The organism is Halomonas sp. 328, assembly GCF_015645095.1.
Taxonomy (GTDB): Bacteria; Pseudomonadota; Gammaproteobacteria; order Pseudomonadales; family Halomonadaceae; genus Bisbaumannia.
The window spans coordinates 115,344-172,148 of record NZ_JADOTW010000003.1; the positions used below are offsets into that span (position 1 = coordinate 115,344).

Annotated in this window: 49 protein-coding genes and 1 tRNA gene (1 of these 50 cut by a window edge); 28 read left to right on the forward strand and 22 right to left on the reverse strand. The window is 66.9% G+C overall.

Annotated elements, in window-relative coordinates:
- A protein-coding gene (locus tag IHD13_RS02160; protein WP_195859390.1) for a bile acid:sodium symporter crosses the window boundary here: on the forward strand, positions 1-627 show its 3' portion. Its footprint begins 285 nt before the window's first position; only the last 627 of its 912 coding nucleotides appear in the window; its start codon lies off the left edge, out of view; its stop codon occupies positions 625-627.
- A gap of 225 nt (positions 628-852) precedes the next feature.
- Here IHD13_RS02160 and IHD13_RS02165 read toward each other — a convergent pair whose 3' ends face one another.
- Both IHD13_RS02165 and IHD13_RS02170 read right to left on the reverse strand, forming a co-directional pair.
- On the reverse strand, positions 853-1,881 hold the full coding sequence (locus tag IHD13_RS02165; protein ID WP_195859391.1) for a methionine synthase: 1,029 nt from the start codon (positions 1,879-1,881) through the stop codon (positions 853-855).
- 25 nt (positions 1,882-1,906) lie between these two features.
- Entirely contained in the window at positions 1,907-2,890 is a 984-nt protein-coding gene (locus tag IHD13_RS02170; RefSeq protein WP_195859392.1) for a DUF1852 domain-containing protein, read from the reverse strand.
- 393 nt (positions 2,891-3,283) lie between these two features.
- Between IHD13_RS02170 and IHD13_RS02175 the strand changes: the two genes are divergently transcribed.
- The 9 genes from IHD13_RS02175 to IHD13_RS02215 all read left to right on the forward strand — a co-directional run bounded on the left by IHD13_RS02175 (position 3,284) and on the right by IHD13_RS02215 (position 16,335).
- The gene (locus IHD13_RS02175; RefSeq protein WP_195859393.1) at positions 3,284-5,170 is read left to right on the forward strand and encodes a methyl-accepting chemotaxis protein; all 1,887 of its coding nucleotides are present in this window, start codon (positions 3,284-3,286) and stop codon (positions 5,168-5,170) included.
- Positions 5,171-5,433: 263 nt separating this feature from the next.
- Positions 5,434-7,860, forward strand: a complete 2,427-nt coding sequence (locus tag IHD13_RS02180; protein ID WP_195859394.1) for a type I restriction-modification system subunit M — start codon at positions 5,434-5,436, stop codon at positions 7,858-7,860.
- Positions 7,853-9,073 (forward strand): restriction endonuclease subunit S, encoded by a 1,221-nt coding sequence (locus IHD13_RS02185; protein ID WP_195859395.1) that lies wholly within the window; start codon positions 7,853-7,855, stop codon positions 9,071-9,073. Before IHD13_RS02180 ends, IHD13_RS02185 begins: the two co-directional genes overlap by 8 nt.
- Positions 9,074-9,119: 46 nt before the next feature.
- Positions 9,120-9,425, forward strand: a complete 306-nt coding sequence (locus IHD13_RS02190) for a DUF262 domain-containing protein (protein WP_230086083.1) — start codon at positions 9,120-9,122, stop codon at positions 9,423-9,425.
- Positions 9,398-10,054, forward strand: coding sequence for a type II toxin-antitoxin system toxin DNA ADP-ribosyl transferase DarT (gene darT, locus IHD13_RS02195; RefSeq protein WP_195859396.1), 657 nt, complete (start codon positions 9,398-9,400; stop codon positions 10,052-10,054). Before IHD13_RS02190 ends, darT begins: the two co-directional genes overlap by 28 nt.
- Positions 10,051-11,145 (forward strand): type II toxin-antitoxin system antitoxin DNA ADP-ribosyl glycohydrolase DarG, encoded by a 1,095-nt coding sequence (gene darG / locus IHD13_RS02200; protein ID WP_195859397.1) that lies wholly within the window; start codon positions 10,051-10,053, stop codon positions 11,143-11,145. Before darT ends, darG begins: the two co-directional genes overlap by 4 nt.
- Before the next feature lie 31 nt (positions 11,146-11,176).
- Complete coding sequence (locus IHD13_RS02205; RefSeq protein ID WP_195859398.1) at positions 11,177-14,554, forward strand: type I restriction endonuclease subunit R; 3,378 nt, start codon at positions 11,177-11,179, stop codon at positions 14,552-14,554.
- Complete coding sequence (locus tag IHD13_RS02210; RefSeq protein ID WP_195859399.1) at positions 14,551-15,252, forward strand: M48 family metallopeptidase; 702 nt, start codon at positions 14,551-14,553, stop codon at positions 15,250-15,252. Before IHD13_RS02205 ends, IHD13_RS02210 begins: the two co-directional genes overlap by 4 nt.
- A gap of 69 nt (positions 15,253-15,321) precedes the next feature.
- Positions 15,322-16,335 (forward strand): Abi family protein, encoded by a 1,014-nt coding sequence (locus IHD13_RS02215; RefSeq protein WP_195859400.1) that lies wholly within the window; start codon positions 15,322-15,324, stop codon positions 16,333-16,335.
- A gap of 309 nt (positions 16,336-16,644) precedes the next feature.
- Here the strand turns inward: IHD13_RS02215 and IHD13_RS02220 are convergent.
- Positions 16,645-16,721, reverse strand: a tRNA-Ile gene (locus IHD13_RS02220).
- A 167-nt stretch (positions 16,722-16,888) separates the two neighbouring features.
- Here IHD13_RS02220 and IHD13_RS02225 point away from each other — a divergent pair.
- The 5 genes from IHD13_RS02225 (at position 16,889) to IHD13_RS02245 (ending at position 23,616) form a co-directional block, all read left to right on the forward strand.
- Positions 16,889-17,494 (forward strand): hypothetical protein, encoded by a 606-nt coding sequence (locus IHD13_RS02225; RefSeq protein WP_195859401.1) that lies wholly within the window; start codon positions 16,889-16,891, stop codon positions 17,492-17,494.
- A 136-nt stretch (positions 17,495-17,630) separates the two neighbouring features.
- Entirely contained in the window at positions 17,631-19,748 is a 2,118-nt protein-coding gene (locus IHD13_RS02230) for a TonB-dependent receptor (protein WP_195859402.1), read from the forward strand.
- A 7-nt stretch (positions 19,749-19,755) separates the two neighbouring features.
- Complete coding sequence (gene fhuF, locus IHD13_RS02235; protein WP_195859403.1) at positions 19,756-20,484, forward strand: siderophore-iron reductase FhuF; 729 nt, start codon at positions 19,756-19,758, stop codon at positions 20,482-20,484.
- Between the two features lie 15 nt (positions 20,485-20,499).
- Positions 20,500-21,435: a helix-turn-helix domain-containing protein gene (locus IHD13_RS02240; protein WP_195859404.1), complete on the forward strand. Its 936-nt coding sequence runs from the start codon at positions 20,500-20,502 to the stop codon at positions 21,433-21,435.
- Positions 21,436-21,540: 105 nt separating this feature from the next.
- Complete coding sequence (locus IHD13_RS02245) at positions 21,541-23,616, forward strand: TonB-dependent siderophore receptor (RefSeq protein ID WP_195859405.1); 2,076 nt, start codon at positions 21,541-21,543, stop codon at positions 23,614-23,616.
- Between the two features lie 86 nt (positions 23,617-23,702).
- Here IHD13_RS02245 and IHD13_RS02250 read toward each other — a convergent pair whose 3' ends face one another.
- Positions 23,703-25,502, reverse strand: a complete 1,800-nt coding sequence (locus IHD13_RS02250) for an ABC transporter ATP-binding protein (RefSeq protein ID WP_195859406.1) — start codon at positions 25,500-25,502, stop codon at positions 23,703-23,705.
- 135 nt (positions 25,503-25,637) lie between these two features.
- Between IHD13_RS02250 and IHD13_RS02255 the strand changes: the two genes are divergently transcribed.
- The 3 genes from IHD13_RS02255 to fhuB are packed head-to-tail and all read left to right on the forward strand — an operon-like array spanning position 25,638 to position 29,278.
- Positions 25,638-26,405 carry an ATP-binding cassette domain-containing protein gene (locus tag IHD13_RS02255; protein WP_195859407.1) on the forward strand — a complete coding sequence of 256 codons (768 nt, stop codon included), beginning with the start codon at positions 25,638-25,640 and terminating at the stop codon, positions 26,403-26,405.
- Between the two features lie 3 nt (positions 26,406-26,408).
- A complete protein-coding gene (locus tag IHD13_RS02260) occupies positions 26,409-27,287 on the forward strand; it encodes an ABC transporter substrate-binding protein (protein WP_195859408.1) in 879 nt (292 codons plus the stop codon).
- On the forward strand, positions 27,284-29,278 hold the full coding sequence (fhuB, locus tag IHD13_RS02265; protein WP_195859409.1) for a Fe(3+)-hydroxamate ABC transporter permease FhuB: 1,995 nt from the start codon (positions 27,284-27,286) through the stop codon (positions 29,276-29,278). Before IHD13_RS02260 ends, fhuB begins: the two co-directional genes overlap by 4 nt.
- 73 nt (positions 29,279-29,351) lie before the next feature.
- On the opposite strand, the gene IHD13_RS02270 is transcribed toward fhuB, so the two are convergent.
- From IHD13_RS02270 to IHD13_RS02305, 8 genes are all read right to left on the reverse strand, one after another.
- Positions 29,352-29,711, reverse strand: coding sequence for a RidA family protein (locus tag IHD13_RS02270; protein WP_195859410.1), 360 nt, complete (start codon positions 29,709-29,711; stop codon positions 29,352-29,354).
- 204 nt (positions 29,712-29,915) lie between these two features.
- On the reverse strand, positions 29,916-30,770 hold the full coding sequence (locus IHD13_RS02275) for a universal stress protein (RefSeq protein ID WP_195859411.1): 855 nt from the start codon (positions 30,768-30,770) through the stop codon (positions 29,916-29,918).
- Between the two features lie 93 nt (positions 30,771-30,863).
- A complete protein-coding gene (gene nhaB / locus IHD13_RS02280) occupies positions 30,864-32,375 on the reverse strand; it encodes a sodium/proton antiporter NhaB (RefSeq protein WP_195859450.1) in 1,512 nt (503 codons plus the stop codon).
- Between the two features lie 478 nt (positions 32,376-32,853).
- Positions 32,854-34,338, reverse strand: a complete 1,485-nt coding sequence (locus IHD13_RS02285; protein ID WP_195859412.1) for a SulP family inorganic anion transporter — start codon at positions 34,336-34,338, stop codon at positions 32,854-32,856.
- A gap of 354 nt (positions 34,339-34,692) precedes the next feature.
- Entirely contained in the window at positions 34,693-35,565 is an 873-nt protein-coding gene (locus tag IHD13_RS02290) for a DMT family transporter (protein ID WP_195859451.1), read from the reverse strand.
- 72 nt (positions 35,566-35,637) lie between these two features.
- Positions 35,638-36,432, reverse strand: a complete 795-nt coding sequence (locus IHD13_RS02295; protein ID WP_195859413.1) for a slipin family protein — start codon at positions 36,430-36,432, stop codon at positions 35,638-35,640.
- A gap of 57 nt (positions 36,433-36,489) precedes the next feature.
- Positions 36,490-37,980 carry an NfeD family protein gene (locus IHD13_RS02300; RefSeq protein WP_195859452.1) on the reverse strand — a complete coding sequence of 497 codons (1,491 nt, stop codon included), beginning with the start codon at positions 37,978-37,980 and terminating at the stop codon, positions 36,490-36,492.
- Between the two features lie 83 nt (positions 37,981-38,063).
- On the reverse strand, positions 38,064-38,375 hold the full coding sequence (locus tag IHD13_RS02305; protein WP_195859414.1) for a putative quinol monooxygenase: 312 nt from the start codon (positions 38,373-38,375) through the stop codon (positions 38,064-38,066).
- 87 nt (positions 38,376-38,462) lie between these two features.
- On the opposite strand from IHD13_RS02305, the gene IHD13_RS02310 reads away from it, so the two are divergent.
- On the forward strand, positions 38,463-38,867 hold the full coding sequence (locus tag IHD13_RS02310; RefSeq protein WP_195859415.1) for a VOC family protein: 405 nt from the start codon (positions 38,463-38,465) through the stop codon (positions 38,865-38,867).
- Positions 38,868-39,131: 264 nt separating this feature from the next.
- Here IHD13_RS02310 and IHD13_RS02315 read toward each other — a convergent pair whose 3' ends face one another.
- The gene (locus IHD13_RS02315) at positions 39,132-39,908 is read right to left on the reverse strand and encodes a maleate cis-trans isomerase family protein (RefSeq protein ID WP_195859416.1); all 777 of its coding nucleotides are present in this window, start codon (positions 39,906-39,908) and stop codon (positions 39,132-39,134) included.
- Positions 39,909-39,991: 83 nt separating this feature from the next.
- Here IHD13_RS02315 and IHD13_RS02320 point away from each other — a divergent pair, with 83 nt between their 5' ends.
- Both IHD13_RS02320 and IHD13_RS02325 read left to right on the forward strand, forming a co-directional pair.
- On the forward strand, positions 39,992-40,885 hold the full coding sequence (locus IHD13_RS02320; RefSeq protein ID WP_195859417.1) for an AraC family transcriptional regulator: 894 nt from the start codon (positions 39,992-39,994) through the stop codon (positions 40,883-40,885).
- A 78-nt stretch (positions 40,886-40,963) separates the two neighbouring features.
- Positions 40,964-41,518 carry a carboxymuconolactone decarboxylase family protein gene (locus IHD13_RS02325; protein ID WP_195859418.1) on the forward strand — a complete coding sequence of 185 codons (555 nt, stop codon included), beginning with the start codon at positions 40,964-40,966 and terminating at the stop codon, positions 41,516-41,518.
- A gap of 37 nt (positions 41,519-41,555) precedes the next feature.
- On the opposite strand, the gene IHD13_RS02330 is transcribed toward IHD13_RS02325, so the two are convergent.
- A complete protein-coding gene (locus tag IHD13_RS02330) occupies positions 41,556-42,251 on the reverse strand; it encodes a DUF6969 family protein (RefSeq protein ID WP_195859419.1) in 696 nt (231 codons plus the stop codon).
- Positions 42,252-42,342: 91 nt separating this feature from the next.
- Positions 42,343-43,026, reverse strand: coding sequence for a cytochrome-c peroxidase (locus IHD13_RS02335; RefSeq protein WP_230086087.1), 684 nt, complete (start codon positions 43,024-43,026; stop codon positions 42,343-42,345).
- Positions 43,027-43,394: 368 nt separating this feature from the next.
- On the opposite strand from IHD13_RS02335, the gene IHD13_RS02340 reads away from it, so the two are divergent.
- Together IHD13_RS02340 and IHD13_RS02345 are read left to right on the forward strand one after the other, a co-directional pair.
- Positions 43,395-43,997 (forward strand): sigma-70 family RNA polymerase sigma factor, encoded by a 603-nt coding sequence (locus IHD13_RS02340; RefSeq protein WP_230086088.1) that lies wholly within the window; start codon positions 43,395-43,397, stop codon positions 43,995-43,997.
- Positions 43,994-44,200, forward strand: coding sequence for a zf-HC2 domain-containing protein (locus tag IHD13_RS02345; protein WP_195859420.1), 207 nt, complete (start codon positions 43,994-43,996; stop codon positions 44,198-44,200). The genes IHD13_RS02340 and IHD13_RS02345 overlap by 4 nt, the downstream gene beginning before the upstream one ends.
- Positions 44,201-44,217: 17 nt before the next feature.
- Here the strand turns inward: IHD13_RS02345 and IHD13_RS02350 are convergent, their stop codons facing one another.
- Complete coding sequence (locus IHD13_RS02350) at positions 44,218-44,757, reverse strand: hypothetical protein (protein WP_195859421.1); 540 nt, start codon at positions 44,755-44,757, stop codon at positions 44,218-44,220.
- Positions 44,754-45,779 carry a DUF3179 domain-containing protein gene (locus tag IHD13_RS02355; RefSeq protein WP_195859422.1) on the reverse strand — a complete coding sequence of 342 codons (1,026 nt, stop codon included), beginning with the start codon at positions 45,777-45,779 and terminating at the stop codon, positions 44,754-44,756. Before IHD13_RS02355 ends, IHD13_RS02350 begins: the two co-directional genes overlap by 4 nt.
- Before the next feature lie 234 nt (positions 45,780-46,013).
- On the opposite strand from IHD13_RS02355, the gene IHD13_RS02360 reads away from it, so the two are divergent.
- The 5 genes from IHD13_RS02360 (at position 46,014) to IHD13_RS02380 (ending at position 50,470) form a co-directional block, all read left to right on the forward strand.
- Complete coding sequence (locus IHD13_RS02360) at positions 46,014-46,640, forward strand: CDP-alcohol phosphatidyltransferase family protein (RefSeq protein WP_195859423.1); 627 nt, start codon at positions 46,014-46,016, stop codon at positions 46,638-46,640.
- 64 nt (positions 46,641-46,704) lie between these two features.
- Positions 46,705-46,899 carry a hypothetical protein gene (locus IHD13_RS02365; RefSeq protein WP_195859424.1) on the forward strand — a complete coding sequence of 65 codons (195 nt, stop codon included), beginning with the start codon at positions 46,705-46,707 and terminating at the stop codon, positions 46,897-46,899.
- Between the two features lie 19 nt (positions 46,900-46,918).
- Complete coding sequence (locus IHD13_RS02370; protein ID WP_195859425.1) at positions 46,919-48,124, forward strand: ABC transporter substrate-binding protein; 1,206 nt, start codon at positions 46,919-46,921, stop codon at positions 48,122-48,124.
- A 31-nt stretch (positions 48,125-48,155) separates the two neighbouring features.
- A complete protein-coding gene (locus IHD13_RS02375) occupies positions 48,156-49,838 on the forward strand; it encodes an ABC transporter permease (RefSeq protein ID WP_195859426.1) in 1,683 nt (560 codons plus the stop codon).
- Positions 49,835-50,470, forward strand: a complete 636-nt coding sequence (locus IHD13_RS02380) for an ATP-binding cassette domain-containing protein (protein ID WP_195859427.1) — start codon at positions 49,835-49,837, stop codon at positions 50,468-50,470. The genes IHD13_RS02375 and IHD13_RS02380 overlap by 4 nt, the downstream gene beginning before the upstream one ends.
- A gap of 113 nt (positions 50,471-50,583) precedes the next feature.
- Here IHD13_RS02380 and IHD13_RS02385 read toward each other — a convergent pair whose 3' ends face one another.
- The 5 genes from IHD13_RS02385 to IHD13_RS02405 all read right to left on the reverse strand — a co-directional run bounded on the left by IHD13_RS02385 (position 50,584) and on the right by IHD13_RS02405 (position 56,667).
- Entirely contained in the window at positions 50,584-51,264 is a 681-nt protein-coding gene (locus IHD13_RS02385) for a haloacid dehalogenase type II (RefSeq protein WP_195859428.1), read from the reverse strand.
- A 113-nt stretch (positions 51,265-51,377) separates the two neighbouring features.
- Entirely contained in the window at positions 51,378-52,334 is a 957-nt protein-coding gene (locus IHD13_RS02390; RefSeq protein WP_195859429.1) for a cyclodeaminase, read from the reverse strand.
- Positions 52,335-52,442: 108 nt separating this feature from the next.
- On the reverse strand, positions 52,443-53,465 hold the full coding sequence (gene eutB, locus IHD13_RS02395; RefSeq protein ID WP_195859430.1) for a hydroxyectoine utilization dehydratase EutB: 1,023 nt from the start codon (positions 53,463-53,465) through the stop codon (positions 52,443-52,445).
- Between the two features lie 125 nt (positions 53,466-53,590).
- Entirely contained in the window at positions 53,591-55,000 is a 1,410-nt protein-coding gene (locus tag IHD13_RS02400; RefSeq protein WP_195859431.1) for an aspartate aminotransferase family protein, read from the reverse strand.
- A 197-nt stretch (positions 55,001-55,197) separates the two neighbouring features.
- Entirely contained in the window at positions 55,198-56,667 is a 1,470-nt protein-coding gene (locus tag IHD13_RS02405) for an NAD-dependent succinate-semialdehyde dehydrogenase (protein ID WP_146802955.1), read from the reverse strand.
- Positions 56,668-56,805 lie beyond the last annotated feature (138 nt).

Genomic DNA, 56,805 nt, shown 5'->3' on the forward strand with positions numbered 1-56,805 from the left:
GGCCTCTCCATCCTGATGACGGTCTGCTCGACCCTGCTGGCGGTGGTCATGGTGCCGGTGGTGCTGGCCCTCTACACCACCGGCATCGACGCCGCCTTCCGGATTCCCTCGGGCAATATCGTCGCGGTGCTGGGGGTGCTGCTGGTGCCGACCCTGTTCGGCATGTGGCTGCGCCGGCGCAATGCCAACCTCGGCGCCTGCACCGAGCTGATGGGCGGCATCCTCGGCGTGGTGGTAATCGTCTTTTTGATCGCGACCTGGGTGCCGCGCAACTGGCAACTGTTGATGACCACCGGCCCCGAGATCTACCTGGCGGCCATCGGCCTCGGCCTGTGCGGCTTCCTGATCGGCTACTGGTTCAGCCGTGCCGCCCGCCTCAACCCGCTCAAGGCCCGCACCGTGTCGCTGGAGACCGGCATCCAGAACGGGCCGCTCGCGGTACTGATCATCACCCTGTCGTTTGCCGGCGAGACCCAGCAGCAGATGCTGCTGATCCCGGTGATGTACTCGCTGTTTATCGTTATCACCTCCACCTTCGTGACCTTCTACTACCGGGCACGCAGCCTGCGCGAGGAACTCGCCCGCGACCAGGCGAAGGTGGAAGCCGCGGCACCGGCCAAGGGCTGAGAGGCTTAGGCTATGTCCGAAAACTGGCTGCGCTCGGCCATACGGCGTTAAAAATCGGCTCAAAGTACTCATTTACACCCCGTAAACTCCGTCTTTTCGCCGATTTTTGCCTTGTCTGACCTTCGCTCGCCGACTTTTCAGACAAAGCTTAGGCATGCCGCTGCCGCTGGTCGGCGCGGCATGCCTGACACCAGAACACCTTCTAGGCGCCAGCCTTGGGTAGGCTTATCTTGCCAGTTCCCTTCTCACCATTTCCGCCCCGGCGCTCAATGCATCCAGCTTGGCCCTGGCCACCTGACGAGGCAAAGGCGCCATGCCGCAGTTAGTGCAAGGATACAGATTCTCGGCATCGACAAATTGCAGTGCCTTGCGCAGGGTGTTGGCCACCTCTTCCGGTGTTTCGATGGCATGGGTGGCGACATCGATCGCTCCCACCATGACCTTCTTGCCCCGGATGAGCTCAATGAGCTCCATGGGAACGCGAGAGTTGTGGCACTCCAGCGAGACGATATCGATATTGGACTGTTGCAGCTTGGGGAAGACTTCTTCGTACTGACGCCATTCCGTGCCGAGCGTGCTTTTCCAGTCCGTATTAGCCTTGATGCCATAGCCGTAGCAAATGTGCACGGCAGTCTCGCACTTCAGCCCCTCGATCGCCTTCTCCAGGGTGGCGATCCCCCAGTCATTCACCTCATCGAAGAACACATTAAAAGCCGGCTCGTCGAACTGGATGATATCAACCCCGGCCTCCTCCAGTTCTCGCGCCTCCTGGTTGAGAATCTTGGCAAACTCCCAGGCGAGCTTTTCACGGCTTTTATAGTGACCATCATACAGGGTGTCGATCATGGTCATGGGGCCAGGCAGCGCCCACTTGATGGGTTGCGTGGTTTGCTCACGCAAGAACCTGGCGTCATCAACGAAAACCGGCTTCTGGCGAGACACCTCGCCGACCACCGAGGGAACGCTGGCATCGTAGCGGTCGCGAATCCTGACGGTTTCGCGCTTCTCGAAGTCGACGCCATTGAGGTGTTCGATAAAGGTCGTGACAAAATGTTGGCGCGACTGCTCGCCGTCACTGACGATGTCGATGCCCGCATGTTGCTGTTCGTGCAAGGCCAGACGCAAGGCGTCCTGCTTGCCTTCCGTCAGCCCCTCATCCTGCAGCTTCCAGGGTGACCACAGCACCTCCGGCTGTGCAAGCCAGGACGGCTTGGGGAGACTACCGGCAGTCGAGGTGGGTAACAGTTTTGCCATGATGGAAGATCTCGTGATGGATGAATCAAAGGGCGTAGTTAGCGGACCATTGCTCAAGCACAGCGCGGTAGGGCTTGATGAAGTTCTCTTCAACGAACTTGCCCTGCTCCGTCGCTAGCCGACTACGCTCCTCCCGGTCATAATCGATCTTGGTCACCGAGTAGTCCTGTCTCTCCAGGCTTGGCTGGTAGTACTTTCCCGCCACCGAGTTGGCATTGTAGATTTCCGGGCGATAGATTTTCTGGAAAGTATCCATGGTGCTGATGGTGCCGATCAGCTCAAGATTGGTGTAATCACCAAGCAGGTCGCCCTGGAAATAGAAGGCCAAAGGCGCCACGCTACCCGGAGGCATGAAGTAGCGAACCTTCATCCCCATCTTCCTGAAGTATTCATCAGTCAATGAGTACTCTTCCTGCAGGTACTCGACGCCCAGCACGGGATGCTGGTTTTCTGTCCGGTGATAGGTCTTGGTGCTCGACACACTGATACAAATGACAGGAGGCTTCTTGAAGTGCTCCTTGTAGGTATCAGAATTCACGAAGGCCTTGAACAGCTTGCCATGTAACACGCCGAAATCTTCCGGAACGCTGAATGCGTCCTGATGCTTGTTGTGCTCCTTCAGCAGCAGGCTGAAGTCGTAGTCTCGCACATAAGAGGAAAAGTTGTTCCCCGTGATGCCTTCAATCCTCTCATTGGTTTTCTTATCGATGATGCTCGTCTTCAAGATCTCGATAATGGGAAGGATGCCATCCTTCGAGGCAGCATCCATGGCCACCTCAACAGAAATGATATCAAGCTCGAGGGTATAGCGGTCTCCCTTGGGGTTATCCCAATCCGCCATGGCATTGAAACGGTTGTCAATCATCCTCAGGGTATTGCGCAAATTCTCTTCGCGCTTCTCCCCTCTGGCCAGGTTGGCAAAGTTGGTAGTGATGCGAGTATTATCCGACGGCTGATAATTCTCATCGAAACGAATACTCTTAACGGCAAATGTAAAATCGCTGTTCATCGGGATGCACCATCCTGGTTCCTGAGATATGAATCTAAGGCATCTGTCTATTGTGTCGCCTGTCAACGCTGCGCTTTGGATCGTCGCTGGTTCACTTATTCGAGTGCGCCAGCTCCGGCATAAGAGAAGCCGAAGTTGCGGACCAGTGCCCGGCGAGTACGCCGCTGACGAGATAATGAAGGGGATTATCGAGCCCAGCCAATCATGAGTAAAGCTGAAGATTTTCATGGCCAACATCAATTTCATTCATGGTGGGTCACGGTGCCTCGTCTTCACCGACGCGACCCAGCAGCGCGATGCCTACAGTTTTCCCCCGACTCGCCGATAGAGCATTGACCAATCGGTCAACACAAGCGCACCCGTCCTGAGGGTGCGCCAGCCAGGGGAATAACAATGAAGCACCTGACGATTGCCAAGAAACTGCTGATCGGCATCGGCCTGAGCATGATCCTGATCGTCGGCGGGGTGACGGCCATTCAGTATCACCTGTTCAGCGACCTGATCACCGACCGGGTCACCGGCGCCGAGCTGCCGGCCACCCTCGAAAGCATTCGCAATGACATCGACGCCACCCTGACCGGGCCGATCACCACGGCCCGGGGCCTGGCCGATAACGGCTACCTGCGGGAGTGGCTGGCCCGGGGCGAATCCCGGGCGGAAGGCGAACGCGCCGTGGCTCACCTCGAACGGCTGCAGCAACGCACCGGAGCCAATACCGTCTTCTATGTGTCGGCGCTCAGCGGCAACTACTACACCGCCGAGGGCATCGCCCGCACCCTGAACCGGGAACAGGACGCCTGGTTCTATCGCCTGGTCGAGGGGGCCGACGCCCCCGAGCACACCCTGGATATCGACTCCGAAGGCGGCGAGCTGAAGGTCTTTATCAACCACGTGATCGAACTGGACGGCGAGCGCGTGGGGATCGCCGGGGTCGGCTATGCCCTGGACGCCATGGCCGAGACGATCAGCGACTACCGGCTCGGCGAGTCCGGCATGGTGTTCCTGGCGAACCGGGATGGCCGGATCAGCGTGCACCCCGACGGCGCCGCCATGGCCGATCGGCCGGTGGCGGAACTGCCCGGCTGGGAGACCCAAGCCGCCGAGCTGCTGGCGGGGACGGGCTATCGCGACGCCACCCTCACCGACGCGCACGGCGCCGAACAGCTGGTCGCGGCCATCGACGTGCCCGGCACCGACTGGGTCGTCTTCGCCCAGATACCGCGCAGCGAACTGTTCGCCGACCTCAATCGGGCGGTGCTGCGGATCATCCTGATCGTGGCCCTGGTCATGCTGGCGAGCCTGGCGGCCCTCGCCCTGCTGCTGCGCACCCTGTTCCGCCCCATTCGACGCACCGCGGAGGCCATGGGCGAGATCGCCGCCGGCGATGGCGACCTGACCCTGCGCCTCCCCGTGCGGGGCCGGGACGAAGCGAGCGAACTCGCCATTCAGTTCAACGCCTTCGCCGACAAGATGCATGACGTGCTGGCCCGGGTCAGGAGCAGCAGCGACGCCGTGCGCCACGCCGCCCAGGAGATCGCCAGCGGCGGCCGGGACATGGCGCGACGCACCGACCAGGCGGCCTCCAGCCTGCAGCAGACCTCGGCCTCGATGGAACAGATCACCGGCACGGTGGAAAACACCTCGGCCTCGTCCGGCGAGGCCAACCGGCTCTCGCAATCCGCCGCCGAGCTGGCCCAAGGCACCGGCGACACCGTCTCCCGGGTGGTGACCACCATGGGCGAGATCCAGCACGCCGCCGAGCGAATCGGCGACATCATCAAGGTCATGGACGACATCGCCTTCCAGACCAACCTGCTGGCGCTCAACGCCTCGGTGGAAGCGGCCCGTGCCGGCGAAAGCGGCAAGGGCTTCGCCGTGGTGGCGGACGAGGTTCGCCAGCTCGCCACCCGCAGCGCCCAGGCCTCACGGGATATCCGCGGCCTGATCGACGCCTCCGGCGAGAAGGTCCGGGGCGGCACCCACCTGGTGCGCGACGCCGGCAGCGCCATGCACGACCTCGTCGAGGTGGTGAAGCGCGTGGCGGGCATGCTGGGCGAGATCAGCCACGCCACCACCGAGCAGAGCGATGGCATCGGCCAGGTCAACATCTCCGTGGCCGAACTCGACCGCATGACCCAGCAGAACGCCTCGCTGGCGGAGGAGTCCACCGCCGCCGCCGAGCAGCTGCGCGAACAGGCCGACCGCCTCGCGGAGCTGGTCGGCAGCTTCACGCTCAAGGACGAACCAAGGGAAAACCAGCGGATTCCGGCGCTGGCATAGTCCTACGAACCAGATGAGAAATCGAAGGCGGCGACATGGAGGTCGCGCACCTCATCACCCATCCGGAGCAGTCTGGCAGGAGGGTTACACAGCCCGAACGAGAGCAGCCAGCCTGGCAGCAATGAAAAACAGCTCCCCGTGGCCAGCCCCGTCCCGGTTTCCACCAATCCTCCGTGGCCTTCTTCCTCCAAGTTTGGTGAGATAGGCACCTGTCACCACGGCCGCCTGCTGCGGCCGGCTTATCGTATAGGGAACCGCTTTACATGATCCTCACCCTTAACCAGCTCGAGCGGCACCTCTTCAGGGCCGCCGACATCCTGCGCGGGCGCATGGACGCCTCGGAGTTCAAGGAGTACATCTTCGGTATGCTCTTCCTGAAGCGCTGCTCGGACGTCTTCGAGCAGCGCCAGGAGGAGGTCCGCGAGCAGCTCAAGCAGGCCGGGGCCGGGGAGATCGATATCGCTCACCAGGTCGAGTTCCCCGACTGGTATCGCGCCACCTTCTACGTGCCGCCGCAGTCACGCTGGCAGCACCTGCTGAAGGAGGCCCATCAGGGTGTCGGCAGTGCGCTCAACAAGGCGCTGGCCGGCCTGGAGGAGCACAACCCCAGCCTCGCCGGGGTGCTGGAGCACATCGACTTCACTCGCAAGGTGGGCTCCACCACCCTGCCGGACAAGAAGCTCCGGGATCTAATCGTTCACTTCAGCGAGTACCGGCTGCGCAACGAGGACTTCGAGTTCCCCGACCTGCTGGGCGCCGCCTACGAGTACCTGATCCGCGACTTCGCCGACTCTGCCGGCAAGAAGGGCGGCGAGTTCTACACCCCGCGCCCGGTGGTCCGCATGATGGTGCGGCTGATGGACCCCCAGGAGGGCCACAGCGTCTACGACCCCTGTATGGGCTCCGGCGGTATGCTGATCCTCGCCAAGGAGTACCTGGAGGAGCAGGGCGGCGACCCGCGGCGGCTCAACCTCTTCGGCCAGGAGGCCTCCGGCTCGGTGTGGGCCATCGCCAAGATGAATATGCTGCTGCACGGGGTGAGCAGCGCCGATCTGCGCAACGATGACACCCTGACGGACCCGAAACATATCGTGGAAAACGGCGAGCTGAGGCGCTTCGACCGCATCCTCACCAACCCGCCCTTCTCCATCGGCTACACGCCGAGCCAGCACTTCCCGGAGCGCTTCCACTACGGCAGCGTGCCGGAGGGGGCCAAGAAGGCCGACCTGATGTTCCTGCAGCACATGGTCGCCTGCCTCAAGTCCGACGGCCGCCTGGCCACCGTCATGCCCCACGGCGTGCTGTTCCGCGGCGGCGACGAGAAGCGCATCCGCGCCGGGATGCTGGAAGACGACCTGGTGGAGGCGGTGATCGGCCTGGCCCCCAACCTCTTCTACGGCACCGGCATCCCGGCGAGCATCCTGGTGCTGCGCGGCAAGGGCGCCAAGCCCGAGGAGCGCCAGGGCAAGGTGCTGTTCATCAACGCCGACCGCGAGTTCTTTGAGGGCCGTGCCCAGAACTACCTGCTGCCCGAGCACATCGAGAAGATCGCCAGCACCTATGACGCCTTCGAGGACGTGCCCGGCTTCGCCCGGGTGGTGCCCATCAAAGAGCTGCGCGACAACGACTACAACCTCAACATCCGCCGCTACGCCGACAACACCCCGCCGCCGGAGCCCCAGGACGTGCGCGCCCACCTGAAGGGTGGCGTGCCGGTGGCCGAGATCGACGCCAGGCGCCCGCTGTTCGACGCCCAGGGCCTCGACCCCATGGTGCTCTTTACCCCCAGGGCGAGCGCCCCCGACTATGTGGACTTCGCTGAGCACCTGAGCGAGAAGCGCGACCTCAAGCCCGCCATCGAGGCCGACGCCGGCCTGCAGCAGAAGGAGGCCAGCGTGATGGCCGCCTTCGAGGCCTGGTGGGCCGAGCACGGCGGCAGCATCACCGGGTTGACCGGCAACGGCGGTCGCCTCACCCAGCTGCGCGACGAGCTGCTGGGCAGCTTCACGTCGGCCCTGGAGCCCACCGCCATGCTCGATCGCTTCGCGGTGCGCGGCATCATCGCGGGCTTCTGGTTCGACAACAAGAACGAGTTCCGCACCCTGCAGGCCCGCGGCTGCCTGGGCGTGGTGGACGCCTGGCGCACCAGTATCTTGAGCCTCTTGGAGGACGAGCAGAGCAAGGCCAACCCGCTGGATCACCGTCTGGTCCACTTCCTGCTGGAGGAGTACGTGGCCGAGCTCGAGGTACTCGCCGCCCGCAAGGCGGAGCTGGATGCCCGGATCAAGGCCGCCGAGGCCAAGCCCGAGGGCGATGACGGCGACGAGTCAGAAGAGAGCGATGGCGGGGACGACGACACCCCCCCGCCGGAGCAGATCAAGGCCTGGAAGAGCCAGCGCACCCAGTTGAGGAAGCAGCACAAGGCCAAGGTGGCCAGCTTCGAGACCCACCTCAACGCCGCGGTAGACGCCTTGGACGAACCCGCCGCCGCCGAGTTGGTCGGCACTATCCTACATAACGACCTCAAGGGCATCCTCAAGCGCTATATCCGCCAGCAGCGCCAGCAGGTGATCGCCGCCTTCGAGACCTGGTGGGACAAGTACCGGGTGACGCTGGCCGATATCGAGGCCGAGCGCGATACCGCCGCCAAGGAGCTGCAGCAGTATCTGGAGGGGCTGGGGTATGTTTGAGCCACTCGGAAAATTGATCAGGCTCGAATATGGGCAAGCATTACCTTCTGAACAAAGAACTGGATACGGCTACCCAGTTTTTGGCTCGAATGGTGTTGTGGGATACCACGAACAACCCTTGGTCACTGGTCCCGGCATTGTCGTCGGAAGAAAGGGAAGTGTCGGGAAGGCTGCATGGTCTGAAGTCGGCTTTTGGCCAATTGATACTACCTATTACGTTGAATCTCAAGGCTGTGATATCTCATGGGCTTATCGAGTCCTGGACTGGCTTCCGCTTCAAGATCTAGACACCTCAACCGGCGTCCCGGGTCTAAATAGAAACGATGTTTATGAAATTTCCGTTTTTGTCCCGTGTAAGAAAGAGCAGGAGGTAATAGCGAGAACCCTCGACAACCTCGATATCCAGATCCAGAAGACTGAGGCGCTGATCGCCAAACTGGAGAAGGTCAAGGAGGGCCTGCTCCACGACCTGCTGACCCGCGGCATCGACGAGCATGGCCGGCTCCGGCCCAGACCCGAGCAGGCGCCGGAGCTCTACAAGGAGTCACCGTTGGGGTTGATTCCGAGGGAGTGGGAGGCTCGTCCGTTTGGTGACTCTATCGAGAAAGTAATCGACTATCGTGGAAGAACCCCAAAGAAACTAGGAATGGACTGGGGGGGCGGTGATATTCTCGCTCTTTCCGCTAATAATGTTCAACCGGGCGCTATAGACACCAGCCGGGAGGCCTACTTTGGCGGGTCTCGACTTTACCGCAGATGGATGGCAAGTGGTGACGTCAAAAGAGGTGATGTTCTCCTCACCATGGAGGCACCTCTAGGGAATATCGCCAAAATCCCTGACGATGCCAAATACATTCTTAGCCAACGTGTTATAGCCCTTCGGTTTAATAGAGATTTCGCTCTTAACGACTTCATTTTTTGGGTCATGCAGAGTGCCGATTTCCAGAAAGCAATGAAAGAGCGATCAACTGGCAGCACCGCTGCTGGAATACAGCGCGCTGAGCTTTTCAAGCTATCCCTAAAACTTCCCCCACTCGAAGAGCAGAAGCTGATCTCAATAAAAATATCTTCTTTGGGCACTCGGTTACGAAATGAACTGACTGCATTAGGAAAGTTGAGAGAAGAAAAATCCGGTCTCATGGACGACCTCCTTACCGGCCACGTCCGCGTCACCCCGCTGCTCGACCAGGCCCAGGCCACCACCCCGGCATAGACCGGGGCTTCCATAACATCAGGACCACACCGCACAGGGAACCGCCATGACCACCTTCGACAGCTCTCTTGCAACGTTCAGGCGCTCGCTGCCGCTCTTGCAGAAGGCCGAGCTCAAGGACATCACCACCGGCAAGATCCAGCTCCCCGACTTCCAGCGCGGCTGGGTGTGGGACGACGACCACGTGCAGAGCCTGCTGGTCAGCATCGCCCGCTCCTTCCCGGTGGGGGCGGTGATGCTGATGGAGACCGGCGGAGAAGTGCGCTTCGAGACGCGCCCGGTGGAGGGCATCGACCCCGACAGCGTGACCAAGGAGCCGGACCAGTGGCGACCGATCTCTCTCGCAGCTTGAACTCTCGGAAGGCGCTGATCTTCAGGATCACGCATCGTGACAACCTGCCGTGGCTACTGGCGCATGGCCTCTATTGCCGTTCGGCAGCGGAGCAGGACCCTGGCTTTGTCACCATCGGGAATCGCGACCTGATAGGGCGCCGGGCAACACGAGACGTCCCGCCCCCTCCGGGTGGCACTCTCAGCGACTATATCCCCTTCTACTTCACGCCAGCTTCGCCCATGTTGCTCAACATCGTGACCGGCCGCGGCGTGCCCATTCAGCGCAAGGAAGACATCCTGGTGCTGGTCTGCTCACTGCCACGCTTGCAGGAGATAGGTTCGGCCTTTGTCTTCACCGACCGCCACGCCTACCTGCCCATGGCCCGTTTTAGCAGCCAGCTGGTGGATCTAGAAGAGTTCGTGCCATGGCCGCTGCTGCAGGCACAGGACTTCAGTCGGGACCGGGAGGACCCGGAGAAGACCGAGCGTTATCAGGCAGAGGCCCTGATTCATCACCACCTCCCGGCCTCGGCACTGCTGGGTATTGGCACGTATACTGACGAGGTGCGAGCCGCCGTCGAAGTACAGGTGGCGGCACACCAGCTTCCGCTGAAGGTGGTAACACGACCCAACTGGTTCTTCCGATGATTGAGTACACCCGTGGCAACCTCCTCGAGGCCGACGTCGAGGCGCTGGTCAACACCGTCAACACCGTCGGCGTGATGGGCAAGGGGATCGCTCTGATGTTCAAGGAAGCCTTCCCCGAGAACTTCGCCGCCTACGAGGCCGCCTGCAAGGGGCAGCAGGTGGTGACCGGTCGCATGTTCGTCACCGAGCGGGATGTCCTGCTGGGACCGCGCTGGATCATCAACTTCCCCACCAAGCAGCACTGGCGCGCCAGGACGCGCATGGAGTGGATCGAGTCCGGGCTGGAGGACCTCAAGCGGGTGATCCGAGAGCAGGGTATTCGCTCCATCGCCCTGCCGCCACTGGGCTGCGGCAACGGGGGGCTCGACTGGGGCAAGGTGCGCCCGCGCATAGAGGCCGCGCTAGGTGAGCTGGATAACGTCCGGGTGCTGGTCTTCGAGCCCACCGCCGAGTACCAGAATGTTGCCAAGCGTGCCGGCGTCGAGAAGCTGACGCCGGCGCGGGCGCTGATCGCCGAGCTGGTGCGCCGCTATTGGGTGCTGGGCATCGAGTGCTCACTGCTGGAGGTCCAGAAGCTCGCCTGGCTCATGGAGCGACGCATCATCGCTCATGGCCTTGAGAACCCACTCAAGCTCGAGTTTCAGCCTCATCGATACGGCCCATACTCCGATCGGCTTCGCCATCTGCTCAATGGCCTGGACGGCAGCTACCTGCATAGCGAGAAACGCATCAACGATGCCTCACCCGAGGAAGTGGTATGGTTCGATGAATCGCGACGGGACCGGTTGCATACCTACCTGCGCAGCGCCGAAGCACGCCCCTACGCCGAAGTACTCGAAGAAGTCGATACTCTGATCGACGGCTTCCAGTCACCGCTGGGAATGGAGGTGCTGGCGACGCTGGACTGGCTGATCAGCCAGGAGCACGTCGAACCCACCGTCGAGGCTGTCAAGGAAGGCTTGCGGCATTGGCCGGATGATATTGCCGGCCAGCGCAAGCTGCGGCTCTTCTCGGATCGCCTGATCGCGCTGGCGCTGGAGCGCCTGACCGGTGACACCACCCCGCCCCTGACACGAGTCGCCGAAAGGTAGTCGCCCACCCACTGGCACAAGGAGCCCCAGTTTGGCCAGCCCCGAGTACACGGATGTCGAGAAGCCCTTTATCGATCAGTTGGTGAGCCAGGGCTGGGAGTTCCTGGCCGGCTCGGTGGACGATCCCACTGCGACCCACCGCGAGAGCTTTTCCCAGGTGGTGATGGAGCCCCTGCTGCGTGAGCGGCTGCGCAAGATCAACCTGCGCGACGGCGAGCCCTGGCTCGATGAGGCGCGTCTGGATCAGGCAGTCGCCGCCATCACCCGGCTGCCGGCCAGCAGGGTACTCGAGGCCAACCAGCAAGCCACCGAGTTGCTGCTGGGCGGCCTGCCGGTGGAGGGCCTCGAGGGCTGGGACGGCGGCCGCGGCCAGACCCTGCGCTATATCGACTGGGGTGAGCCCGCCAACAACGTCTTCACGGTGGTCAACCAGTTCAAGGTGAAGAGTCCGCCTGGCCATGATACTGGTCATGGCCACGTGATCCCGGACCTGGTGCTGTTCGTCAACGGCATCCCGCTGGTGGTGGTGGAGTGCAAGAGCCGCAGCGTGCCGGAGGGGATCAGCGAGGCGGTGGACCAGCTGCGCCGATACCACGACCAGCGCTTCCTGGAGGGTGAGGTCGGCGAGCATGAAGGGGCTCCTGCACTGTTCGCCACCAGCCAGTTCCTGGTGGCCAGCAACTTCGACGAGGCTCGTGTCGGCACCATCGGTGCCCGCTTCGCCCACTACCTGAGCTGGAAGACGGTGGCACCGATGCGCGAGGCGGAGGTGGCCATCGATCTCGGCGTGGCGGACCTCTCCGCCCAGCAGCGCCTGATCGCCGGCATGCTCACCCGGGCCAACCTGTTCGACATCGTGCGCCACTACACCCTGTTCATGAACGTCGGCGGCCAGACCATCAAGCTGGTATGTCGCTACCAGCAGTTCCGCGGCGTCACCCGGGCCGTGGAGCGCCTGAAGAGCGGCAAGACGCGCCGCCAGGACGGCGAGGCCGACCGCCGTGGCGGCATCGTCTGGCACACCCAGGGCAGCGGCAAGAGCCTCTCCATGGTCTTCCTGGTGCGCAAGCTGCGCACCGACCCGACGCTGCGCCGCTTCAAGGTGGTGGTGATCACCGATCGCAAGGACCTGCAGAAGCAATTGTCGGAGACGGCAGAGCTTACCGGCGAGAGCGTCGAAAAGGCCGGCAATACCACCCAGCTCAAGAAGTTGCTGGGCCGCGACGGCCCCGGCCTGGTGTTCGGTACGGTTCAGAAATACAGGGAGCAGAAGTACCGCGACCCGGACGCCGAGGGGGAGGAAGGTCAGAGCACCGAGGAGGCTGGCGCCGGGCTCGACACGGGTCGCCGCGATGCCGCCGAGCCAACTCTCTATGCCAAAGGCACGCCTAGGAAGCCGACCCTCAGCGAGCCCTTCGAGGTGCTCAACACCAGCGAGGAGATCCTGATCCTGGTGGACGAGGCCCACCGCACCCAGGCCGGCGACCTGCACGCCAACATGATGCGCGCCCTGCCCAACGCCGCCCGCATCGGCTTCACCGGCACGCCGATCATCATGGGCGACAAGAAGCGCACCCACGATATCTTCGGCGAATACATCGACCGCTACACCATCAAGGAGGCGGAGCAGGACGGCGCCACGGTGCCAATTCTCTACGAGGGGCGCACCGCCAAGGGGGCGATCAAGGACGGCGCCAGCCTCGACGGCCTGTTCGAGGATCTGTTCCGCGACCACAGCAAGGAGGAGCTGGAGGAGATCAAGAAGAAGTACGCCACCAAGGGGCAGATCTTCGAGGCGCCGCAGCTGATCCAGGAGAAGGCCCAGGACATCCTGCGCCACTACGTCACGAATATCCTGCCCAACGGCTACAAGGCGCAGCTGGTGGCCTACAGCCGCCGGGCGGCCCTGCGCTACTTCGAGGCCCTGGAGGCGGCCCGTGCCGAACTGCTGGAGGAGGCGCTGGCGCTCTCCCCCGAGGACAAGGCCCTGGACGATACCCAGCTGCTGACACGCCCGCCCCGGATCAAGGCGGCGATCCAGGCCTGGCGCTGTCGCAACGTCCTGCGCCAGCTCGAGTTCGCGGTGGTGTTCAGCAGCGGCAACAACGACGACGCCACCTGGGCCCGGTGGAGCGACCGCGCCGCCGTCGAGAGCCATATCAAGCGCTTCAAGAAGCCGCTGCCGCCGCTGGACGGGTCAACCCCCAAGGACCCCGCCAAGCACGACCCACTGGCCTTCCTGATCGTCAAGAGCATGCTGCTCACCGGCTTCGACGCCCCCATCGAGGGGGTGATGTACCTGGATCGCTCCCTGCGCGAGGCGGAGCTGCTGCAGGCCATCGCCCGGGTCAACCGCACCGGCCACGGCAAGCGCCACGGCATCGTGGTGGACTACTTCGGTGTAGCCAACCACCTCAAGGAGGCATTGGCCGCCTACAGCGAGGAGGACATCGAGGGCGCCCTGCAGAGCCTCAAGGACGAGATTCCCCTGCTACGCGACCGCCACCTGCGGGTGATCGACGTACTGCGCGGCCAGGGGGTGGATGACCTCGACGACACCGAGGAGGCGGTGCAGGCGCTCGCCGACGAGCGGGTGCGCGCCGAGTTCGTGGTCAAGCTCAAGGAGTTCAACCGCGGCCTGGACGACGTACTGCCACGCCCCGAGGGGTTGGAGTTCGTCAACGATGCCAAGCGGCTGGCCTATATCCACGCCCTGGCCCGCAACCGCTACAAGGACACCCCGGAGCTCGGCCGCGACATCGGCAACAAGGTGCGCAAGCTGATCGACGACTACGTGATCTCGCTCGGCATCGACCCGCGCATCCCGCCGGTGCAGCTCACCGACGCCGAGTTCGACGAGCACCTCGGCCGCCAGGTGGGCGACCGGGCCAAGGCCTCGGAGATGGAGCACGCGGTGCGCTCCCACGTGCGCAAGCACCTGGACGAGGACCCGGTGAAGTACGGCCGGCTCAGCGAGCGCCTGGAGGAGCTGCTGGAGCAGCTCGATGGCCAGTGGGCCGAGCAGGTGGCGGCGCTCAAGACGCTGATTGAGCAATTACGTGATGGTGCGACCGATCCGCGCGAAGGCATCCCAGATATGCCTGCCCATGCACAACCCTTCTGGCGGGAGCTGGTGGCCAGCAGTGGCCTTTCCGTGGAGACGCTGGACGAAGCCAGTGCCCAGAAGCTGCTCGAGGCCACCGAGGAGCTGGTCGGGCTGATCCAGCAGGAAATCGCCATCCCCGACTTCTGGAAGCCCTCCCATATCCCGGACCAGGAGGCCCTGCGCCAGCACCTCTTCTCGACCCTGATGTTCAAGCGGCTCGTGCCCTTCGACCAGGCCAGCGAGGTCGCCCAGCGGCTGCTCGACCTCGCCCGCAGCAATCACGACAAGCTGGTGAACGCATGACCCAACTCGCCGTGAACGATCTCACCCTGGAGGTGCGCGAGAGCTCGCGTCGCAAGACCTTGGAGATCACCGTGGACCGCGACGGCGAGCTGGTCATCGCCGCCCCCACCGGCACCGACGAGCGGCTCCTACGCGACTTCGTGATCGAGAAACGGCTGTGGATCTACCGGAAGCTGGCCGAGAAGGCCGAACACCGCCGCCGGCTGCCGCACAAGGAGTACATCAACGGCGAGGGCTTCCTCTACCTGGGGCGCAGCTACCGGCTCAAGCGCGTTCTCCAGGAGGAGCAGGACGCCCCGCTCAAGCTCGTCGCCGGGCGCTTCCAGCTGCGGGAAGATGCCTTGAATGACGCCCGGGAGCACTTCGTTCGCTGGTACAGCGATCGCGCCAGCGACTGGCTCACCACCAGGGTGCAGGAGCACGCCCGCCGAATGGGCGTCGAGCCCGCCGGCGTGAAGGTCCAGGACCTCGGCTACCGCTGGGGCTCCTGCGGCAAGGGCAACCGGGTCTACTTCCACTGGAAGACGATCCTGCTGCCCCGGCATATTGCCGAGTACGTGGTGGTCCACGAACTCGTCCACCTGCACGAGCCCCACCACACCCCCGCCTTCTGGCGTCGTCTGGAGCGCGCCATGCCGGACTATGAGCAGCGCAAGGCCTGGCTCGCCCGGCACGGCATCGAGGTGGAGGGAGTTTGAGGGTAAGGTTCTCGATGGCCAAAAATGAAAGTGCTTAGAGGTTGAATTCAGGGCACAGGGAGGCCCGGCGTGAGATATAACAAACCTTGGCTCAGCTATCGCGACCAGCTGGAAACCCTCAAGGCGCGGGGACTGTCCGTCACCGACGACGAGAAGGCCCTCGACTACCTGCAGCGTATCGGTTACTACCGGCTAAGCGGCTACTGGTTCCCCTTTCGCCAGCGCAGCAAGGCCTGTTGTGTCTGGCCCCGCCGAAGAACGGGAAAGAAAGCCAAGGATGGCCGCGTCGAGCGCATCGCGCTGGATGAGTTCACGCCGGGCGCCACCTTCCGGGATGCCGTCGCCCTCTATGTCTTCGACAAGCAGCTGCGGTTGCTGGTGATGGATGCCTTGGAACGCATCGAGGTGGCCTTCCGGGTCGATATCTCCCACACCCTTGGGGAGCACGGCGCCTTTGCCTACCTGGATCCAGGCCAGCTCTTCGAAGCCTTTGCCCAGGAGATCAACCAGAAGACCGGCATTACCGACCATCAGGCGTGGCTGCAGAAGCAGGCGCTGATGATCAACCGCTCCAAGGAGGAGTTCATTCGCCATAACAAGGAGAAGTACGGGCTGCCGCTTCCGATCTGGATCGCCTGCGAGGTGTGGGACTTCGGCACGCTTTCCACGCTCTACGACGGGATGCGTCAGGACGACCAGGACCGGATCGCCGCCCGCTATGGCATCCGTGACGGCCGAGTGCTCGCCTCCTGGCTACGCAGCCTCAACTATCTACGTAACGTCTGTGCCCATCATAGTCGGCTGTGGAACCGTAACATGGTGGATCAGCCCAGGAAGCCGGGTCACGGAGAAGTGCCCCTCTTCGAGAGCGCCTGGCAGCCAGGCCAGGAGCATGTGCTGGCGCGTGTCTTCGTTCTGCTGTGTGTGATCCAGCATCTGCTGAGCACCATCAACCCCAGCTCAAGCTGGTGGCAACGTCTCCAGCACTTGCTGCAGGCATTCCCCGATCTCACCCATGTCGGGCTCGACCTGCAGGGAATGGGGGTGATGGAAGGATGGGAGCAGTGGACGTGGCCACAATAGCCAACGAGCAGGCATTAAAAAACCCCTCAGCAGCTTCACCGCAAAGCGGATCCACCGATCGGGGCCGTGTTGCCGCACATTATAGTGAGCGCAGAAGACGATAGCAAAGCGCTCGCGATAGCAATTTAGAATAAGGAGCCACCATAGCGATCGAGCAGGGCAATACAAAAACTGCTCGGCTCATTGGCCATTGAGGGCATGATCATCTCATCCCAACCGTCCCAAGATCTCCACAGACAGACACCAACAGACAGATACCGCGAAGAACAGCGAAAGGAAGGGGAAAGCTAAGCGTAAGTACCTGATTCTTGGTGGGCCCAGCTGGACTCGAACCAGCGACCAAGGGATTATGAGTCCCCTGCTCTAACCAACTGAGCTATAGGCCCATCGCGGGAGGAGCGCTTGGCAGCGCGGGCGTATGATAGCGAATGCCGATTAGCGAGGCTAGTCCGGGGCCGGGATGCGGGCCGGTTTCGTGGGGTGGCGGCACTTTCCGCGTTCCCGTGGGTCTCTGCTGAACGCGTCCATAGAGAGCCCACCATAGAGAGCCCCCATGATAAAAGCGCCCGCCATCAAGGCCACCCTGCCCAGCCTGTTGCTGTCGTTGCTCGCCCTCTCCGCCTTGCCCGCCCAGGCCGCCTGGCAGCTGGATGGGGAGCGTTCCCGGGTGGAGGCGACGGTGATCGCCATCACGCCCCAGGGCCCCACGCCCCATACCCACCAGGTTCGCGACCTGCATGGCGATATCGATGCCGAGGGGCGGCTACGCCTGCCGCTGCGTCTGGCCCAGACCGATGTGCTGGATCGCCTGGGCCCGCTGCCGCCCTGGCTGTCGGGCTTTACCGACCGCCCCCTGGCCACCCTGACCACCCAACTGGCGCCGCATCGCCTGGATAGCCTGGCGGTGGGCGACTCCCGGGTCGAGACCCTGACCATGACGGTGGAGGCCAATGGCAACCAGCACCAGACGCCGGTGCCGCTGCGCTTCTCGCGCCTGGATGGCACCACCATCCACGTCACCGCCGCCGAGCGCCTGGTGCTGGACGGCCAGGAGCTGATGGCCAACCCGACCCTGCGCGGGGTGCTGCTGATGCTCGGCTACGAGCAGATCGGCGATGAGGTGCCGGTAAACCTGGATGCCCTGCTGGTCGATCGCTGAGCCGCGGAGAGGTCACGAGACATAAATACGAATAACTATTATTGAGTTTTTGCTTATTGTTGGTATCCTTCGGCTGCTTACGAAAACATTGCCCGGGGCCCCAAGACCCCGGCCTCCTTCGCCGACAGGATCCCCCATGAAGAAGTCGCTGACCCTCGGTCTGGCCATCGCCGCCGGCACTACCCCCCTCGCCTTGCAGGCCCAGGAGACGGCAACCCAGGAGACGCTGGTGGTGGTGGGGTCGCGCACCCCGACCCAGATCAGCCAGATCCCCGGGGCGGTATGGATCGTCGAGCAGGAGGAGCTGCAGCAGCAGATCGAGGGCGGCGCCGACCTCAAGACCGCCCTGGGCCGTCTGGTGCCGGGCCTCGACCTGGCCCCCCAGGGGCGTACCAACTATGGCCAGAACCTGCGCGGGCGCAGCGTCCAGGTGCTGATCGACGGCGTCTCCCTGAATGGCTCGCGAGGCCTGTCGCGGCAGTTCGACAGCATCGATCCCTTCAATATCGAGCGGGTGGAGGTGCTCTCCGGCGCCAGCAGCCTCTACGGCGGCGGCGCCACCGGCGGCATCATCAATATCGTCACCCGCCGCGGCGAGGCCGGCGCCCCCCAGGGCCGCAGCACGGCCGGCATCACCACCGGCTTCAACCGCAGCGACGATCGCGACTTCCGCCTCGCCCAGTCGGTCAGCGCCGGCAACGAGCGCGTCCAGGGCTACCTGGGGGTCGCCTACCAGGACAATGGCCGCCACTTCGACGGCCGTGGCCAGGAGATCTTTCCGGATATCGCCCAGACCGACCTGCAGGACAACCGCAGCATCGATATCCTCGGCAACCTGGGCGTCGACCTGGCGCCGCAGCAGCGCCTGGACCTGAGCACCCAGCTCTATCGCTCCCGCTTCGAGGGCGAGCGTGGCGTCTACTTCCCCCACCTGGATGCCGCCAGCCCCAACCTGAACGATGCCGAGATCCGCGACGGCTACCGCTCGGATCGCGACCCGACCACCGACCGCCGGCTGATCAACCTGCAGTACCACCATGGCGACCTGCTGGGGCAGGACTTCTACCTGCAGGCCTTCCATCGCGAGGAGGATGCCAACTTCCAGGCCTTCCCCTATCCGAGCCCCCACTGGAGCGCGCCGGACTTCTATGAATTCCGCGCCTCCCAGCAGAACACCCGGCTGACCGGCCTCAAGGCGCTGTTCGATGCCGACCTGGGCGAGGCGGTCTCGCTGAGCTACGGCCTGGATTTCGACCGCGAGCGCTTCGATGCCAACCAGATGATCTTCGATCGCGCCGCCACCGACGCCAGCGGCGGCCTGGTGCAGTCGGCGGCCCGCGTCGAGCCCCGCTACCCGGGATATCGCATCGACACCACCGCGCTCTTCGCCCAGGGCGACTGGTGGGCCAGCGATGCCCTCAAGTTCTCCGCCGGCCTGCGCCATCAGCGCATGGACGTGGCGGTCAACGACTTCCGCGGCATTCCCGGCGGCGAGAACGACTACAGCGCCACCCTCTTCAATGCCGGCGCCCTCTACGACTTCGGCAACGGCCACCAGAGCTGGCTGCGCTATAGCCAGGGCTTCGAGCTGCCGGACCCGGCCAAGTACTACGGCAAGAGCGCCGACGTCAGCGTCGCCGCCAACCCCCTCTCCGCCATCGAGACCGACCAGGTGGAGCTGGGCTGGCGCTATCAGGGCGGCGACTGGATGGCCCAGGCGGCGGCCTACTACTCCTGGTCCGACAAGGCCGTGGAGAACGACGAGGACCTGAGCGTCAGCGTGGTGGATGAAGAGAAGCGCGACTACGGCCTGGAGGGCGCCGTGACCCGCTACTTCGACCACGGCCTGGAGGCCGGCGGCACCCTGCACCTGGTGCGCTCCGAGCAGCGCAACGCCTCGGGCGACTGGGAGAAGCGCGACGCCCGCTACGCCTCGCTCTCCGCCGCCACCGCCTTCGTCGGCTGGTCGGATCACGCCCGCTCGGCGCGCCTGCAGGCCAACCACGCCTTCGACCTGGAGGACGCCGACGACCGCCGCATCGACGGCTTCACCACCCTCGACCTGAGCCTGGCCCAGCGCACCGACCTGGGGCGCTTCAGCCTCGGCGTGCAGAACCTGCTGGACGAGACGTATTCCACGGTCTGGGGCCAGCGCGCCGCCATGTTCTACTCCCCCTACTATGGGCCGGAGTACCTCTACGACTACCAGGGCCGCGGGCGCACCTATACCCTGACCTGGTCGCTGGAGTACTGAGGTCGCCATGCCCTGTCCCCTGGAGGCGCTCTACGCCGGTCCCCTGGCGACCCTGGTGCCACCGGGCGTCGGCGAGCCTCCCGCCGACACCCTGGCCGCTCGGGAGCTGCTCGAGCCCGAGCGCCTGGCGGCCCGGCTGGATCACTTTTCCCTCCAGTACGATGGCGGCGACCGCCGCGCGGTGGCCTCGCTATGGTCGAAGTGGCATCTCAGCGCGGTGATCTCGGCGGGGCTGGCCGCCAACCTGCTGCTGGAGCGTGACCTGCCCCTGGGGCTCGAGGCACTGCACCTGGAGCTGGCCCCCGAGGGCCAGACCCGCCGCCTGTGGCTGGCCCACGACGGCACGCCCCTGGCCACCCAGGATCCCTTGGCGCGCTTCTCGACGCTGATCGACGCCCACCTGACGCCGCTGATCGCCGCCCTGGCCGCCCACTCTGGCGCCTCCCCCAAGGTGTTCTGGAGCAACGCCGGCAACTACTTCGAGTACTTCGCCGAGGCCCTGGAGGCCCACCCCATGGCGAGCCCCGGGGCCGCCGAGCCGGCCCGGGCGCTGCTGGCGGCCCGCCAGCTGCCGGACGGGCGCCGCAATCCGCTCTTCCAGCCGGTGCGCTACCTGGCCGACGCCGCCGGGGGCGAGCCCGAACGGCGCCGGCGCCTGTGCTGCATCCGCTACCTGGTTCCCGAGCTCGGCTACTGCGGCAACTGCCCGCTGAGCTGTCGCCGGTCCACGCCATAGGCAGGGTGACAGGCCATGTTTCCGACCCGCCGCCACACCGTCGCCGACTTCCTCGGCTACGGCCGCCGCTACCAGATCGATTACCGCTTCCCGGCGGCGCCGAGCCAGCCGGCGCGCGCCGCCCGGCTGCCCATCGCCCAGGGCCGGGTGGAAGAGGTCGCGCTGACGGCGGGGGCCGAGCTGGTGCTCTCCGACCTGGAGGTGGTCCAGCCCTATGCCTCCCGCTCCCGGGGCCAGGCGGCGCTGCTGATCGTGGCGGTAATGGAGGGGCGCGTGCGCCTGGGGCTGGCGGGCAGGGAGCGCTGGCTCACCGCCGGCGAGGCCTACACCCTGCGCCTCGACGACCGCCAGGTGCTCGGTGCCCACCAGCCCGCCGGCCAGCGCCTGCGCACCCTGAGCCTGGCTTTGAGCGATGAGGCCCTGGGCCAGTGGTGCGACTCGCTCCCCGCGGCGGCCCCATACGCCTGGTCGCTGCCCAATGCCCTGGCCCTGACCCTGGAGCAGGGCTATCGCAGCGGCCTCTCCGGCCAGTCGCGCCGTCTCTTCCTGCAGGGGCTGGCGCTGCAGCTGCTGGCCCAGGGGCTCACGCCCCCCGCTCCGGAACGCCTCCCGGCCACGGCCACCGCGACGACCCCGGCCAGGCGCCTGGAGGCGGTTCGCCGCCTGCTCGAGGAGCATCCCGAGCGGGAACATGACCTGGCGGCCCTGGCGAGCCTGGCCGCCATGAGCCCCAGCACCCTGGCGCGCCGCTTCCGCGCCGCCTACGGCTGCTCGCCCATCGACTACCTGCGCCGCCGGCGCCTGGCCCGGGCCCGGGAGCTGCTGCTCGGCGGCCATAGCGTCCAGCAGGCCGCCCACCTGAGCGGCTATCGCCACGCCAGCAACTTCATCACCGCCTTCCGCCGCACCTATGGCGTCTCGCCGGGGAGCCTGGCGAGTTCCCGCCACTAAGGCAGGCTGGGGCCCGCCCATAACCCCTTGCGCGGCGCGCATAACTCGCCGGGGCGAATAAGTGGAACAATTCTCACTTTCACAGCAACCCTCCGAGTGTGATCCATGCCCCGCTTGCATCGCCTGACCCTCGCCATCGCCCTGGCCTCCGCCCCGCTCTCCACGCCGCTGCTGGCCGACGAGGCCCTGGAGACCCTGACGGTCACCTCCAGCGCCGCCACCAAGACCGAGACGCCCTTTATCGAGACGCCCCAGGCGATCTCGGTGGTCGAGCGGGAGGACTGGGAGACCCGCGGCGCCGAGAGCGTCCAGCGCGCCGCCGACTATACCCCCGGCGTCTTCACCAACCAGATCGGCGCCTCCAACCGCTACGACTACCTGGTGCTGCGCGGCTTCGCCGACGGCAGCATCAACAACACCTTCCTCGATGGCCTCAAGGTGATGAGCGACGGCGGCTCCTTCAGTTCACTGGTGATCGATCCCTGGTTCCTGGAGCGTATCGAAGTGGTCAAGGGGCCGGCCTCGGTGCTCTATGGCCGCGCCTCCCCGGGGGGCCTGGTGGCCCAGACCAGTCGCCGCCCGGAATTCGAGTCTGGCGGCGAGCTGCGCCTGCGCCTGGGCAACAATGCCCAGCGCAGTGCCGCCTTCGACGTCACCGGCCCGCTGGACGCCGAGCGCCGCCTGGCCTTCCGCCTCACCGGCCTGGCCCGGGCCGCCGATACCCAGTTCGGCCCGGTGGAGGAGCGGCGCTACGCCATCGCCCCCCAGCTCAGCTGGGACATCAGCGACGCCACCAGCCTGACCCTCCACGCCTACCTGCAGCGCGACCCGGAGGGCGGCTACCATGCCGGCCTGCCCTTCGAGGGCACGGTGGTGGATCGTAACGGCCGCCGCATCGCCAACACCTTCTTCGAGGGCGAGGAGGCCTTCGAGACATTCGAGCGCGACCAGCTCATGGTCGGCTATGAGTTCGAGCATCGCTTCCATGACGGCCTGAGCGCCCGCCAGCGGCTGCGCTATACCGAGACCGAGGTGGAGCTGGCCCAGGTCTACGCCTACGGCTGGGCCTCGCCCACCGAGCTCAACCGCTACTTCTCCGGCGGCGACGAGTCCCTCGATGCCCTGACCGTGGATAACCAGCTGGAGGCGCGCCTGGCCACCGGCGGCGTGGATCACACCCTGCTGCTGGGCCTGGACCATCAGCGGCGCAACAACGACGTCACCTGGACCTCCGGGGCCTTCCCGGCCATCGACGCCTTCGATCCCCAGTACGGCGCCGGGCCCAGCATGATGTTCCCGGAGGTACGCCAGCGCCGTGAGCTGGAGCAGACCGGCCTCTACCTCCAGGATCAGCTGGCCTTCGGCAACTGGCGGGCCAACCTCGGCCTGCGCCACGACTGGGTGGATATCACCAACAGCGACCCGGTGAGCGGCACCCAAAGCGTGCTGAACGACACCCAGGTCAGCGGCCGCGCCGGCCTGCTCTATGCGTTCGACAATGGCCTGGCGCCCTATGCCAGCTACTCCACCTCCTTCAGTCCCAACAGCACCACCGACCAGGACGGCGACCTGCTGGCCCCCACCGAGGGCGAACAGTGGGAACTGGGCCTGAAGTACCAGCCCCCGGGGACGCGCAATCGCTACAGCCTCGCCCTCTTCGATATCACCCAGGAGAACGTCTCCGCCAAGCGGCCCAACGAGACCTTCTATCGGGCCACCGGCGAGATCCAATCCCGTGGCGTCGAACTGGAGGCGCATCACCAGTTGACCGAGGCCCTCTCGCTACAGGCCGCCTACGGCTACACCGACGTGACCCTGGAGAAGACCGGCGACGCCACCCAGGGCAATCGCAGCAACCAGGTGCCGCGCCACCAGCTCGCGGTCTGGGGCCACTATACCGCCCTGGCCGGTGCCCTGGCCGGCCTGGACGCGGGACTCGGCGTGCGCCATCACGCCGATATCCACGCCGACGACGCCAATACCCAGCGGGTGCCGGACACCACCCTGGTCGACGCCACCCTGGGCTATGACCTGAGCCGCCTGGGCCTCGACGGCATGAGCGCGCGCCTCAACGTCAGCAACCTGCTCGACGAGACGTACGTGGCCTCCTGCTACGACCTCAACTTCTGCTACTTCGGCGCCGAGCGCAGCGTTACCGCGACCCTGAACTACCGCTTCTGAACTACCGCTTGTGAGTCGTGCCCAGCACACAAAACGGCGGCCCTCGGGCCGCCGTTATGCGTCTAGTGCGAAGCCACCCGGTGGCGTCAGAACACCGACGAGACCGCCGCCTCGGCGCTGCCGGTCTGTACCCGCCACTGGGCGGCGTAGCGCCCCTCGGCGGCCAGCAGCTCGGCATGGCTGCCCCGCTCCACCACTCGGCCCCCTTCCACCACGGCGATCTGGTCCGCATGCACGATGGTGGAGAGGCGGTGGGCGATCATGATCACGGTGCGGCCATGGGCGATCTTGCGCAGGGAGCGCTGGATGGCCGCCTCGGTCTCGTTGTCCACGGCGCTGGTGGCCTCATCCAGCACCAGGATGGGCGGGTCCTTGAGCAGCGCCCGGGCCAGCGACAGGCGCTGGCGCTGGCCACCGGAGAGGCGCACGCCGCGCTCGCCCACCGGGGTGTCGAGGCCCTGGGGCAGGGCCTGGATGAACTCCCAGGCCTCGGCGGTACGGGCCGCCTCGATGATCTCGGCTTCCGCGGCCTCCGGCTTGCCATAGGCGATATTGTCGCGAATCGAGCCCTCGAACAGGTAGACGTCCTGGCTGACCAGGCCGATGGCGCCGCGCAGGGAGGCGAGGCTCACCGCGTCGATGGGCTGGCCGTCGATCAGCACCCGACCGGCGCTGGGGTCGTAGAAACGCAGCAGCAGCTTGATCAGGGTCGACTTGCCGGAGCCGGTGGCCCCCACCAGGGCGAGGGTATTCCCCGCCGGTACCGCGAGGTCGACCGCCTCCACCCCCGCACCGCCATTGGCATAGCGGAAGCTCACCGCCTCGAAGCGCACCTCCCCGCGCACCGGCGCCGGCAGCGCCGCCTCGCCGTTGTCCTTGACGGTGATCGGCACGCCCAGCAGGTCGAGGATGCGCCGGGTGCTGGCCATGGCCCGCTCGAAGAGGTCGATCACCTCGGCCAGGCCGGTCAGCGGCCAGAGCAGCCGCTGGGTGAGGAACACCAGCACCCCGTAGGCGCCCACGTTGAGGTCGCCGCGCAGGGCCAGCATGCCGCCCACGGTGAAGGTGGCCAGGAAGCCGGCCAGGATCGCCATGCGGATCACCGGGATAAAGGCCGAGCTGACGCGAATCGCCCGGCGGTTGGCCTCCACATAGGCCTCGCTGGTCTGGCGCAGCCGCTCCGCCTCCCGGGCCTCGCTGGTAAAGCTCTTGATGGTGGCGATGCCCGCCAGGTTGTTGGCCAGGCGGCTGGAGAGGTCGCCCACCTTCTCGCGCACGTCGGCATAGAGGGGGCCGGCCTTGCGCTGGAAGTAGAAGGCGCCCCAGACGATCAGCGGGATCGGCGTGAAGGCGAGCAGGGCGATCAGCGGCGAGATCACGAAGAAGACCGCGCCCACCGCCAGCACCGTGACCCCCACCTGGATCAGCGAGTTGGCGCCCCCGTCCAGGAAACGCTCCAGCTGGTTGACGTCGTCGTTCATGGTGGCGACGAGCTGCCCCGAGCTCTTCGACTCGAAGTAGGCCATGTCCAGGCGCTGGGCATGCTCGTAGGTGTCCAGGCGCAGGTCGGCCTGCAGGCGCTGGGCCAGGTTGCGCCAGAGGATCTTGTAGAGGTACTCGAAGAGCGACTCGCCGGCCCAGATAAAGAAGGTCAGCACCGCCAGGATCATGATCTGCTCCTGGGGGGTGTCGAAGCCGAGGCGCGCCACGAAGCTGCGCTCCTGGTTGACCACCACGTCGATGGCCACCCCGATCAGGATCTCCGGGGCGATATCGAAGAGCTTGTTGATGATGGAGCAGCTGGTGGCGGCGACGATGCGACGGCGATAGCCCCGGGCGTAGCGCAGCAGGCGCACCAGGGCATGGAAACTGGAGGTGTGGGACATGGGGCTTCCTTTCTTGATAGCCCGCTAAGGGTAGTGGATTTCCCCCGGCGACACCATGCCATCATGATTGATAAAGCTTCTTGTTTGACTTAACCTTCGCAACCGATATTGACTCGCCCCGCCGGGAGAATCGCCATGTTCGAGACCCATGCCGCCACCTTCGCGGTGGACGGCAAGCGCCTGCTGCAGCCCACCGAGCTGTGCCTCGAAGAGGGCAAGGTGCATGGCCTGATCGGCCATAACGGCTCCGGCAAGTCGACCCTGCTCAAGCTGCTGGCCCGCCAGCAGCCGGCGAGCGGCGGCGAGGTGCGTCTCGATGGCCGGCCGCTCGCCGCCTGGGGACAGCGCGAGTTCGCCCGCCGGGTCGCCTACCTGCCCCAGCACCTGCCCGCCACCGACAGCCTGACCGGCCGCGAGCTGGTGGCCTTCGGCCGCTACCCCTGGCACGGCCTGCTGGGCCGCCACGGCGCCGAGGACCAGGCGGCCATCGAGCGCGCCCTGGCGCTGACCCACACCGAGCGCTTCGCCGACCGCCTGGTGGATACCCTCTCCGGCGGCGAGCGCCAGCGCCTCTGGCTGGCCATGCTGCTGGCCCAGGGCAGCGGCTTCCTGCTCCTCGACGAGCCCCTGGCGGCCCTGGATATCGCCCACCAGGTGGAGGTGCTGGCGCTGATCCGCCGCCTCTGCGCCGAGCTGGGCCTGGGGGTGATCATCGTCCTCCACGACATCAACCTGGCGGCCCGCTACTGCGACCGCCTGGTGGCCCTGCACGGCGGCCGCCTGCTGGCCCAGGGCGAGCCCGCCGCGCTGATGAACGACGCCACCCTGGAGGCGATCTACGGCCTGGCGCTGCGGGTGGTGCCGCACCCCAGCGGCGCCCACCCCATGGCGGTGGTGCCCTAGGCCATGCTGCGAGTCCGCCACCTGGCGCGCCTGGCCACCCTGGCCCTGCTGCTCACCACGCCCTTCACCGCTCCCCTCGCCCAAGCGGAAGACGATGCGCCCCGCCTGGCCAGCCTCGACTGGACCCTGGCCGAGACCCTGGTGGCCCTGGGCCATCCCCCGGTGGCGGTGGGCCAGGTGCCGGCCTACCACGCCTGGGTGGGAGAGCCGGCGCTGCCCGACTCGGTGATCGACCTGGGCCTGCGCAGCCAGCCCAACCTGGAGCGGCTGGCCGCCCTGGCCCCGGAGGGCATCCTAATCTCGCCGATGTTCGCCAACCTGACGCCGCGCCTCGAGCGCATCGCCCCGGTCAGCGAGCTGGCCCTCTATGCCCCCGGCGAGGCCACCTGGTCGCAGCTGCTGGCCCTGACCCGGGCGCTGGCGGCGCGGGTCGAGGACCCCGCCGCCGGCGAGGCGCTGATCGACGCCAGCGAGGCGCGCCTGGCCCAGCTGCGCGAGGGCCTGCCCGAGGCCAATGAACCGCTGCTGATCGTGCAATTCATGGATGCCCGCCATGTGCGGGTGTTCGGCGCCAATGGCCTCTTCCAAGCGGTGCTGGAGCGCCTGGGGCTGGAGAACGCCTGGACGCGCCCCACCAATGCCTGGGGCTTCAGCCTGGCGAGCCTGGAGGAGCTGGCCACCCTCGAGGCGCGCCTGGTGGTGGTGGAACCCTACCCCCGGGGCGTCGAGGCACGGCTCGCCGATAGCGGCCTCTGGCAACACCAGCCCAGCGTCGCGGCCGACCGGGTGATCACCCTGCCACCGGTGTGGAGCTTCGGCGCCCTGCCCTCGGCAGTGCGCTTCGCCGAACTCCTGGCCAATGCCCTGGAGAGCCAGCCATGACCGCGACGCCTCTAACGCACCAACCGCATCGACCACGCCTGGCCCCCTGGCTGGGGCTCGCCCTGCTGGGCCTGCTGATGCTGGGCCTGGCCCTGGTCACCCTCGCCGGGCAAGGCGGGGCCGGCGCGGCCTGGCGGGCACTGTTCGCGGTCACCCCGGGCGATACCGCCAGCCTGGTGCTGCACTACGCCTGGTGGCCGCGCCTGGCCATGGCACTGCTGGCCGGCGGCGGCCTGGCCCTGGCCGGGGTACTGATGCAGCAGGTGCTGCGCAATCCCCTGGCCGCCCCCACCACCCTGGGAGTGGCCAGCGGCGCCAATCTGGCGCTGATGGCCGCCTCGCTGATGGCTCCAGGCCTGCTGCTGGGCCGGGAATGGGTGGCGCTGGGTGGCGGCGCCCTGGCCATGGGGCTGGTCATGGCCCTGGCCTGGCGGCGGCGCCTGGCGCCGCTGGTGGTGGTGCTGGCGGGCCTGGTGGTCAATCTCTACTTTGGCGCCCTGGCCCTGGTGCTGCTGCTCTTTCACCAGGAGGAACTCAAGGGGCTACTGATCTGGGGCGCCGGCGCCCTGGCCCAGGATGGCTGGGGCGATGCCGCCTTCCTGGCCCCGCGCCTGGCCCTGGGCCTGCTGGCCGCCCTGGTGCTGCTGCGCCCGCTGCGCCTGCTGGCGCTGGATGACGCCAGCGCCAGTAGCCTGGGGGTCTCCCTCAAGCACCTGCGCCTGGCCGCCCTGGGGCTGGCCATCTTCCTCACCGCCAGCGTGGTCAGCGTGGTGGGGGTCGTCGGTTTCATCGGCCTGGCGGCGCCCAACCTGGTGCGCCTGGCCGGGGTGCGTGGCCTGGCCGCCCGGCTGCTGGCCGCCACCCTGCTCGGCGGCCTGCTGCTGGCCACCACCGACCTGCTGCTGCAGGGCGCCGGGCCCTGGCTGCCGACCCTGATTCCCACCGGCGCCGCCACCGCCGCCCTGGGGGCGCCCCTGCTGCTATGGCTGATCCCGCGGCTGCGCCTCGCCGACAAGGCCCCGCCCACGGCCACGCCGGGGCTCGGCCCCCGCCATCCCGCCCCGGCGCGGCTGGCCGGCGTGCTCGCCCTGGCACTGGGCGCCGCCCTGGTGGTCGCCCTGTGCTGGGGCCAGGGCGCCCAGGGCTGGCAGTGGCTGACCCATTGGGACGTGCTGGAGTGGCGCCTGCCACGCCTGGCGGCGGCCGCCGCCAGCGGCGTGCTGCTGGCCCTGGCCGGCACCCTGCTGCAGCGGCTGACCGCCAACCCCATGGCCAGCCCCGAGCTGCTGGGCATCAGCGGCGGCAGCGCCATGGCACTGATGGCGGCGATCTTCCTGCTGCCGGCGCCGGGCAATCTGGCCCTGGTGGCGGCGGGCACCCTGGGCGCCCTGGCCAGCCTGGCGGTGCTGGTGGGCATCAACCGCCGCAGCGGCCTGCGCCCGGAGCGGCTGCTGCTCACCGGGGTGGCCATCACCGCCCTCTTCGATGCGGTGCGCGCCATGGTGCTGGCCGGCGGCGACCCCCGCGGCCAGTTGATCCTGGCCTGGCTCTCCGGCTCCACCTACTACGTCGAGGCGGGCAGCGCCCTGACGGTATCGCTCCTGGCCCTGCTTCTCGGCCTGGCGACCCTGCCCTTCGCCCGCTGGCTGGATATCCTGCCGCTGGGCGCCGCCAGCAGCCAGGCCCTGGGCATCCGCCTCAACCGGGCGCGGCTGGCGCTGCTGCTGCTGGTGGCGCTGCTCACCGCCTGCGCCACCCTGGTGGTGGGGCCGCTCTCCTTCGTCGGCCTGCTGGCCCCGCACCTGGCGCGCCTGCTGGGCTTCGCCCGGGCCCGCGGCCAGCTCGTCGGCGCGGCCCTACTGGGCGCCCTGCTGATGGTGCTGGCGGACTGGCTGGGCCGCCAACTGCTGTTCCCCGACGAGATCCCCGCCGGCATCGTCGCCTCGCTGATCGGCGGCAGCTACTTTATCTGGCGCCTGCGCCGGCTTTGATGCCCATAAACGCCGAGGCCCGCCGAATGGCGGGCCTTGGTGTTTCTTACGGCAGGCGCGAAGGCGGCGAGCCTTAGCCCTTCACCACGGCGGTGACGGTGATCTCCACCTTCAGCTCGTCGGCGGGCATGGGGGCGGTGATGCAGGTGCGCGCCGGGGCGTGGCCCTCGGGCACCCAGGCGTCCCAGACCGCGTTCATGGCGGCGAAGTCGGCGCCATCCTTGAGGTAGATAGTGGCGGAGAGCAGGTGCTCGCGATCGGAGCCGATCTCGGCGAGCAGCGCATCGACCCGGGCCAGCATGCTCTCGGTCTGGGCGGTGATATCGCCGTGGCGGGCCTCGGGGCCGGCCACCTGGCCGCACAGGTGGGCCACGCCGTTATGGATGACGGCGCGGCTCATGCGGGTCTTGGTGTCGTGACGCTGGATGCTCATGGCTACCTCATTGAAACGGGGACGAAAGAGAACAAGATGATAACGCACCCCGCCCATTAATCACGGTGATTCACCCCGTTTTTCATGCCTAATGCAGCATAAGAAAATGCATTTCTATCTCTGCATAGGATTTTTAACCACGATCAAGCCGGCATGGCCCGGCGCTAGCGGCCAAGCCCACCGCACAGAGAGTAACGGGCGCGCTTAACGCAGCAGCAGCACCGGCAGCGTCGCCTTGCGCAGCATGGCGGTGGTGGTGCTGCCCACCAGCAGGTGACGGATCCGCGAGTGGCCATAGGCGCCCATCACCAGCAGGTCGATGCCCATCACCTCCTTGTAGTTGCGCAGGGTCTCTTCCACCTCGCCGCTGAGGATCTCCCCCACCGCCTGGTGGTCCGCCTCGCGCAAGGTGGTCAGCGCCCAGTCGAGCTGGGCACGCAGGTCGGCCAGTTCCGCCCCCACCATCACCACATGGCACTCGCAGCCCCGGAACAGCGGGCTCCTGGCGATCATCTCGATGCCCTTGCGGGTGGTCTTGCTGCCGTCGAAGGCGATCAACACCTTCTCGGGGCGGGTGAAGGTGTCGGGGACCATCAGGATGGGGCGGTGCAAGCTGCGCACCACCCGTTCCAGGTTGGAGCCCAGGTGGCCGCTGTCCTGCTGGTGGCCTTCGCCACGCTTGCCGATCACCAGCAGGCGGATGTCGTTCTCCAGCTCCGTCAAGGTCTCCACCAGGGTGCCGTTGCGCTGGCGGCCGGCGGGTTCCGCCACGCCGTCGGCGATGGCCCGCTCCTTGGCCGCCTGGAGCATCAGCCGGCCCTGCTCCTGGGCCAGCTTGGCGCGCTGCTCGTCGAGGCTGGCCAGCTCCTCCAGCAGGTGCTCCCGGGAGCCCAGGCCGATATTACCGGAGAGGTCCGCCTCGGCGGTCTGGGGATGGTTGTCCACCACGTGCAGGAAGGTGAGCGGTGCCTCCAGCGCCTGGCTGGCCCAGGCCGCATAGTCGCAGACGCCCGTGGAAAACCGCGAACCATCGATGGCAGCCATTACTTGCTCGGTCATGTGCTCGATCCTTTTGCTGGCGTATACCCCGTTTCTACCCTATCGCCGGGCCGGTGAACACCCCGTGGGGTGGCCACCGCGCCCTTTCTTGACTCAGCTCACCCAGTGGGTCACGCCCCAGTACCCCACCACCGTCATGACCACCGCATAGGGGAAGGCCATGGTCACCATCTTGCCGTAGGAGAGGCGCAGCAAGGGGGCGATGGCCGAGGTGAGCAGGAACAGGAAGGCGGCCTGGCCGTTGGGGGTGGCCACACTGGGCAGGTTGGTGCCGGCGTTGACGGCGATGGCCAGCAGGCGGAACTGCTCGGCGCTCAGGTCGCCACGCAGGAAGGCGGCCTTGAGTTCGCCGATATAGACGGTGGCGACGAAGACATTGTCGGAGATCGCCGAGAGCAGGCCATTGGCGAAGAACAGCAGCACCGCCTGCCCCTCTTCGGGACGCGCCAGCACCATCTCGATAAAGGGCTGGAAGAGGTGCTGGCTATGAATCACCGAGACCACGGTGAAGAAGACCACCAGCAGGGCGGTGAAGGGCAGCGCCTCCTGGAAGGCCTTGCCGATCTGGTGCTCGTCGCTGACCCCGTTGAAGCTGGCCAGCAGCACGATCACCGCCAGGCCGATCAGCCCCACCTCGGCCAGGTGCAGGGCCAGGGCCACCACCAGGAAGGCCGCCACCAGGGCCTGGGCAATCAGCTGGGCGCGCTCCCGGTTGGTGCGCTTGCTGGCCTTGTAGTGGTCGTAGTCCTTGAGGATCTTGCGGATGGTCTTGGGCATGGCCACGCCATAGCCGAACCACTGCAGCTTCTCCAGGGCCAGGCAGGTGAGCAGCCCCGCCACCAGCACCGGCAGGCTCACCGGCAGCATATTGAGGTAGAAGTCGCCGAAGCCCCAGCCCATCTCCTTGGCGATCAACAGGTTCTGGGGCTCGCCGACCATGGTGGCCACGCCGCCCAGGGCGGTGCCCACGGCGCCGTGCATCAGCAGCGAGCGCAGGAAGGCGCGGAAGTCGTCCAGCTCCGTGCGCAGCTCGGCGCGCACGCTCTCGTCGTCGTTGTGGTCGTGGCTATGGTCATAGCTCTTGCCGGAGGCCACCTTGTGGTAGACCGAGTAGAAGCCCACGGCGATGGCGATGATCACCGCGGTCACCGTCAGGGCATCGAGGAAGGCGCTGAGAAAGGCCGCCATGCTGGCGAAGAGCAGCGACAGCAGGTACTTGGAGCGCACATGGATCAGCAGCTTGGTAAAGGTGAAGAGCAGCAGGCTCTTCATGAAGTAGATCCCCGCCACCATAAACATCAGCAGCAGGATCACCGCCAGGTTGTGCTCCACCTCGCCGAGCACCGCCTCCGGGGAGGTCAGGCCGAGGGCGACGGCCTGCAGGGCCAGCAGGCCGCCGGGCAGCAGCGGATAGCACTTCAGGGCCATGGCCAGGGTGAAGATGAACTGGCCGAGCAGCAACCAGCCCAGCACCAGGCCGCCCTCGTCGCCGCCCAGGGTCCAGTAGACCAGGGGGTTGGCGACCAGGCAGGCGAGGATGACGACCTTGTACCAGTGCGGCGAATTGCCGAGGAAATTGCGGAAGGCGCCGCCGAGCAGCAGCATGGCCGGCGAACGCGGGGTCTGGCTTGCGCCAGGAATGGCTTGTGACATGGTGGATAAGTCTCGAACGGATAAACGACACCTGACCGGCCCTCGGGCCGGCAGGCACAACACGGTAATCGTCGATACCGCCTGGGACCCCTAGGGGGCCTCGCTGGGCGGGCTTATCCACGGTCGAAACTCGCTCGGAATGGTTAAGGAAAGCCTCCGATGACTCAGACGCTTACCACAACCAACCCGGGGTTCGGCCACGGTCGTGGAGGATGGCGGAGGGGGAATACGGCGCGGCAGGCTGGCGGTGCAGCGGCGCCACGCTTGGCTCGGTAGTGTCACTGGGAATCCCTGTTATAGGCGTTGAAGGACAAGGGGTGAAAAAAGGGGGAGCCGCAGACCGACCCCGAATGATATCAGGGACGACAGCCGTCGCCCATCCACCTTTTGACCCTGGCCGGATGGCCAGGGCCCTCGTTCGACGCTCGACTCAGTGGCCGCCCATCAGGCGCTCGACGGCCGCCGGGTCGTTATGCACGGCGTAGCGATCGACGATGGTGGCGCTGGCCTCGTTGAGGCCGATCAGTTCCACCTCGGTGCCCTCGCGACGGAACTTGATGACGATGCGGTCCAGGGTCTCCACGGCGGTGATGTCCCAGAAGTGGGCCCGGGAGAGGTCGATGGTGACCTTCTGTACCGTCTCCTTGAAATCGAAGGCCTCCATGAAGCGGTTGGAGGAGGCGAAGAAGACCTGCCCCACCACCCGGTAGGTGCGCTCGCCTTCGCCCTGTTCGGTGCCGATATAGAGGATATTGCCCACCTTGTTGGCGAAGAACATCGCCGCCAGCAGCACCCCGACGAAGACGCCGATGGCCAGGTTATGGGTACCCACGGTCACCGCCACGGTGGCCAGCATCACGATATTGGTGCTCAGGGGGTGCTTCTTGAGGTCGCGGATGGAGCTCCAGCTGAAGGTACCGATGGAGACCATGATCATCACCGCCACCAGGGCCGCCATGGGAATCTGCGAGACCCAGTCGGCGAGGAAGACCACCAGGATCAGCAGCACCACGCCGGCGATCAGGGTGGAGAGGCGCCCGCGACCGCCGGATTTCACGTTGATCACCGACTGGCCGATCATCGCGCAGCCGGCCATGCCGCCCAGCAGGCCGGAGCCGATATTGGCGATGCCCTGGCCCTTGCACTCGCGGTTCTTGTCGCTCTTGGTGTCGGTCAGGTCATCGACGATGGTGGCGGTCATCATCGACTCCAGCAGGCCCACCACGCAGAGCATCAGCGCCGTGGGGAGGATGATCATCAGGGTCTCGAGGTTGAGCGGCACGTCCGGCCACAGGAAGATCGGCAGGGTATCCGGCAGCTCGCCCATATCGCCGACGCTGCGGATCTCCATGCCGGTCAGCATATAGACGGCGGTCAGCACCAGGATGCACACCAGGGGCGAGGGAATCGAGCGACCGATCACCGGCAGGTAGGGGAAGCCGTAGATGATCGCCAGGCCGGCGGCGGTCATGGCATACACATGCCAGGTGACCCCGGTCAGCTCCGGCAGCTGGGCCATAAAGATCAGGATCGCCAGGGCGTTGACGAAGCCGGTGACCACCGAGCGGGAGACGAAGCGCATCAGCTCGGCGAGGCGCAGGTAGCCGGCGATGATCTGCAATACCCCGGTCAACAGGGTGGCGGCAAGCAGGTACTCCAGGCCATGCTCGCGCACCAGGGTCACCATCAGCAGCGCCATGGCGCCGGTGGCGGCGGAGATCATCCCCGGACGGCCGCCGGTGAAGGCGATCACCACGGCGATGCAGAAGGAGGCGTAGAGCCCCACCTTGGGATCGACGCCGGCGATGATGGAGAAGGCGATGGCCTCGGGAATCAAGGCCAGGGCCACCACGATGCCGGCCAGGGTGTCGCCCTTGATATTGGAGAACCAGTCTTGCTTGATCGATCGTATCATTCTACGGTCCAGTCGAGGGGTGATGTCTCGCCGAGACGCACGACCGCCCACCGGGGTAGCGGCACTCGAAGCGAGGAGCGTGGGTAATAGCGGTTATCGTGAAACGAGTCGCGCACGCGGGCGCATGGCACCGAGAGTGATGCCAGAGGGTGACGCCGTCATGACGACGGTCGCGTCTCCCCCGGAAGGGAAAGGCAGCGCTAGGGCGGAGTCATGCCGCGCGAAGAGGAGGTGTCGATCACCTGTGGAGAATCCCTTACTCGTTTCATTGGCGCCCGGCCCGTGCGGCGAATCACGAGGATGCCATCGGGATGTCTGGGGGCGCTGATTTTGAGGAGCGCAAATTCTACCAGCTTATCCTTCCTTCTGCACCCGCCGCCTCAGGCGCCGTTCGCGACGCAGGTCGAAGGCGCCCTTGCAGGCCAGGGTGCCCAGCACCAGGACCCCGCCCACCAGGGCCGAGGGCGAGGGACGTTCCGCCAGCAGCCACCACACCCAGAGGCTGCCCACCACCACTTCCAGCAGCATCAAGAGCCCCACCTCGGCGGCGGGCAGGTAGAGGGGGCCCCGCTGGATCAGGGTGAAGCCCAGGGGCAGCAACCCCAGGCAGAGCAACAGCAGAAGCCCCAGGCGCTCGGCGGGCGGCCAGCTCAGGCCGGCACCGCCACCCAGGCCGTAGGCGGCGGCCAGCCCGGCAACGATCAGCCCCGAGAGGGTCAGCATGGGGCTCATGTCGATGCCCGGCCGGGTGCGACAGAGGGTGAAGTTGGCGGCCAGGGAGAGCGCCGCCAGCAGGGCGAAGCCGTTGCCCAGCAGGCTGCCGGTGCCGGCATCGTCGCCGACGATCAGGGCGGTGCCCAGCAGGCAGGCGGCAATGGCCAGCCAGGTGCCCAGGGGCTGGCGCTCGCCGAGGAACACCCGCGACAGCAGGGCGGCGAAGAGCGGCGCGCCGGCCAGGATCATCAGGACATTACCGCCCTTGGTGTACTGGTTGCCCAGTACGAAGCCCAGGGTGGAGCCGGCGAACAGCAGCGCCACCGCGACCCCGGTGATACCGCAACGACGATAGGCGGCGACGAAGCCGCGCCCCTGGCGTAGCCCGACGATGATCACGAAGCCCAGGGCCGTGAGCAGGCCTCGCCACAGCAGGATCTCCGCATCCGGCAGGGCGATCAGCTTGATCAACAGGGCGTCCGGGGAGATCAGCAGGGCCCCACCAGCGGTCATCAACAGGCCCTGCTGACGGGACGACAGGCGTGGACTCAAGGTTGCCTCGCGGCCCTCGGTACCTGATGGCACTCAGGAGGCATCCTCGCCCCCCCCGGCGGTACGCGCCCGGGCCGCCGGCGAGGCCTTCATCTCGCGGAAGGCTTCGACCAGGTCAATGGGCAGGGGCACCACGATGGTGGAGGCGTTCTTGTTGCTCATATCGCTCATGGTCTGCAGGTAGCGCAGCTGCAGGGCTCCGGAATTCTCGGACATGACATTGGCGGCCTCTACCAGTTTCTTGGAGGCCTGCAGCTCACCCTCGGCGTGAATCACCTTGGCGCGCCGCTCCCGCTCCGCCTCGGCCTGGCGGGCGATGGCGCGGATCATGCTCTCGTCGAGGTCCACGTGCTTGATCTCCACGTTGGCGACCTTGATGCCCCACTCCTCGGTCTGGGTATCGATGATCTCCTGGATGTCATCGTTGAGCTTGTCGCGTTCGGAGAGCATCTCGTCCAGGTCATGCTTGCCGAGCACCGAACGCAATGTGGTCTGGGCCAGTTGACTGGTGGCCTGGGTAAAGTTCTCTACCTGGATGATCGCCTTCTCCGGGTCCACCACCCGGAAGTAGAGCACCGCATTGACCTTGACGGTGACGTTGTCCTGGGAAATGACGTCCTGTTCCGGCACGTCCATGGTGATCACCCGCAGGTCCACCACGTCCATCTTTTGGATCCCGGGGATGATGATGATCAAGCCGGGCCCCTTCACCGACTGAAATCGCCCCAGGAAGAAGACCACGCCGCGTTTGTATTCCGGCAGGATGCGAATCGCCGCCGCCAGGAACATCACCACCAGTACCAGGGGTACGAGATAGGTCACCATCATGGTCAAGACTCCTCGATTGTCGCTGCGAATTCGCCACTACCCTCGACAGCATAGCCGTTAGTGGCCATCGTCCAGGGGCGCCACTTCCACGGTCAGCCCCTCGATGCGCACCACCTTGAGTACCTGGCCGCGGCGCACCGGTTGGGCGGCGCGGGCCCGCCAGCGCTCCCCGCGCAGACGCACATGGCCCTCGCCCTCGAAATCTTCCAGGGCGGTGGCCTGCACATGCAGCATCTCCTCCTGGCCGGTGCGCACCGGGGCCCGGCGCAGGCCCATGAAGCGGGTCATCACCCATAGCATCAGCAGCGCCGCCAGGCCCGCCACGCTGCCGATCATCGGCAGCGAGATGCTCAGGTGATCGGCATCCATCAGGATCACCGAACCGATCACGAAGGCCACCACCCCGCCGATGCCGAGTATCCCGAAACTGGGCATGAAGGCCTCGCCAACGATCAGCCCCAGCCCCACCAGGATCAACGCCAGGCCGGCGTAGTTGACCGGCAGCACCTGGAAGGCGAAGAGCGCCAGCAGCAGACAGATGACGCCGATGGTGCCGGGAATCAGGCTGCCGGGGTTGGAGAGCTCGAAGATCAGGCCATAGAAGCCGATGATCATCAGGAAGTAGGCCACGTTGGGGTTGGTGATCACCGCCAGCAGTTGGGTGCGCCAGTCCGGGTCGTAGTCGACAAGGGCCAGGTCGGCGGTCTCCAGCACCCGCTCGCCCCACTCCATGACCACCTCGCGGCCGTCGATCTGGGCCAGGAGGTCGGGAATGTCCCGGGCCACCACATCGATGACGTTCTGCTCCAGGGCCTCCCGGGAGGTGAGGGTCACCGCCTCGCGCACCGCCTCTTCGGCCCAGTCGGCGTTGCGCCCATGGCGCTCGGCCAGGCCGCGAATGTAGGCCACCGCGTCTTCCAGTACCTTGCGCTCCATGGCGGTCTCGCCGCGGCGCCGCTCGTCCCGGGGCGCGGGGGCCTCCTCCCTGGCCTCATCGGCTACCGCCTCGTCGGAAGCCGCCTCCTCCCTGGCTTCGTCAGCGGCGGCGTCATCATCGGCGGCCGCGGAGTTCGATGGATTGCCGTTGCCGTCATCGTCGTCATCATCACCGATGCCGGGAATGCCGCCCCCGCCGAGTTGCACCGGCGTCGCGGAACCCAGGTGGGTGGCGGGAGCCATGGCGGCCACATGGCTGGCATAGAGCAGGTAGGTGCCAGCGCTGGCGGCTCGGGAACCGCCGGGGGAGACATAGATGGCCACCGGTACCGGGGAGGAGAGCATGGCGCTGATCATCTCGCGCATGGAGGCGTCGAGGCCGCCGGGGGTATTGAGCTTGACCACCACGATCTCCGCTTCCGCCTCAGCCGCCTTGCGCAGGCCGCGCTGGAAGTAGTCGTTGCTGGCGGGGCCGATGGCCCCGTCGATGGTCAGCACCCAGGCGCTGCGCTGTGACTCCTGGGCGTGGGCATACCAGGCCAGGGCGCTACCGAGGGCCAGGCACAGTAATGACAGTATGAGGATGATGCCCTGGCGAGTATTCCACCGCATGCTGCCCATGGCTGGCCCTCCGGCTCTCTCGTGTCACATCTATCAGCTGTGATGAAGCGCCGGGGCTTTGGTTCACTCCGGCCTCAAGCCTGGCGAACCTCCGGGCTGGTGGCCAGGACCCCGGCACGAATCACGCTCTGCTGTTCGATCAGGGGATTCACGACCTCGCGGCTGGCCTGGTAGTGGGGCGTCAGCTTGTGCTCGGCCAGGGCCGCTTCATCCCGGTATATCTCATAAAGGTAGAAGAGATTCGGGTCCTGCTGGTCTTCCAGTACGTCGAAGACATGACAGCCGGGCTCCTCGCGCACCGAGGCGGCGGCGTTGGGCAGCATGGCTTCCAGGAAGCGCTCGCGCTGGCCGGGCTTGAGCTGGGTCTTGACGATGATACAGAACATTCGGGGCTCCTCGACTTGACGACGGGTTTAAATGGAAATACTTTCCACAAAATATCATAGTCGAATCGATGACCAAAGGAAGCGCCCATGCAACGCCCCGCCCCCCTCAATGGCATGCGCCATATCGCCCTCCAGGTGCAGGACCTGGAGGCCTGTGAACGCTTCTATGTGGAGCTGCTGGGCATGGAGGTGCTGCGTCGCGCCCATGCCGACCTGGTCTACCTGACCCTGGGCAACGACAACCTCTCCCTGAGCCGCGCCAAGGCCCCCACCGGCGAGGATCCCCAGCGCCTGGATCACTTCGGCTTCGTGGTGGATACCCCCGAGGACGTGGACGCCTGGCACGACTACCTCAAGGCCCAGGGTGTCACGGTCACCAGCGCGCCTCATGACCATGCCGATGGCGCCCGCAGCTTCTACTGCCTGGATCCGGACGGCAATAGCGTCCAGCCCCTCTATCACCCCTGCGTCTCCGGCCAGCGACTGAGCTGAGAGCTGGAAGCTGGAAGCCAATAGCTGCTAGCCGCCGGCCTCCGGGCAAGCAGGCTCGCTCCCGCCGGGACGAAACCCCGACGCTACGCGAGCCGGGTGACGCGCACCAGGCCGGATCAAGGTCCCTCTTGCCGGTCGCAGACGCGCACGTCTTAAATCGACATCCCTGTCGATTTGCGCTACCCGGCTCGCTTCGCGTCGGCATCCCGGCGAAGTCGCTGATCCTCCTCGCCCGGGAGGCCATAACGTGCCAGCGCCAGCGCCCTACCCCGCCAATAGCCGGCCGAAGCCCTCCAGATGGGTGGGGCGCCCGGCCAGTTGTCGGGCGTGCCAGTAGAGGGCCTGATTGCTGGAGAGGCAGGGAATGCCGAAGCGGGCCTCCAGGGCCTCGAGCCGTTCCAAGGCACGCAGGTTGGTGCAGGGCATCACCACCGCCTCCACCCCCTCGGCCCCCTCCAGCAAGACCGCCAGGGCATCGCCCAGGCAGTCCGGGTCCACCGCGGGGATATCCACGTCGCGACGCAGGTGGAAGCCCCCCACCGCGGCGACCTGGATGCCCAGCTCCTCGAAGGCCGCATAAAAGGCGGCATTGAGCTCCCGCACATAGGGGGTCAGCAGGGCGATACGTCGCGCCCCCAGGCTCGCCAGGGCCTCGCGCAGGGCCAGCCAGGGGTGGGTCACCGCCACCCCGGGACGCACCGCGGCGAAGGTCCTGGCGATGGCCGGGTCGCCGATCAAGAGCCCCGCCGAGGTGCAGCCGAAGACCAGGGTGTGCAGGGGCAGGCCCGGCACCAGGGTACGGGCCGCGGCCTCGATCTTCGGCGCCAGGGCCAGCAGCGCTCGGGGCGTCACCTCCCCGGTGGTGGTCAACCGGGTGCAGAAGCACTCCATGTCATCGCCAAGCAGCCGCTGCCAGTCCCGCTCCAGGGTGTAGTCGGTATCCAGCAGTACCAGGCCGATGCGCAGCAGCTCGGGCCGGGCATAACGCCGATAGGGTAATCCCCGCTCCAGATAGGTGAAGTGCTCGCCCCAGTCACTCATGCCGGCTCCTCCGCTGTCACCTTGCCCCAGCATAGTCGCCGACAAGCGGGTAAGCTTGACGGGCCTATCGACTGGAGGCCCGGATGGTCGACGATCCCCTTTCCGAGCTGCTCGCCCCCCATTTCCTGGGCAGCGAGTTCTATCATGCCGCCAAGCACTGCGGCGACTGGTTGCTGAGTCACGAGCAACCCGTCGCGCCCAGCTTTCACCTGGTCACCGAGGGGCGCTGCACCCTGGCGTTGCCCGGGGGCGAGCGTCGCCATCTGGAAGCCGGCGACCTGGTCTTCTTTCCCGGCGACGGCCGCCACCAGCTCTGTGCCCTGCCCGACGAGCGTGGCCGCCCGGTTCGCGAGCTGGCCCTGGCTAGCCGCCGCCCCGGGGTCGGTCTGCTGTGCGGCCGCTTTCGTTTTCGTGATGAGCTGACGCCGCCCTGGTTCCGGCTGCTACCGGATGCCCTGGCGCTGACCCGGGAAGAGCGCGATGCCGATTGGGATGCCCTGCTGAAGATGCTGACCCAGGAGCTGAGCCAACCCCTGCCGGGCGGTCGCCATCTGGCCCTGGCGCTGGCCAATGCGTTGCTGATCCGCCTGCTTCGCCACTGCCTCTCCCGGGGACTGCTCGACCTGCCGACCCTGATGGCCTATCACGATCCGCTGATCCGCCAGGTACTCACCCTGCTTCACCAGGCCCCGGAGCGGGAGTGGCCCCTGGCGGAGCTGGCCCATCGGGTGGGGCTGTCGCGCTCGGCCCTCTGCGAGCGCTTTCACCGCCAGGTGGGCATGCCCGTGCGTCGTTATCAGGTTCGCCTGCGCATGGAGGCCGCCGACCGGCGACTGGCTCGGGGCGACAGCGTGCTCGCCGCCTCCCTGGCCGTCGGTTACTGCTCCGAGGCGGCCTTCCGTCGTGCCTACAAGCGAGTACGGGGCCATGGGCCGACCCAGCAAGGGGGGCAAACTACCCTGGACGATCGGGCATAAAGTAGCGACCCGGGAACCGTCTCGCGTCGCCGTCGCCGGCTAGACTGGGGGCACCCTCCACCGAGAAGGAGTCTCCCCATGCCAACCTTTCCCCTGCATGACCTGGAATCGGCGCCGGCGGAAGCCCGGCCGCGCCTCGAAGCGGCCCAGCAGAAGATGGGCTTCCTGCCGCATATCTTCGCCAAGATGGCCGAGGCCCCGCCACTGCTGGAGGCCTATCTGAGTCTCGACGAGATCTACGCCCGTACCAGCCTGAACCCCGCCGAGCAGCAGGTGGCCCTGCTGGCCATCAGCGCCGCCAATGGCTGCGCCTTCTGCGTGGCCGCCCATAGCGGCGGTGCCGCCAAGGCCCAGGTGTCGCGGGAGGAGATCGCCCGCCTGCGCGACCTGGGCACGCCGAATGACCCACGCCTGGCCGCCGTGGCGCGCTTCGCCCGCCACCTCAATGAACAACGGGGCTGGGCCGCCCCCGAGGAGATGGACGCCTTCCTCGCCGCCGGCTTCAACCGCGGCCAGATCCTCGAACTGGTGATCGCCTGTGCCCTCAAGACCCTCTCCAACTACACCAACCATCTGGTGGACACGCCCCTCAACGAGGAGCTGGCCCCCCTGGCCTGGCAGCCGCCGCGCTGACCGGCCCGGCCCCGGCGCCGCACCGGGGCCATCGCCATCACGCCTCGCGATGCTTCAGGGTCGTGGCCAGGTGCTCGGTCCAGGCGGGCAGGTCCAGCGGGATCTGCCCGATCACCTCGATGTCGCGGTTCTCGAAGACCTTCGGGTCCTCCGCTCGAAGCCGGGCGATTTCGCGATCCCGATGGACGAGCAGCACCTCCAGCTGGGGGCGGCAGGCGCTAACCAGGGCCGTGACCCAGCGGTTGACCGGCCAGGAGGGCCAGGCGTGATCGATGGCGAAGGTCTCGGCCAGGGCCAGGGTCTCCGCGGAGCCACGCCACTGCTCCCCGGTGACCCAGCGATTGGTGGTAAAAAGGCCGATGGGCAGGCCCCAGGCATCCATGGAGACCGCCACCAGGTGGGTGGGTGTCTTGACCTTGCCGGGGCGATTGTCCCCGGCCGGGCGATTGAAGAGGTGGAAGTGGCCGTGCTCGCCGCCCCGATGGGCATGGTAATAGTACTGCCCCCCGGTCTCCCGGTCGTAGACATCGCCCTTGGGGTAGTGATCGAGCCGCACGAACTGACCCTGCCCCTTGAGCAACTCGCCCACCAGGTTGAGCCCCACTTTTTTCAGCACGCGCTGGCAATCCAGCGACTCCCGGGCCGCCTGGTGGAAACGCCGCAACGCGGCCCGGTCATAGGTCGACAGGTCGGGAGCACTTACCGGCTCACCGATGGAAAAAGGCTCCAGCATGGATAGGGTGGCTCCTCGGCGGGTGTCTCGTCAGACTATCAGACGGCCGCGAGCCAGGGGCAAGGCCCCCGGCTCGCGGTCGATACCGGGTTCAGAGGTTATGGGGTTCACCGGCATAGCGCCGCTGGACCTCCACCACATAGGCGGAGAGCGCCGCCAGCTCCTCGCTGTCCCAGCCCAGGGCCTCGGCGGCCATGGGCACCACCATGCACATCTGCACCATCTCGTCGGCATGCACCACCTCCATGCCGAACATGTTCTCGCCCATGGCCACCCGATGGGGATAGGGCTGCTCGAAGGTCGCCTGGTAGCCCTGGTCGCCGCCGTGGCAGCTGGCGCAGGACATCCCGTTGGTGCTCAGGCTGGGGTCGTTGAACAGCGCCTCGCCCCGGGCCAGGAGCTCGGGATCATTCATCTCCTCCTCGCTGTAGCCCGGCACATAGCCCTCGGGGCGCTTGACGGCAGAGGCCGGGCCGTCGGCCGCGCAGGGATTCGCGGCACAGGGGTTCGCAGCACAGGGGTTCGCGGCACAGGGATTGGCCGCCGCGCAGGGGTTCGCGGCGCAGGGATTGGCCGCCGCGCAGGGGTTCGCGGCACAGGGATTGGCCGCCGCACAGGGGTTCGCGGCGCAGGGATTGGCCGCCGCACAGGGGTTCGCGGCGCAGGGGTTGGCCGCCGCGCAGACCTGCATGGCGGCGCAGGGATTCGCCCCACAGGGATAGTCCATGCCGTCCGCCGATGCCTGCAGCGCCATGCTGCCCAGGGAGAGACTCAAAAGCGTGCCCGCCAGGGTACAACCCCAGGTTCCGAATCGCGTGTCAGGAAACCATTTTTTCATCGCCAGACTCCTTCTCGGTCTTATCGTTGTGATGCACGCAAGTGCCCCGCTCTGCGAAGCTTCCCTGTCTGTCTACGAAATCAGGACTTCCTTACAGGCAGCGGCCTTCACCACTCAGATCGATCAGGCATAGCAATAGAGACGAAATGGCCACCTAAAAATCATCCACCACCTCTGGCGCCAGCCGCTCTACTAGGCTGGTGCCATATGGCCCAGGGTTCAGAAACTCGCTGGAGGATGCCGCGCCGGGTGTCATCCTCTTCGTGAAAAAACGACAACACCTCACCCTATCGAGAGAGGTAGCCATGGAAACGAGTATTCCCGTTTCACCCAATGACAGAGAGGAGCGAATGCGGCGACTCTCGGCGGTCAGGCCACGCCTGCTCTCATTCGCCAGACTTCAATTGAGAGATCATTCCCTGGCGGAAGATGCCGTTCAGGAGGCCCTGGCCGCGGCGATCGACAAGGATGCCAGTTTCTCGGGGCGCTCCGGCTACGAGACCTGGGTCTTCGGCATCCTCAAGTACAAGATTCTCGATAGCCTGCGCGAACAGAAGCGCCGTGGTCACTGGCGCCCCCTGGAGGAAGAGCTAGATGAAGAGGCCATCGACCGGCAATTTCAGCAGAGTGGTCGTTGGCAGCCATCGGCCCGGCCCGCGGACTGGGGAGACCCGGAAGGCGCCCTGAACCAGGAGCATTTCTGGCAGGTCTTCGATAGCTGCATGATCGCCCTTCCCGAGAATATCGCCCGGGTCTTCTCCCTGCGGGAACTGATGGGCCTATCGACGGAAGAGATCTGCCGAGAAACGGGAATCAAGGAAAATAACTGCTGGGTCATCCTGCATCGTGCCCGGCTGCGATTGCGGGCTTGTGTGGAGAAGGGATGGTTAGCGGAGGATAAGTCATGATGATGTGCAAGCGGGCCACCGAGCTGATGTCACAGCGCCTCGATCGCCCACTTAGCTGGACAGAGAAGGTATCGCTGACCTTTCACCTCTCCATGTGTGGTGCCTGCAAGCAGTGCAACCGCCAGTTCGAGCTGCTGCACCAGGCCGGCCAGCGCCTGGATGGGGAACGCTGCCCTCAGGAAGAGGAGTCCGACAGGGAGTGACCTGTCACGCTCGTCGCCTAGCCGCTCGCGTCGAGGCGCCGGCTCATGACCCAGAGTCCGGCCAGCATTAGCACCAGGGCCAGGGGAATCAGGAGTGGCGTCAGGCCCACCACGGCACCGGCGATCGGCAGGCCCAGCCAGATCAGCACCAGGGGGGCGCAGCAGGCCCCACCAACCAATAGGGCCGGAATCGCCGCCAGGATGCCGCCGGCGGAGCCACCCACCCCACACACCCGGGGCGAGCGCCATACCCACCAGGCCGCCAGCAGGTTGAGCCCCAGCAGTCCCCCCATCGCCAGGGCCACTAGCGTATTGAGGGGGCTGAAGGTCCATACCAGGCTGCCCAGCATGATCCGGCCCACCGGCTCGAACTGCAGGAAGCCGCGCCGTTCGAACAGGCGCTCCCAGGCGGGGAAGCTCGCCTCCCAGCCGCCCCAGCCACCACCGGCCAGGTCGCCGGTCAACCAGAGGTAGGCCAGCGCATAGCTCATGGCCATGATAGCTAACGCCAGCAGCGCCGCCGGACGGGCCATCAGGCGGTTCCTGAAGACACTCATGGAGTCTGCTCCGGGTAGAGGGACGTGTCGGGATAGAAGGCGGCCCAGGCAAACCACATGGCCTCGAAGCCGTGCAGGGGCTCCAGGGCCTCGATGCCCGGGCCACGCACGCCCTCCGGCGTGAAATTCAGAGCATCGGCATCGAGGCTCAGGCCGCGGGGATTGCGAAAGGCCCAGGCGGTATCCAGGCCGGGGTCGTGGATCAACACCAGGGACTCCTCGCCCAACCGGGTCTCGATCACTCGCTCCTCACGCAGGGCCCGACGATCGACGGCCAGGGCCCCCTGGACGGTGCGCACGCCGAAGATCATCGTCTTGGGGGGAAAGCGGTCGTCGCGATTCAACACAGGGAAGAGGCGACGACTCTCGGGGAGGTAGTAGCCGCCCAAGGGGACGTAGCTTCCGTAGGGGTCGCGGCGATAGTTGCGCACATAGCCGGTCTGCTCGGAGAGCACCCGGGTCTCGGGATAGCGGGCCCGCCACTGCCCCCAGGTGGTCCAGATCAGGCGCACCTCTTCCAGCCCCTGGCCGACCAGGGGGCCATCGATGGCCACGCCGAGGATCTGCGGCCACTCGCTGTCGGTGGCCCGGTCGTACATCACCAGGTTGCTGTTGACCAGCTTGCCGGAGACCCCGAGCTGGGTCGCCCCCCGCTTGAAGCCCAGGGCGGTGCCGGTCAAGGGGCAGTAGGTGATGCTCAGGGCCTCGCCGCCCAGCTCGTCATTGACGATCTCGTGCCACACCAGGATGCGCTGGGGGTAGGCCCGCGCCTCGCCCTGGCGATAGAGGCCGATAACGATCTCGTCATCGCTCAGCCGTGCCTGGTCGGCGCTCAGGAATCGGGGCCGGTCGATGGAGGGAATGCCATCCTTGCCGGGCCCTCCCGACTGGAGGGCGGCGCGGAAGCTCTCCAGGGAGTGCGCCACCGCCACCTGGGGCGGCGCCTGGGTCGGCGGCCCGGCCAGGGCCGAGCCGCCGACCAGGAAACCGAGAAGCGCTGTCGTCAGCAGGAGTCGTCGCATAAGCACCTCGCCAGGGGGAGCTCCCCGAGTCGGAGTCCAGGGTCCTGGTGCTCTGTCGCCTAAGCGTCACGAACCTTACAGTCGATCAGACGGCCGAGATGGCGCACCTTGGCCATGCAGGTGCCCATCGCTGGAGTTGTACGAGGTGCTGCTAATGTACAATCATGGACGACAGGGTAAGGAAGGGCGGAAGCGCCCGACCCTATATCAGCCCCCTCAAGGAGATTCGTGCTCATGCTGGATCGCTGGACCATGCCGTTGGCGCAAGACCTGCTCGAGGGCAGTGCCCGCTGGCTGCTGGCGCGTCGCATCAGCGCCAACCAGGTCACGGTCACCGGCTTCGCGATCGGCCTGCTGGCCCTGCCCCTGCTGGCCCTGGAGTGGTACCTCCCGGCCCTGGTCGTCATCCTCCTCAACCGCCTCGGCGATGGCCTGGATGGCGTCCTGGCCCGGCTCGGCGACACCACCAGCGATGCCGGCGGTTTTCTCGATATCGGCCTCGATTTCGTCTTCTACGGCGCCGTGGTCTTCGGCTTCGCCCTGGCCAACCCCGCGGACAATGCGCTCGCCGCCGCCCTGCTGCTGTTCGCCTTTATCGGCACGGGCAGTTCCTTCCTGGCCTTCGCCATCATGGCCAATCGCCACCAGTTGCAGCGGCCGCGCTTTCCCAACAAGGCCTTCTACTACCTGCATGGCCTCACCGAGGGCACGGAGACCATCCTGGCCTTCGTGCTCTTCTGCCTGTTTCCCCAGCACTTCGTCATCCTGGCGACGCTGTTCGCCATCGCCTGCCTGATCACCACCGCCACACGCCTCTGGGGCGGCTATCACACCCTGATGCAGGCGAGTGATGTAAGGTAACGGGGCGAGTGACGACTCAGGTGGCATCAGACGCCATAAACCTCGTTCGCCATCAGGTAACGCCGTGACGCAGCCCGCCAATCGCATCGAGCAATCCCGTCCCCAGGCCGGCCTCGCCGAGGCCCTCGGGGCCCGGCTCCCAGGACTCGCCCATGACGCCATCGTGCCCCTGGCCGATACCGGCCTGGCCCATGAGCACCTGCGCCTGGTCGGCAGCGGCCTACTGGCCCGCGCCCACGCCCTCGCCCCCCAGGACTAACCCGCAAGGAGCCTTACCCATGTTTCGATCCCCCCTGCTGCTGGCCCTCGGCCTGGTCGGCCTGACCTCCGCCCAGGCCGCCCCGGATCCCCATGACTGGGAGGCGGTGCTCGACGAGGCCCGCGGCCAGCAGGTCTTCTGGTATGCCTGGGCCGGCGAGGAGCGCATCAATGACTATATCCAGTGGACCGCCGACCGGGTCGCGGAGCGCTATGACATCACCCTGACCCATGTGAAGCTGGGCGATACCGCCGAGGCGGTCTCACGGGTGCTGGCGGAGCGCCAGGCCGGCAATGACGAGCGCGGCAACGTGGACCTGATCTGGATCAACGGCGAGAACTTCGCCACCATGAAGGCCAATGACCTGCTGTTCGGCCCCTGGTCGGAGCAGTTGCCCCACTACCCCCTCACCGACCCGGAGAACTCCCCGGCGGTACGCTACGACTGGACGATCCCGGTGGATGGCCTGGAGGCGCCCTGGAGCAGCTCCCAGGTGGTCTTCTACTATGACACCGCCCTGGTCGATGACCACCCCAGGTCGATGCCGGAGCTGCTCGACTGGGCCCGGGCCAACCCCGGCGACTTCACCTATGCCCGGGTGCCCAACTTCCTCGGCAACGCCTTCATCACCCAGGCCATGCTGGAGCTCGCCGAGGAGACCGCCCCCTTCTACGCCCCGGTGGAGGAGAGCGACTTCGACGCCCTGACCGCCCCGCTCTGGGAGTTCCTCGACGCCCTGCATCCCCACCTGTGGCGCGGCGGCCGCGCCTTCCCCGCCAACAGCGCCGAGCTGCGCCGCCTGATGGGCGACGGCGAGATCGCCATCGGCCTCTCCTTCAGCACCACCGAGGCCTCCGGCGCCATCGCCAACTTCGAGCTGCCCGAGACGGTGCGCACTTATGTCCACGACGGCGGCATGATCGGCAACCTGAGCTTCCTGGCGATCCCCTACAACGCCCAGCACAAGGCCGGCGCCATGGTGGTCGCCGACTTCCTGCTCTCCCCCGAGGCCCAGGCCCGGAAGCAGGACCCGGTGATCTGGGGCAGCGGCACCGTACTCGCCATGGAGCGCCTCGAGGAAGACGAGCGCGCCCGCTTCGCGCAGATCGACCTGGGGATCGCCACCCTGCCCCCGGAGGCGCTCGGCGAGCTGCTCGGCCAGCCCCACCCCAGTTGGGTGGACGCCCTGGAGGCGGCCTGGCAACGGCGCTACGTGGGTCAATGAGGGGCGGTACGCCCCGGAGTGACACTCGGCCATGATCCTGCGCCTGGTTCCGCCCCTGATCGTCCTGCTGCTGGCCGGCCCCATCCTGGCCGGCCTGCTGATGGCGCTGCTGCCCGCCTTCGGCTACCTGCCGGCCCTCGGCGGCGATAGCCTGAGCCTCGCCCCCTGGCGGCAACTCTTCGACCAGCCCGGCATCTGGCGCTCCATGGCGGTCAGCTTCGCCAGCGGCCTGGCCACGACCGCGGTCTCCCTGGCCATCGTGCTGCTGTTCCTGGCGGCGGCCAGCGGCAGCCGCCTGGATCGCTGGATCCGCCGCCTGGTCTCGCCGCTGCTCTCCCTTCCCCATGCCGCGGCGGCCTTCGGCCTGGCCTTCCTGATCGCTCCCTCCGGGCTGTTGCTGCGGCTGGTCTCTCCCGGCCTCACCGGCTGGGAGCGCCCGCCGGACCTGCTGATCGTCCAGGATCCCTGGGGGCTCTCGCTGATGGCCGGCCTGATCCTCAAGGAGGTGCCCTTCCTTCTGCTGATGAGCCTGGCGGCGCTGCCCCAGCTCGACCCCCAGCGGCGCCTGGCCATGGCCCGCTCCCTGGGCTATCGGCCGACCCTGGCCTGGTTCAAGGTGGTGGCGCCGGCCCTCTATCCGCTGATCCGTCTGCCGGTCTATGCGGTGATCGCCTACGCCTCCTCGGTGGTGGACGTGGCCCTGATCCTCGGCCCCACCCTGCCTCCGGTGCTCAGCGTGTCGATCCTGCAGTGGTTCAACGACCCGGACCTCGATCGCCGCTTCCTGGCCTCCGCCGGCGCCATCCTGCAGCTGGGCCTCACCGCCAGCGCCCTGCTCACCTGGTGGGGCCTGGAACGCCTCGGGGCCTGGCTGATGCGCGGCTGGATCGCCCGGGGTGGCCGCCGCCGCGGCGAGGTGCCGCTGCGCCTGGCCGGCCGCGGCCTGATCCTGCTGACCACCCTGACCGCCTTCGTCGGGCTGGCCAGCCTGGCCCTCAACTCGGTGGCCGCCTTCTGGCGCTTTCCCGAGGCCTGGCCCCAGGGGCTGACCCTGCAACACTGGCTCCGGGTGCTGCCGCAGCTCGCCGACCCGCTCGCCTCCACCGCCCTTATCGCCCTCGGCGCCACCCTGCTGGCCCTGGTGCTGGTGCTGGCCGCCCTGGAGAACGAGCAGCGCATCGGCCACCGCCCCTCCCGGGCGCTGTGGCTGCTCTATCTGCCACTGATCGTGCCGCAGATCGCCTTCCTGTTCGGCCTGGTGGTGGTCATGGAGTACCTGGGCACCCGTCCCCACCACGGCCTGGTGATCTTCGGCCACCTGCTGTTCGTGCTGCCCTATGTCTACCTCTCCCTCGCCGAGGCCTACCGGCGCCTCGATCCGCGCTGGTCGCAGCTGGCCCGCACCCTGGGCGCCTCCCCCGGGTCGCTGTTCTGGCGGGTGCGCCTGCCCCTGCTGCTGGCCCCGATACTCACCGCCAGCGCCGTGGGCCTGGCGGTGAGCATCGGCCAGTACCTGCCCACCCAGTTGCTGGGCGCCGGACGCATCACCACCGTGACCACCGAGGCGGTGGCCCTGGCCGCCGGCGGCAACCGGCGCATCATCGGCGTCTGGGCCCTGGTCCAGGCCAGCCTGCCCCTGGTGGGCTTCACCCTGGCCGTGGGCCTGCCCCGGCTACTCTGGTCCCATCGACGCGGCATGCGAGACACCCTATGACCCAGACCCACCACCTCGCCCTCCATGACGTCTCCATCGCCCTCGACGGCGCCCTCCTGGTGGCACTGGATGCCCGGATCGGCCCCGGCGAGGTGCTTACCGTGATGGGCCCCTCGGGCTCCGGCAAGTCGACCCTGCTGGCCTACCTGGCGGGCTTCCTGGACGAGGCGTTCGCGGCCAGCGGCCAAGTGATCCTGGATGGCGTCGCCATCCAGGGGCTGCCCGCCGAGCGGCGCGGCATCGGCCTGCTGTTCCAGGACCCGCTGCTCTTTCCCCACCTCTCGGTGGCCGACAACCTGCGCTTCGGCCTGCCCCGCCACCGCCGCGACAAGCGCGCCCGGGTCGAGGCGGCCCTGGCCCATCTCGGTCTTGCGGACTTCGGGGATCGCGACCCGGCGACCCTCTCCGGGGGCCAGAAGGCGCGGGTGGCACTGATGCGCCTGCTGCTCTCCGAGCCCAGGGCGGTACTGCTCGACGAGCCCTTCTCCAAGCTCGATACCCAGCTGCGCCAGGAGATGCGCGACTGGGTCTTCGAACACCTGCGCGAGGCGGGCCTGCCCAGCCTGCTGGTGACCCACGATCACCAGGACGCCGAGGCCGCCGGGGGGCGCCTGATCGAGCTCTCGGTTTGAGGTCAGCGCTCGGCCGGGGGCTTCGTTCTCGGGAAGCGCCTCGATCGGCAGGATCGGATAGCGCACCGCCTGGAAGGCCTGGGCGATCAGGGTCGAGCAGATCACCCGGGACGTCAGTCGGCGAGACCGATCAGGCGTTCGGCCAGGCTCTCCAGGTCGGTAACCGTCAGGTCCGGCTCGCCCCCCCAGGGATCGAAGGGGGCCTCCGCCAGGCGCCGCACCCAGACCGCATGCAGGCCGGCATGGCGGGCACCGATCACGTCGAAGGGGTTGCTGGAGACCAGCCAGGTGGCCTCCGCCGGGGCCTCCAGGCGGTAACGCAGATGGGCATAGACGGCGGGGTCGGGCTTGAAGCGCTTGATCTCGTCGACGCTGACGATGTCGTCGAAGGCCTCGGCCAAGCCGGCCTGGGCCAGCAGCGCGGCCACCGTCTCCCGAGAACCGTTGGAGAAGGCCACGCAGGTGATGCCCGCCTGGCGCAGCCGCGCCAGGGCGGCGGCGGCCTCGGGATAGGCCGGCAGGCGGCCATAGTGGGTCATCAGGCGATCCAGCTGGAGCTCGCTGAGGGGGCCGCCGAAGGCGCGGTCGGTGAACTCCAGGGCCTCCCGGGTGCACTGGGCGAAATCCACGTAGGCGCCCATCAGGCCGCGGCGGAAGCTGTACTCCAGTTGCTTGTCCCGCCAGCGCTGGGAGAAGGCCAGGGCGCGATCGCCGAGCAGGTCCTCCAGCTCGGCGACCACCCCGTGGGGATCGATCAGGGTGCCATAGACATCGAAGGCGATAACCCGACGCATAGGATGTGACTCCAGGACAGTACAGGGTGCCATCCAGCATGGGCCAGCCCCGGCTCCGTCTCAAGGCGGCCGGGTCACGCCCAATCAACCGAGCCCGGGCCGGGGCCCGAGACTCAGTCGCCGACCCGGGCCAGGCGCGCCAGGGCGAAGTTGGCGATGGCGGTGTCCTGCACCCCGGTGCCGGTCAGGTCGCAGACGGTGATATCCCGGGGCGAACTGCGCAGCTCCCAGCCCTCGGCGATCACCCGCCCCAGTTCATAGACACGGAATGGCGGCTCGCCCCTCGCCGCCAGGGCCTTGAGCTCGCCGTTGCTCTCGCTCTGGGCCCGGCTATCGCAGACGAAGGCGCTGGCCAGGTGCAGCACCGACTCGTCCAGCTCCCGCTTGTCGGGGCCGTCCGAGCCCATGGCGGTGACATGCACCCCCTCGGGGAGCTCCCCGGCATGCAGGATGGGACGGCGCGATGGCGTAGTGGTGATCACGATATCCGCCGCGGCGCAGGCCGCGGCCACGCTGTCGTGGGCGCGGGCCTCGAGCCCCTGGCCCTCGAGGCAGCGAGTGAGGGCATCGGCCGCCTCGTGGCGCCGCGCCCAGACGTCCACCCGCTCGATCGGCCTCACCAGGCGTAGCGCCTGCACCTGCAGCTCGGCCTGCTCGCCGGCGCCCAGTACCGCCACCCGACGGCTGTCGGGACGCGACAGGTGCTTGGCGGCGATGGCCCCGGCCAGGGCGGTGCGTATCGCGGTCAGGTAGCCCTCGTCGAAGAGCACCGCCTCCACCAGGCCGGTCCGGGCGGAGAGCACCAGCATCAGGCCATTGAGGCTGGGCAGCCCCAGCCCGGGGTTGTCGAAGAAGCCGGGGCTGACCTTGATGGCGAAGCGCGCCGCGCCGCGGATATGGGCGGTCTTGACGTCCACCTCACCGTTGGCCTCCTCGATGGCCATGGAGAGGATCGGTGGCTGCACCACCTCGCCGCGCCCCAGGGCGGCGAAACCGTCCTCCACCGCCGCCAGGGCCTCGAGGTCCAGGCCCACGGCCTGGCGAATCGCATCTCGATAGAAAAGCTGCATCGCACTCCTCCTTTGCCAAACACAAAGCCGTCGCCAGAGTGACCCGCCGGCCGAGGGTCGCCACCAGGATAAGCGGCGCCGAGGGCCAGCAAGAGCCAAGCGTCATTATCAGGGACGAGAATGCCGAGCGCCCCCTGAGCTGGCCAGGGCCCGGGCGCGATCGAAGGTCTCGAGCGATACCCCGTTGCCGGAGAGGATCAGCGCCACCCGCTCGCCGCGGATCTCCAGCCCATGGGCCTCGATGGCCGCCAGGCCCACCGCCGCGGCGCCTTCCACCAGCAGCTTCTCCTCCTCCAGCAGGCGAACCATGGCCGCGGCGATGGCCGCCTCCGAGACCTGATAATGGTCGTCCATGACCCGTCGCACCAGGGCGAAGGTGCAGCGATTGTCGCGGCCGATGCCGCCACCCAGGGAGTCCGCCAGGCTCGCCACCTCTTCCACCTCGACGGGATGGCCGGCCCGCAGGCTCTCCCACATGGCCGCCCCCGCCGAGAGGCTGACCCCGGTGATCCGGGTGGCGGGGCGAATCGCCTTGATGGCGGCGCCGATACCGCCCAGCAGCCCGCCCCCGGAGAGCCCCACGATCACCCGATCGAGCGCCGGCTGGTCCTCCATCAGTTCCAGGCCGATGGTCGCCTGGCCGGCGACGATCCACGGATCGTCGAAGGGCGGGATCAGGGTCATGCCCTCCTCCGCCACCAGCCGCGCCACCTCCTCGAAGGCCGCGTCCTGGCTGGCACCACAGCGCCGCGCCTCGGCCCCCAGGTCACGGATGGCGGCGACCTTGTTGTCGGGCACCAGGCTCGAGAGGCAGATCACCGCCGGAATCCCCAGCTCGGCGGCGGCATACGCCACCGCCCGGCCATGGTTGCCGGTGGAAGCGGTGGTCACGCCCCGGGCCAGGGCTTCCCGGCCATGGCGCTCGATCAGGGCACCGAGCATATGGGTGGCGCCACGCAGCTTGAAGGCGCCGGTGGGCTGGCAGGTCTCCAGCTTGAGATAGACCTCGGCGTCGAAGCGCCGCGACAGCGCCCGGGAGCGGACCAGGGGCGTGCGCACCACCCGGCCCGCCAAACGTCGGCGGGCGGCATAGATCATCGCCAGGTCGATATCGGACTCGGATCGAGGCATGGGCGATTCACCTCCCGGAAATGCTTTCAGTATGGCGATGCCGGGCAAAGCCGCCACCGGCGCTCGTCACCGTCATAAAAAAGGCGCCGGGGGGAGCTCCCCCAGCGCCTGCCTGCTTGCTCGGCTTAGCTGGCCTTGAGTTCGCCGCTGCGGGTCAGCTCGTCGGCCACCTTGTCGACGGCACGCTTGGCGCGGGCCACCACCTCGTCCACTTCGGCGCGGCTGATGGTCAGCGGCGGCGCGAAGCCGAGGATGTCTCCCTGGGGCATGGCCCGGGCGATCAGGTTCTCGTCCATGGCCGCGGCGGCGATGCGCGGGCCGATCTTGAGGGCCGGGTCGAAGTGCTCGCGCTTGGCCGGGTTGGCGGAGAACTCCAGGGCCGCCAGCAGGCCCACACCACGCACGTTGCCGACGATGGGGTGATCGCCGAAGGCGGCCTGCATCTGGCTCTGCAGGTAGGCACCGGTCTCGGCGGCGTTCTGGGTCAGGCCCTCCCGCTCGATGATCGCCAGGTTGGCGAGGCCAGCGGCACAGCCCAGGGCATGGCCGGAGTAGGTCCAGCCGTGGCCGATGGGGCCAAACTCGCCGGTGCCCTGTTCCAGCACCTGCCAGACACGATCGCCGACGATCACCCCGGAGAGCGGCTGGTAGGCGCTGGTCAGGCCCTTGGCGACGGTGATCAGGTCCGGCTTGATGCCGTAGTGGTGGCTGCCGAAGTCGGCGCCGATGCGCCCGAAGCCGCAGACCACTTCATCGGCAATCAGCAGGACGTCGTACTTGGCCAGCACCGCCTGGATCGCCTCCCAGTAGCCTTCCGGCGGCGGCACGATGCCGCCGGTGCCCAGCACCGGCTCGCCGATAAAGGCGGCCACGGTCTCGGGGCCCTCGGCGAGAATCATCTCTTCCAGTTTCTGGGCGCAGTAGGCGGAGAACTCCCGCTCGGTCATGCCCTGCTGCTCGGCGGCCCGGTGGTAGTAGTAGGGCGCTTCGGTGTGGCGGATGGTCTCGATGGGCAGATCGAAGTGATCGTGGAAGGCCTTGAGCCCGGTCAGGGAGCCGGAGGCGATGCCCGAGCCGTGGTAGCCGCGCATCCGCGAGATCACCTTCTTCTTCTGCGGACGCCCCAGGACGTTGTTGTAGTAACGCACGATCTTCAGTTGGGTCTCGTTGGCGTCACTGCCGGACATGCCGTAGTAGACCTTGGACATGCCGGGGCCGGCCAGCTCGAGGATCTTCTCGGAGAGCTCGATCTGCGGCTCGTTGGAGTGGCCCACATAGGTGTGGTAGTAGGAGAGCTTCATGGCCTGCTCGTAGATGGCCTCCGCCACCTCGCTGCGGCCATAGCCGATGTTCACGCAGTAGAGCCCGGCGAAGCCGTCGATGAACTCGCGGCCGTCCTTGTCGACGATGGTGATGCCCTGACCGCCGGTGATCACCCGGCCCGGCGCATCGCCATGGGCGAAGTCGCGCAGGTGGGTGGAGGCGTGGAAGGTGACCTTGCGGTCGCGGTCGATCAGTTGCTGATGCAGGCTCATGGCTGTTCTCTCTTGGCTAGGCTCCCCGGCGTCCCGCCGGGGAGAATGTTCATCGAATTCAATAAAACCACTCATCTCGAGGGCTCTGCGAGCGAAGACCAGACAAGGCGGATCTTGATGAGAACAGCGGAGTTTACGTTCTGTAAATGAGCATGTTCGAATCAAGAGCCAACGCCGTATGGCCGAGCGCAGCAAGCTCAACTACCAGAGACGGAGCCCAGGGCCCCCAGGCAGTAGTACTTGGTCTCCAGGTATTCGTCGATCCCGGTGTTGCCGCCCTCGCGGCCCAGCCCGGACTGCTTGACGCCGCCGAAGGGCACGGGGGGGCCGGTCATCTTCACCGAGTTGACGCTGACCATGCCGTATTCGAGGGCCCGAAGCAGCTTCCAGATACGGCGAATGTCATGGGTGTAGACATAGGCCGCCAGACCATACTCGGTATCGTTGGCCAGCTCGATCACCTCGTCGTCATCGCCATAGGCGGTCACGCCGGCCACCGGAGCGAAGTTCTCCTCGCGCCACACCTTCATCTTCGGCGTCACCCCGGTGAGCAGGGTGGGCACGAAAAAGTTGGGGCCCGGGGCCTGGGACTGGTCGCCGGCCACCAGGGTGGCGCCCTGGGAGAGGGCGTCGTCGACGATGGCCGAGGCCTTGTCCACCGCCTGGCCGTGGATCAGCGGGCCCAGGTCCACCTCCGGCTCCAGGCCGTTGCCCAGGGTCAGGGCCGCCATGCGACTGGCGAAGTGGGCCACGAAGTCGTCATGGATCGACTCGTGGACCAGGATACGGTTGGCCGCCAGGCAGTCTTGCCCCGCGGTCTGGAACTTGGCCGCCACGGCGGCGAAGGCCGCCTCCCTGGGGTCCATGTCCGGGCCGACGATAAAGGGCGCGTTGCCGCCCAGCTCCAGGGAGACCCGCTTGACGGTAGGAGCGCTCTGTTCCAGCAACAGGCGTCCGACCCGGGTGGAGCCGGTGAACGACAGCGCCTTGACCCGTGCCTCGGCACACAGGATCTCCGATACCTCGGCGGGCTCGCCCAGCACCACATTGAAGATGCCGGCGGGGATCCCGGCGCGCTCGGCGAGCTCGGCCAGGGCCAGCGCCGAGAAGGGCGTCTCGCCGGCGGGCTTGACGATCACCGGGCAGCCGGCGGCCAGGGCCGCGGCGGCCTTGCGGGTGATCATCGCCAGCGGGAAGTTCCAGGGCGTGATCAGGGCGGCGATGCCCACCGGCTCCTTGAGGGTGCCCAGGGCGGCATTGGGAATATGGCTGGGAATGGTCTCGCCATAGGTGCGCTTGCCCTCCTCGGCGAACCAGCGCACGAAGCTGGCGCCATACTCCACCTCGCCGCGGGCGTCGGGCAGCGGCTTGCCCTGCTCCCGGGTCATGATGATGGCCAGGTCCTCGCGGTTGGCCTGAATCAGGTCGTACCAGGCCAGCAGGCGCTCGCAGCGCTCGTCGGCGCGCAGCGCCCGCCAGTGCACGAAAGCGGCCTCGGCGGCATCCACGGCGCCGCGGATCTGCTCGGCTTCCAGCCAGGGAATATGCCCCAGGGTCTCGCCGGTGGCGGGATCCACCACGGCCTCCTCGCGGCCGCCATCGCCATGGGTCCACTTGCCGTTCACGTAGGCATGCTGGCGCAGTAGGCGCGGATCGTTGAGCTTCATGGGTCACCTCCCCTGACGACGTGGCGGCGGGCCGCCACGGTGGTCGAATCACGTCGACGGCATCGAACCGTCCATGTGCTCAGGGTAAGGGCTAGGGGCGAGGGAGACTTTTCGATAGGGCCGCGGGATGATGCGGTT

What these genes read in the sequence shown, in the direction of transcription:
- IHD13_RS02165 (WP_195859391.1), bottom strand. Translation starts at nt 1,881, where the DNA reads ATGGCAAAACTGTTACCCACCTCGACTGCCGGTAGTCTCCCCAAGCCG.
- IHD13_RS02170 (WP_195859392.1), bottom strand. Translation starts at nt 2,890, where the DNA reads ATGAACAGCGATTTTACATTTGCCGTTAAGAGTATTCGTTTCGATGAG.
- IHD13_RS02175 (WP_195859393.1), top strand. Translation starts at nt 3,284, where the DNA reads ATGAAGCACCTGACGATTGCCAAGAAACTGCTGATCGGCATCGGCCTG.
- IHD13_RS02180 (WP_195859394.1), top strand. Translation starts at nt 5,434, where the DNA reads ATGATCCTCACCCTTAACCAGCTCGAGCGGCACCTCTTCAGGGCCGCC.
- IHD13_RS02185 (WP_195859395.1), top strand. Translation starts at nt 7,853, where the DNA reads ATGTTTGAGCCACTCGGAAAATTGATCAGGCTCGAATATGGGCAAGCA.
- IHD13_RS02190 (WP_230086083.1), top strand. Translation starts at nt 9,120, where the DNA reads ATGACCACCTTCGACAGCTCTCTTGCAACGTTCAGGCGCTCGCTGCCG.
- darG (WP_195859397.1), top strand. Translation starts at nt 10,051, where the DNA reads ATGATTGAGTACACCCGTGGCAACCTCCTCGAGGCCGACGTCGAGGCG.
- IHD13_RS02210 (WP_195859399.1), top strand. Translation starts at nt 14,551, where the DNA reads ATGACCCAACTCGCCGTGAACGATCTCACCCTGGAGGTGCGCGAGAGC.
- IHD13_RS02225 (WP_195859401.1), top strand. Translation starts at nt 16,889, where the DNA reads ATGATAAAAGCGCCCGCCATCAAGGCCACCCTGCCCAGCCTGTTGCTG.
- IHD13_RS02230 (WP_195859402.1), top strand. Translation starts at nt 17,631, where the DNA reads ATGAAGAAGTCGCTGACCCTCGGTCTGGCCATCGCCGCCGGCACTACC.
- fhuF (WP_195859403.1), top strand. Translation starts at nt 19,756, where the DNA reads ATGCCCTGTCCCCTGGAGGCGCTCTACGCCGGTCCCCTGGCGACCCTG.
- IHD13_RS02240 (WP_195859404.1), top strand. Translation starts at nt 20,500, where the DNA reads ATGTTTCCGACCCGCCGCCACACCGTCGCCGACTTCCTCGGCTACGGC.
- IHD13_RS02245 (WP_195859405.1), top strand. Translation starts at nt 21,541, where the DNA reads ATGCCCCGCTTGCATCGCCTGACCCTCGCCATCGCCCTGGCCTCCGCC.
- IHD13_RS02250 (WP_195859406.1), bottom strand. Translation starts at nt 25,502, where the DNA reads ATGTCCCACACCTCCAGTTTCCATGCCCTGGTGCGCCTGCTGCGCTAC.
- IHD13_RS02255 (WP_195859407.1), top strand. Translation starts at nt 25,638, where the DNA reads ATGTTCGAGACCCATGCCGCCACCTTCGCGGTGGACGGCAAGCGCCTG.
- IHD13_RS02260 (WP_195859408.1), top strand. Translation starts at nt 26,409, where the DNA reads ATGCTGCGAGTCCGCCACCTGGCGCGCCTGGCCACCCTGGCCCTGCTG.
- fhuB (WP_195859409.1), top strand. Translation starts at nt 27,284, where the DNA reads ATGACCGCGACGCCTCTAACGCACCAACCGCATCGACCACGCCTGGCC.
- IHD13_RS02270 (WP_195859410.1), bottom strand. Translation starts at nt 29,711, where the DNA reads ATGAGCATCCAGCGTCACGACACCAAGACCCGCATGAGCCGCGCCGTC.
- IHD13_RS02275 (WP_195859411.1), bottom strand. Translation starts at nt 30,770, where the DNA reads ATGACCGAGCAAGTAATGGCTGCCATCGATGGTTCGCGGTTTTCCACG.
- nhaB (WP_195859450.1), bottom strand. Translation starts at nt 32,375, where the DNA reads ATGCTGCTGCTCGGCGGCGCCTTCCGCAATTTCCTCGGCAATTCGCCG.
- IHD13_RS02285 (WP_195859412.1), bottom strand. Translation starts at nt 34,338, where the DNA reads ATGATACGATCGATCAAGCAAGACTGGTTCTCCAATATCAAGGGCGAC.
- IHD13_RS02290 (WP_195859451.1), bottom strand. Translation starts at nt 35,565, where the DNA reads ATGACCGCTGGTGGGGCCCTGCTGATCTCCCCGGACGCCCTGTTGATC.
- IHD13_RS02295 (WP_195859413.1), bottom strand. Translation starts at nt 36,432, where the DNA reads ATGATGGTGACCTATCTCGTACCCCTGGTACTGGTGGTGATGTTCCTG.
- IHD13_RS02300 (WP_195859452.1), bottom strand. Translation starts at nt 37,980, where the DNA reads ATGCGGTGGAATACTCGCCAGGGCATCATCCTCATACTGTCATTACTG.
- IHD13_RS02305 (WP_195859414.1), bottom strand. Translation starts at nt 38,375, where the DNA reads ATGTTCTGTATCATCGTCAAGACCCAGCTCAAGCCCGGCCAGCGCGAG.
- IHD13_RS02310 (WP_195859415.1), top strand. Translation starts at nt 38,463, where the DNA reads ATGCAACGCCCCGCCCCCCTCAATGGCATGCGCCATATCGCCCTCCAG.
- IHD13_RS02315 (WP_195859416.1), bottom strand. Translation starts at nt 39,908, where the DNA reads ATGAGTGACTGGGGCGAGCACTTCACCTATCTGGAGCGGGGATTACCC.
- IHD13_RS02320 (WP_195859417.1), top strand. Translation starts at nt 39,992, where the DNA reads ATGGTCGACGATCCCCTTTCCGAGCTGCTCGCCCCCCATTTCCTGGGC.
- IHD13_RS02325 (WP_195859418.1), top strand. Translation starts at nt 40,964, where the DNA reads ATGCCAACCTTTCCCCTGCATGACCTGGAATCGGCGCCGGCGGAAGCC.
- IHD13_RS02330 (WP_195859419.1), bottom strand. Translation starts at nt 42,251, where the DNA reads ATGCTGGAGCCTTTTTCCATCGGTGAGCCGGTAAGTGCTCCCGACCTG.
- IHD13_RS02340 (WP_230086088.1), top strand. Translation starts at nt 43,395, where the DNA reads ATGGAAACGAGTATTCCCGTTTCACCCAATGACAGAGAGGAGCGAATG.
- IHD13_RS02345 (WP_195859420.1), top strand. Translation starts at nt 43,994, where the DNA reads ATGATGATGTGCAAGCGGGCCACCGAGCTGATGTCACAGCGCCTCGAT.
- IHD13_RS02350 (WP_195859421.1), bottom strand. Translation starts at nt 44,757, where the DNA reads ATGAGTGTCTTCAGGAACCGCCTGATGGCCCGTCCGGCGGCGCTGCTG.
- IHD13_RS02355 (WP_195859422.1), bottom strand. Translation starts at nt 45,779, where the DNA reads ATGCGACGACTCCTGCTGACGACAGCGCTTCTCGGTTTCCTGGTCGGC.
- IHD13_RS02360 (WP_195859423.1), top strand. Translation starts at nt 46,014, where the DNA reads ATGCTGGATCGCTGGACCATGCCGTTGGCGCAAGACCTGCTCGAGGGC.
- IHD13_RS02370 (WP_195859425.1), top strand. Translation starts at nt 46,919, where the DNA reads ATGTTTCGATCCCCCCTGCTGCTGGCCCTCGGCCTGGTCGGCCTGACC.
- IHD13_RS02375 (WP_195859426.1), top strand. Translation starts at nt 48,156, where the DNA reads ATGATCCTGCGCCTGGTTCCGCCCCTGATCGTCCTGCTGCTGGCCGGC.
- IHD13_RS02380 (WP_195859427.1), top strand. Translation starts at nt 49,835, where the DNA reads ATGACCCAGACCCACCACCTCGCCCTCCATGACGTCTCCATCGCCCTC.
- IHD13_RS02385 (WP_195859428.1), bottom strand. Translation starts at nt 51,264, where the DNA reads ATGCGTCGGGTTATCGCCTTCGATGTCTATGGCACCCTGATCGATCCC.
- IHD13_RS02390 (WP_195859429.1), bottom strand. Translation starts at nt 52,334, where the DNA reads ATGCAGCTTTTCTATCGAGATGCGATTCGCCAGGCCGTGGGCCTGGAC.
- eutB (WP_195859430.1), bottom strand. Translation starts at nt 53,465, where the DNA reads ATGCCTCGATCCGAGTCCGATATCGACCTGGCGATGATCTATGCCGCC.
- IHD13_RS02400 (WP_195859431.1), bottom strand. Translation starts at nt 55,000, where the DNA reads ATGAGCCTGCATCAGCAACTGATCGACCGCGACCGCAAGGTCACCTTC.
- IHD13_RS02405 (WP_146802955.1), bottom strand. Translation starts at nt 56,667, where the DNA reads ATGAAGCTCAACGATCCGCGCCTACTGCGCCAGCATGCCTACGTGAAC.